Here is a 46,502-nt window from a genome sequence, read left to right as displayed (position 1 = left end):
TTATCAATCAATCCAAGAACCTAACTAATCTAGCCAAATCCTTGTTTCTCAACAAGTTTTTATCTGCATCACCGCCGATGGATGTGCATTCTACAGCATTTCAGACCACATGCAAGGGCTTTATTCAAATTTATTTTACTTATCGCATCAACCGATTATTTTTTACACAAATAAGGCTGAAAATGTGCGATTTGGTCGATTATTTGCTCAGTTTTATTTTTTTCTTGCCAGTGTAAAGGTCTGCAATCGATATATTCACAGTATCCAGTGCCCTCATAGCTTTCATTGTTCCATAAGAGTTGATAGTGAAAGCTGCCCACATAACCAGCTGCCAAACCAAATTTATAATCACCCCGACTTTGTGCTGTTAAATGAAAGACAACCGCATCCTTTTCTGAATATTGCCAAATGAATTCCCTTGGTAAATACATATCACGACCATTGGGTGTTTGAACTTTTGGATAAACACGGCTGACATCAAAAATGACTTGATCATCATAAAGTCGAGATTGCTGCTCATTCGACTGAATTTCAATCCGAGAAAAAATAATGCTATTCCACTGGTTTCTGAGTTCGGACAAAATAATTTGCAAATCAGCATTAACCTGAATGATTTGATAGGTAAAAAAATGAAAGGCTATAAAAGGTAAATAAATGGCTCTAGCATGTTTCAATATACCCTGCGCTTCAATTTGATACTTTTGTTTTTTATAGATGATTTCCCCTTCACATTGGCAACGCACATACCAATAATCGCCAACTCCCCATTGTAAAGCTGAATGATTTTCTATTTCAGAGTCAATATTCACTTTGAGTTGACAACTGAGCTCATCATCATCACGCTTAAAATAATAATTTGGGAAATCAACTTGGATTTGATCTACATCTAAAAACTGATAACGGTCTTGCTCTAATTGACACTGCTCTTTGGCACTATAACTTTTGAGATGCCCAACAGTTGATGCACTACTACTGACCAAAACTGTCGCAGTATCAATTGCCGTCGTAGTAATAGCACTGGCGTTATAACAAATCGGAATGCGAGGTTGGCCGATTAGACTAATAAAATTTAAGTAATGAAAGGGCTCAGGTAAATTCGGCAGAATTAAAGCTTGATAAACAATTTTAAATAAGCCTTTTGGCGGATAGAATGTTAAAGCTTCTGACTTATTAAGGTTCAGCCGCTTTAATTGATTGTTATTCATCAATATTGGCATACTGAACCTCTCTTTTCTAAGTTATTATTTTTGCTTCATTCTTTTTTGCAAATAAAGTCGTTACAAAGCCTGAAAGTACATAAAGAATGCATACAATCAAGATTCCTACTGGAATGTTGTACGTGATTGCGGCAAAAATCAAGACCACAGGTAGCATCACAACAAAAGGTACACGTTTACGATCCATTTGTTTAAATGAATAGTATTTGATATTTGAAATCATAAGTAAACCAACTCCAACCATCACAACAGAGTTGATTACTTGAATCACAATATCTTTTAAATCAAAAACAAATGGGAAATCACGACCGACCCACACCACTGAAATCACAGTAACAGCAGCTAATGGGCTCGCAATTCCAATAAAGTAACGTTTATCCACCACACCAATTTGCACATTAAAACGTGCTAAACGAAATGCAGCACATGCGGTATAAATAAAACAGCAGGCTAAACCTATACGTCCAAGGTCATGTAAACTCCAACTATACATCAAAATTGCTGGTGCGACACCAAAAGCTAATAAATCAGAAAGTGAATCATACTGCTCACCAAATGCACTTTGTGCACCGATTGCGCGTGCAACTCGACCATCTAATCCATCAAGTAATGCAGCTAAAAAGATTGCGTAAATCGCCTGATTAAAGTTGCCATTCATACTCGCAATAATGGAGTAAAAACCAGAAAGCAATGCTGCTGTAGTAATTAAGTTAGGCCATAAATAAATACCACGGCGTTTTACTTTTTGCCCTTCGTGCGTTTGTTCTTCTTCTTCTACTTCAAAGGTGATGCCATCAAAAGAATGATCTTCTTTATTTAAATCAGCATCAGGTTTAAAAGAATTTGTCATTATTTTCAATTCCTCGAGAATATTTTGACTTCTTTAGTGGCAAGATGGGTTATTCACCCACCAACCAACGCACAGCGGCATGACCACCATTTTCACTCATACGTAAATGCGGGAATAGCCATTGTAAGGCTTGGTCTGCATCTTCAGAGAATTTCCAAGGTGGGTTAATCACAAGTAAACCACAACCATTCAAGCCAACTGGCGTGTCATCAGGCCAAACACAAATTTCACAAATTAATTGGCGACGAATTCCTGTTTTGAACATTTTCTTTTCAAAACGTTCAATCATGGCGCGATCTTTGATCGGATACCACACTGCAAATACACCCGTTGGCCATTTTTTATGTGCGGCTTGGAGTATTTCAACCAGTTGTGGAAAATCTTTACGCTCGATTTCGTATGGTGGGTCAATCATGACCAATCCACGTTTTTCTTTAGGCGGAATGACACCCATCAAACCTTCATAAAAATCACGCTCATGCAAGCCCGCACGTTTATCGCGAATATTAAAATACAATTGTTGAAACACATCACGCTGCATTTCAAATATAGTTGCTTTATCAATATCACGCATGCCTTCAAGCGCAAACCAAGGTGAACCTGGATAAGCGCCTTTACCTGAACCTGCACGCATATCTTCAACAATTTTAAGATATTGTTTTATGCCTTCAGGTGCATTACGTTTAATCGAATCATCAAGCTTGACCAAACGATGGATACCCGTTAAAAACTCACCTGATTTTTGTGCTTCAGACGTAGATAAATCATATTTACCTGCACCACCATGGGTATCGATATATCGATAAGGTTTATCTTTAGCATTTAAACGAGCGAGCAGTTGAAGCAAAAGTACATGCTTCATAACATCGGCAAAGTTACCCGCATGGAAATGGTGACGGTAATTCATGTTGACAATTATTCCTCAATTCAAAGGATAGTTTAACATGAAAGAAAAAAGTATTCTTTAGCGTTGATGTGATCATCTAAAATTGCACTGTAATCAACTTACTAATGAACTGGAGTTCTATGCAACATCCCCCTTTCACAAGTTCATGGAACTTAGATCAAATTTTAGATGATTTAAATGAATTTGGTTTTGCTCTAATTGATGATCTCTACTCAGCTGAATATGTGAAATCGCTAGTACAAGAATGTAGCACCCATCTTGCTGAATTCAGAGCAGCAGGAGTACAAAACGGCGTTGTCAGTCATATCCGTAGTGACCATATTCTGTGGATTGATGGTCAGTTACCGATTGCCCAACAGCATATCAAAGCTTTAGAAGAGTTCTCACAAGCGTTAAATCAGGCGTTTTATCTTGGGATTAAAGAAGTAGAAGCACATTTTGCCTGCTATAACGCAGGTGAATTTTATGCTTTACATCGTGATAATCCTCAACAAAAAAATGACCGAATGATTTCAACCGTTTTTTATCTACATAAAGATTGGCAGGAAGATTGGGGCGGTCAATTACGTTTGCAGGATAAAAATGGTCAATGGCATATTATCCAGCCCTCGCCTAATCGTCTGGCTATTTTCCAGAGCGATTTATTACATGAGGTTCTACGCTCAAAACACCAGCGCTTGTCGATTACTGCATGGTTACGCAGTGGAGGCTCAATCTGGAATCAGGGCTAAGCCCTTTAAATTCCTGAAAACAGCCTTATATACCTAGGCATAACTGATGATTCTGGATCAATACATGTCGAATGAGACGAAACAAGTCATTGCACGAATTGGTGAAACTGACCAACTCTTTTTAGAGAACAATAGTCCTGAACTTGCTTTAGAGCGTGCTGATCTGCGTTTACAGCTGGTCGTACTCAGCCATGTACGTCAGGAACAATTACACTTCTTACAGGAAGCAATCGTACTGCTGGAACAAGCACGAATTGAATACGACGAAATGCCATTAAGCTTGTATTTGAATTTGTCTTTATGTTTAGCTAAAGCATATATGATTTACTTTGAGCTAACTAAAGAGCAGCGTTTTGCTTTAATTACACAGCAAATTCTTAAACCTTTGGCATATACAGAACACTTAGAGATTTATTTCTTCTTGGCTTACGCTTCAGCTGCGAAGCAGGAACCAGCATTAACACGGTATTGGCTAACAAAATACGTATCTTGCTTAGAACATGATTTAGAGTTATTGCAGCTTCATCCTGCGTTTGGTGAAGTCCGCAAAGAAGAATGGTTTAGTACCCTATTACGCAATAAAGCTCACTGATGTGAGCTTTATTTTTACTGAATCATTACTTGGTACTGTCTACATGCAACTGTTGATTCAGTTCATCAATCACAATGGCCCATTCATCATCTTTGTCCCAATGACTTTTTAGAAAATCTCGCTGACCCGCGCTCCAGAACTCAGCTTCATGTAATTTCTGGTCAGCACTGAGCTGATGCGTTTTCACAAAATTTTCAATTGCAGCATCATCTGCCCCAAGCCCTAATTGTTCGAATAAAAGCTCCAATGTTGGTTGTTGTTCAAACATTATTATTCTCCAAAACAAGTTACTTAATAGAAATAATTTAACAGTAATACTGCTAACATACAGAAAGATGCCTATATTTTCTTGTTGTTTTTTGTGTGTACTCAGCATAAAAAAAGCACCTTATGAAAGGTGCTTTTTCAATCTATAAAACTGATAAATTAGTTCAACATGTCTGCAATTGCAGCACGTTCTTCTTCAAGTTCATTTAACGTGAAGTTGATACGCTCACGGCTGAACTCGTCGATTTCTAAACCTTGAACGATTTTGTATTCACCGTTTTCAGTTGTTACAGGGAAACCAAACATAACGCCTTCTGGAATACCATAAGAACCGTCAGAAGGAATACCCATAGTTACCCATTGACCATTTGTACCTAATGCCCAATCACGCATATGATCGATTGCAGCATTCGCAGCTGAAGCAGCTGAAGACAAACCACGCGCTTCGATGATCGCAGCACCACGTTTACCAACTGTAGGAAGGAATACATCTTTGTTCCAAGCCGCATCGTTGATTTTGTCTTTTAAGCCTACACCATTTGCAGTTGCAAAACGGTAGTCAGCATACATTGTTGGAGAGTGGTTACCCCAAACAGTCATGTTTTCGATATCAGAAACTGCAACACCAGCTTTTTGAGCAAGTTGAGTTAACGCACGGTTGTGGTCAAGACGTAACATTGCTGTAAAGTTTTTCGCTGGAAGATCTGGAGCAGATTTCATTGCGATGTATGCATTGGTATTAGCAGGGTTACCTACAACCAATACTTTAACGTCACGGCTAGCAACTTCGTTAAGTGCTTGACCTTGACCAATAAAGATTTCGCCATTTACTTTTAATAAGTCAGCACGTTCCATACCTGGACCACGTGGACGTGAACCAACTAATAAAGCATAGTCAGCATCTTTAAATGCAACTTTAGGATCATCAGTCCCGATCATGCCTGCCAATAAAGGGAAAGCACAGTCATCAAGTTCCATCATTACGCCTTTAAGCGCTTGTTGAGCTTTCTCAAAAGGAACTTCAAGCAATTGTAAAATTACAGGTTGATCTTTACCTAACATTTCACCGCTTGCGATACGGAATAATAAGCTATAACCAATTTGACCTGCAGCGCCTGTAACGGCAACACGAACGGGTTGCTTCATGTGATATTCTCCAATGAGATGCGTTTGCACAATTGAACGCTAAAGTGGTTCAATCGAATTATCATAAACGGCAAATATTGTACTCTAAAGCAAACACAGATGCATTTAAAAGAGAATGGATTTCAACAAAAGTCTGATAGAAAATACAAATTAAGTGAAGAAAAAGCTTAATAACTGCCTTTAATTGTAAATTCATTTGGACATCCCGTCACAATATGACTTGCACATTGTTTATATTGCCCATTTTTTTGATAACACACCCGAATCTCAGTCAAAATAGAATCAAATTTTGAAGACTGACAGGTAAAGCGAATTCCTGTAGGAGGTAATGAAGGGTTTAATTTCATGAATTGTTGTCGAAGGTTTTCTTTTTGCACTTCAATAGTATTCGGACTCGTTAAATCAGCAGGTACTTTTAAGCGCTCAGCAAAATTAATAATCGTTCTAAAATATTGACTGGCATTCATCGACATACAACCTCCAACATCTTGCCAGAGTTGCACACGTGCATTTTCATCGGGCATTACACGCGCCACAACTTTAGCTTGCAAAGGAGATAATTTCGCAGAAGTTTTAGTGGAACAATCCCGATTTAAAGGAACTTCCGGCAATAAGCTTGCGATAGTAAGAGAATAACCTTCTAAACATTTACGCTGTTTTTGTCTTGATGAATCAAAGGAACAAGCTGCGGGAGTCATTTGAACATGCATCACATAACCTGAAATATCAGGGTTCTCTGCAGCATGTAACGGCGCAGCAAGTGACATGACCAAGTAACAGATCAAGATCTGCAATGATCGAACTAACCGTCCCTTGAATAAATTCATAAATTTCATCAAATATAAAAACTTCATTGTTTCAAATTAAATGTCTTTGTTTCTTTAAGGTTCATTACGCACAGGTATTGTCCCCATCCTTTTTTCTAAGGATTGCGCGCCTAACCCTAACACAACACCATAATGCGTCGCATTGGTCATCACATGTTTGACGTAGTCACGTGTTTCCAACAATGGAATAGTTTCTGTGTATTGATCAGCCGCCATGGTTTGAAAATCTGGCTGCCATCGTTTTGCACGATTTGGGCCAGCATTGTAACCTGCTGTTGCTAATACAGCATTACCACTCAGTTGGCTTTGAATCATTGACAGATAGTATGTCCCATAACGAATATTGGTATTCATTTCACTTAGAGCCGCGGGGTTATAAGTTTCACCCATTTGGCGCGCAACTAACTTTGCAGTATTCGGCATAATTTGCATTAAACCACCTGCACCCACATGTGAACGTGCTGATGTAACAAACCGACTTTCTTGGCGCATTAAACCATATGCCCAAGCTGGATCAATACCAGCATTGTAACTGTGACTCGTGACATTACTACGGTGTGGTGTTGTATAACGATAAGTATCATTATGGCGCGAGGTCGTACGGTCTGCGGCATAGATTGCTCGGTCATACCAACCAATATCATGCGCTTGCTTAGCGGCAGCCAAAAGCAAACCATCATCATGCTGCAAATACGCTTGGCGGACTGCCCAATTCCATTCGCGATTAATATAATTTGCTGGCGCATCAATATTTTTTAATGCAAATGCACGTTTAAAGTGGATATTTTGGTTTAAACGTTGAATATCTTGTGAACTTGGTTGCTCGTTATAAGGCTGATGATTATAACGTTCACCTAAACGATCTTTGGCTAGCAAATTATGGTAGTCATCCCCAGCTTGTGCCAGCTTACGGTAAATCTGTTGAGCCGCTTGCTTTGAAGCAGCATCTGAGCGTTGCTCAGATGCACGAGCAAGCCAGTACTGCCAACGATCTTCTTGTTTCTGCGTGATTGACATCGCATCAATTGCACGAATTAAACTTTCCCAAGCACCAAAACGAATCGCTTGACGTGCATAAATTTCTGCTTCTTCTGGGCTAAACGGATAACCATAACTTTGATCATAGGCATTTAACACTTCTCGGTTAAAGCCATTCTTCATTACCGTCGTTCCACCCACATAACCTATCGTACGATATAAATATTTTTGTACAGATTGAGGAGTATCTTGTGCAACACGCTGAATATTTCCTAAAGCATTGGTGAAATCATTGTCTGCGACACGCCCCAATGCAAAAATTAGATATGCATAATCAGCATCGCTGGCTTTAGGAGCATTCCATAAATATGCCAATGGATTGGATTGGATCTGATTCAACTGAGCCAAGGACAAATCCAAACCTATAGTTTGGGCGGTCGCAATCGCTAAACCAGATTGACCTGCTCGCAGTTGTCCCCAAAGTCGTTGTTGACGATCCTGAGCAGTCATCAGAGGGCTAGATAACATCAGTCGCCCTAAACCATTACACGATTCAGGCTGTGTACTTGTTGTTAACCAAATATCTTTATATTCAGCAAAAACCAGACTATCACCCGTTTTGGCACGGACTTGTGCAACCGCACAACTCTCTTCTTGGTCAGGATTAGTGACATAGCTGAGTACAGGTTTTGCTTCATTAAAACTTGCTTGTTTTACTTTTTCCTCGACATAATCGGCTGCTAATTTTTCAGCCATCGCTGATTGAGGATAACGTTGCGCAAAAGCGATAATTGAAGAAGCAGGTTGTAGCCCTAGGTTGGTATTCAATTTCCAATACTCAGGGTAATAACCTAATACATCATTTTGCATTTCATATTGATATTGATCGAGCAATGCAACGTTGCCAGAACTCGCAGCACGTAGAGCATCATTAAATTGTTCGTCTAGAGCATATACAGATGAGCAGATCACCACGCCTCCCATCGCAACAAGTCGACGGAAGCTTTTCTTATTATTCACTTTATTGCTAACCATTGTTATAAATTGGGGATGTTTATTCATCTTCATCAATACGTTTGCTCAATTTTGCCCGCCATTATAGTGTAATAAGTCTAAGTTCCAACTATTGTTGTGTTATGTAACTTACTGATTCATATTCATTAAAATTCATCCAATTTTATTCATAAACTGTCCATTTTTGTCAGTTTTTTATTCTCTGCGTTCTTGCAAAAATACTGCTATAATCCGCGGTTTGTTTAAATCCACCTTGTTTAGGAGCCTGCATGACGGTTCAAACATTCATTCCAAGTGCTGTAAAAGCTGCTTCAGAAAACACTGTTACCCAGCCAACGCACACCACTGATGTTTCAATTAAAAAGCTATATATTGAAACGCAAGGGTGTCAGATGAATGAGTATGACAGTCATCGTATGGCAGACTTATTGGGTGATTCACATGGTTATGTGCTCACTGACAATCCAAATGATGCAGACATTCTGCTCATGAACACCTGCTCAATTCGCGAAAAAGCACAAGAGAAAGTATTCAGTGGCTTAGGTCGTTGGCGTAAACTCAAAGAACAGAATCCTGATCTGGTGATTGGTGTCGGTGGCTGCGTTGCCTCTCAAGAAGGTGACAACATTCAAAAACGTGCGCCATACGTCGATATGGTATTTGGTCCACAAACTTTGCATCGTTTGCCACAAATGTTGGATCAACATCAAGCTCAAGTTGAAAAACCTAAGAAAGAAAAAATTAAATTAGTTGATATTTCTTTCCCAGATATTGAAAAGTTCGACTTTTTGCCTGAGCCACGTGTGGAAGGCTTTAAAGCATTCGTTTCAATCATGGAAGGTTGTTCTAAATACTGTTCATTCTGTGTCGTACCTTATACTCGTGGTGAAGAGGTTTCTCGTCCACTTGATGATGTATTGGCTGAAATCGCGGGCTTAGCTGAAAAAGGCGTGCGTGAGATCAGCTTGCTTGGTCAAAACGTGAATGGCTATCGTGGTGAAACGTTTGAAGGTGAAATTTGTACCTTCCCTGAACTGCTGCGTTTAGTTGCAGAAATTCCGGGTATTGGACGTTTACGCTATACGACTTCTCATCCGCTTGAATTTTCTGACGATTTAATTCAATGCTATCGTGATTTACCACAAATGGTTTCACATATACATCTGCCAGTACAAACTGGTTCAAACGATGTATTGCAAGCCATGAAGCGTAATCACACTATTGATGTCTACATCGATAAAATTGCCAAATTACGTAAAGTCCGCCCAGATATGCATTTATCTAGCGACTTCATTATTGGTTTCCCGGGTGAAACAGATGAACACTTTGCAGAAACATTACAGTTTATTAAAGATTTAGATTTTGATCATTCATATAGTTTTGTTTACTCAAAACGTCCGGGAACACCTGCATCTGACTTACCAGACAGCACCCCTGATCAAGTGAAAAAAGACCGTCTCGCACAAGTACAAGAAGTGATCAAACAATCAAGTATTCATAAAACGGATGCTATGCTCGGTAAAGTTGAACGTGTCTTGATTGAAAAAGTATCTGATAAAGATCCAAATGTATTGGTTGGCACAGCAGACAATACTCGTTTGGTTACATTTATCGGTGATGCGACATGGGTTGGACGTTTCGCAGAGATTGAGATCACTGAAATTAAAACTTTAAATTTAGTTTATGGTGAACTCTTGAATCTTGAACCTGACGTGGCGTAATGTAAGGGTATTCTTACAAGTCAACAAAAAGGGTTTCTCTTGACTGCAGCGATTCGACGTACAGTAACGTTCCCTGAAATTTCCATGGAACGTTTGAAAAGCATGCTCGGTGCGTATAACGGGCATTTAAAACAAATCGAACAACGTTTAGATGTCAAAATTACTCACCGAGGCGATGCCTTTTATCTAGACGGTGATATAGAAACAGTTGAAAGAGCCGAAGCACTATTGCAACGGCTTTATCAAGAATCAAAAATTTCCTCACAAATCAGTGCTGATGTTTTACATTTGATGATCCAAGGTTCACAGACAGATCGTGATTTCATGGATGATTCGGAACAAGAACATACAGGCTTAGATAGCGTTTGGTTACAGACTCGCAAAGGGCGAATCAATCCTCGTGGTGCCAATCAAAAGCGTTATGTACAACGTATTTTACAAAGCGATATTTCCTTCGGTATTGGCCCAGCAGGGACTGGTAAAACTTATCTAGCAGTTGCTGCTGCAGTGGATATGTTGGAACGTAATGAAATCCAACGAATCTTACTAGTTCGTCCTGCGGTTGAAGCTGGCGAGAAACTCGGTTTTTTACCAGGTGATTTGACTCAAAAAATCGATCCCTACTTACGTCCACTTTACGATGCTCTCTATGAAATGCTGGGCTTTGAAAAAGTGGCCAAACTGATTGAACGCCAAGTGATTGAGGTTGCTCCGCTTGCCTACATGCGCGGACGTACTCTGAACCACTCATTCGTCATTTTAGATGAAGCACAAAACACCACACCAGAACAGATGAAAATGTTCCTTACCCGTTTAGGGTTTGGTTCGCGTGCTGTGATTACAGGTGACGTGACACAGGTTGACTTACCTCGTGGGCAACAATCGGGCTTAGCACAAGCATTACGTGTACTGGAAAATGTACATGAAATTCATATCACGCGTTTCCATTCTCGTGATGTGGTGCGACATCAATTGGTACAAAAGATTGTTGAGGCCTACGAAGGTTGGGACAGTGAACAGCAACGCCTGTCTGCTGAAGCTCGTGCTGAACGCAAAGCCAAACAAGAAGCATTGATTGCAGAAAATGATTCTGCGGCAGATGCGCAACACATTTAAAAATCCCCCTCACTCCCCCTTTTATTGCAATACTTTAATCGCATATCAGGGGGACGATTTTAAGGATCTATTTTGAAAATCAATTTAAGTCTTCAACAAGACTTTCAAGCGAATGAATTACCACTAAAACGTGGTCAAATTAAAAAGCAGATTGAAACGACACTCCGTTATGTCGGTTTCGACGTAGACTGCGAAATCGGAATTGCCTGCGTCGACCTCGCAGAAAGCCATGAGCTGAATCTGCAATATCGTGAAAAAGACAAACCAACCAATGTATTGTCTTTTCCAAGCGATATTCCTGAAGAAATGCTCAACTTATTGGATGCTGAACCTTTAGGTGATTTGGTGATTTGTATCCCTGTGGTTTTACAAGAAGCCTCTGAACAGCAAAAAACACCTATTGATCATTTCACCCATTTGCTGGTTCATGGCGTTTTACATTTACTGGGCTACGATCACGAAACCAGTGAAGCTGAAGCAGAAGAAATGGAAGCTTTAGAAATTGAGATTTTAAAAAAACTAGGGATTGCCAATCCGTATCAAACCGATGAAAGCTAATTTAAGACACTATGTATATTGTTATTTTTAAAGCTACGATCAAACAAATTGATGCAACTTACTCTGAAATGGCACAGAAGCTGAGAAATAAAGCCTTGAGTCAATTTAACTGTGTCAAGTTTGAAGCGTGTAGTGAAAATGGTTTTGAAATCGCGTTGTCTTACTGGCACAGTCTTGAAGATATCAAGCAGTGGCAACGCGATGCAGAACATTTAGTTGCTCAGCGTTTGGGTAAAGAAAAATGGTATCAGGATTTTAGTGTGGAAATCTGCACAGTTGAACGTGCTTATTCAAATCAAAATGGCTTGTGAATAAACGCAAACTTATCCACATCTTCAAGAAAAAACGGCTGAATTCAGCCGTTTTTTATTTCCTATTTTTAGAATTGATAACGTAAGGTTAATGTTGCGTTACGTGGTGCGCCTTGAGTAATTTGGCCATAAGCAGGGAATACGCCATAATAATCCTTATCAAATAGATTATTAATATTTAATTGTGCTGAAAAATCTTGGTTAATTCTATATTTAGCCATTAAATTAACCAAAGCATAGGCACCTTGTTCAATACGAGGATCTGCGCCAACTGGTGCATTTGAAGCAACAATATAAGTCTTGCTTTGCCAATTAATCCCCCCCCCAATACTTAAAGCATCCCATTGCCCCGGAAGCTGATAAGTTGTGTATGTTTGAATAAGCTTACGCGGTAATTGCGTATTGATATCTGTTCCGTTTTCTTCTGTTGCTTTATATTGACTATATCCAGCAGTAATATTCCAATTCGGTGTAAGTCGACCACTCAGTTCAAGCTCTAAACCTTTACTTTTTGCCCCCTCAGCAGCTCGATAATAAGTTTCTAAAGTCCCATTTGGTCGAGTGATTTGACCGACTGCTTGAGCGAGATTATCTTGTTGAATATTGAAAAGAGCTAAAGAGCCACTCAAACGATCATCAAACCATGATGATTTCAATCCAATTTCGGTGCTCTTACCCTCAATTGGCTCAAGATAGTTATTGTTAATATCTTTTTCATCCTGTGGCTGAAAAATACTGGTATAGCTTACATAAGCTGAATAATTGGGATGAATGTCATACACCAATCCTGCATAAGGAATAAATTCATGTTGATATTTAATCTTAGGAGCCTTTGAACCTAAATCTTTTTCATAATCAGTCATCCGACCACCAACAATTAACTTCAGTGGATCGAGTAGAGAAAGCTGTGTAGCAGCAAAAATTGCATTTTGTTTAACTTGATAGCTTTCTGAAGGTGCCCATGCACTCCATACAGGTTCTGGCAGCGCAGAATTCCAATCATAAATGCTTTCAGGAGTTTGCGTTGTACCAGATCGTCCTAACGCTTCGAAGTCTTGATTTGAATATTGATATCCTGCGACAACTTTATGATTTCGTCCAAACAGATCAAACTTCCCATCTAATTGTAAGGTTGCATTATCTTGATCAACATTCACTTTATAGGAACCTGCAAAGCCAGATAAACCTAAGCCTGTTGTTTTATCGGGGTTCCCAGAAACATAAAATAGTTTTGAATCCGCTTCTCTTTTGCCATGTGCATAGGAAAATTTAACATTCCAGTCTTGGTTAATTTTTTGCGTTAAATCAGCAAACCAATTGGTATATTTAACATTCCACCGAGTCCAGTCTTGGGTTGTTGTCGTACCTTTAGCTAGATTTGTACGTGTACCATCGCTAAAGAACACTGGTAAGCCACCCCACATCGGTCCACGAGGGTCATCTTCTTGATAACTCAGACCTGCTGACAACAATGTCGAATCTGTTAAATCCGCCTCACCTGTAAGCATTAAGGTTAAACGCTCTTTACTCAATAAGTCAGTAAAACTATCTCCTTGCTCATATTGCGCTACAGCACGTCCACGCAATGAACCTGATTCATTTAAACTATTCGCGACATCCCCCATCACACGATAATTGTTCCAACTGCCTCCACTGACCTCAATATTGGCCGTAGGTACATCACTTGTTGCACGCTTGCGTACCATATTGATTGCGGCAGAAGGATTTCCTGTTCCAGTAGTTAAACCTGTTGCACCACGTACAATATCAATATGATCATAAATTGCCGTACTTGCAAAAATTTCACCTGATGACCACGGCAAAGTATAAGAGGTCGGAATCCCATCAATTATATAGTTATCAACAACAAAGCCTCTTGAATATAATCCACCACGATTTGTCTCATAGCGATTTACAGACAACCCTGTTACATTTTCAGCGACCTCAACCAATGTGGTCAAACCTTGATCTTGTATACGTTGCTGCGTAACAACTGAAATAGCCTGAGGAATCTCTTTTAATTTAAGATCTAAAGGTAAAGCAGTAGATGTCGTTTCACTTGTATAAGCATCCTTAGGCTTTCCACTTTCAGCTTTTATGCTAATGGTAGGTAACTGAGTGGTTTGATTGGTTGACTCAGCGTATGCAAATGATGGCAGTAATACCGACATAGCGAGCATAAGCGGATGTGTTTTAAATATTTTTGAGCTAGCAGATAGGTACATGGAGAGATTGTCCTTGATCATACGGAACATTTGGAAATACGCACCTCATTCCCCCGAAAGTAATAAACAAGGATGCAAATATTTCCAAAAATAAAGATATTGCAAATGATAATTGTTTTTATTATCAATTCAAGTTTTAACGATTAAACTCAATTGTTTGTTTTTTATTTAATAATCAAAATTATGTGTTTTTCAGAAAATTAATATATTGATTTTTATTATTTTATTTATTTTTATAAAATACAACAAAATGAAGTACACATTTTTAATGTACTTCAAATTCCGCATCGACAGGATCAAAGCGCCATGTTCGAATAATTCGTAATTCAGAAATGTCCTTTTTCATATTGTTATCAAAGGGTCCAAAAGGTGCTCCACGGCGCACCGAAGCTTTTGCAGCTTCATCTAAAATGGGATGTCCAGAACTTTCTATAAGACGAATTGCACGAATTCCACCTTCGGCATTCAGAATGACCATTAAACGTACTTCACCCGATAAATGTTGTTGTTTCGCTTCATCTGGATAATAACGATTACCGTATAGTTCAACTTTCTGACGAAATTTATCAAGATAAGCTGCTGACGCATCTTGTTTTGCCTGAATCCCATCTACTGTTTTAATACGCTGTTTACGACTAAAATTTTGCTGACGTTGTAAATATTGTGCTTCCAAACTCGCAACCATAGCGGCTTTAGCTTGAAATTGACTCTGTAACTCATCTAAGGTTTTTTTACGTTCAGTTTGCTCTGCTTGCTTCTGCCAGCTTAAAACTGTCATGAGCACTTTTTCTTCAAATTTTAATTCTCGTTTTTGCTGGACTTTCTCTAAACTTTCGAGCTCTGACTCTCCTGTTGTCGCATCTGCTTCCATCGGAGCTGGCATATCACTCGACATACGATGTGCTTCGCGAAAATCACCTGAACCTTTTTGATCAGCTTGCGCCAAGAAGTCGGCATCTTTGACTTTTTCTTGACTTGTACGAACCGTAACTGCGATTTCTTTGGTTGATGTATCTGTAGGTGATGGCATTGCGAACTGAATTGCAAGTACAGCAGCATGTAGAAGCATCGCCAACGCAACTGCCCCGATAAAAATTGGATCTTGCCACCAGTAAGGGGACAGTACTGAACGAAAATTTCTTTTATTCCACATGGCATTCAAGCGACAAAATATGTCTCATCCCCAACAGCAATCACCGTATAAAACCAAACTAATATTCAAAATATTAAAAAAATGTGATCCACTTATAGTCACAGTGTTTCCGTACCATCATTTTATGAAAATGTAGCAATTAATTTTGCTACACTGCAAGTCAGAAATTTATTTTTATTTTTTAGCTAATACAAAGATCGTGGTATTGCAGTCAGATTTGTTGATGATTGAGTTCAGTTAGAAACATCAAAAAATCTATAATCAATTCACTTTCTGGAACAACTTTTATGCAAACGCTAATTTCATCCGTTGTTAAACGTCTACGTAAAGTTTACCAAAAAGCCGAAGAATTCATCGAAGAAGAAAGAGAATTCGCACTTTCACAGGTATTTGTGAATGCGACAATGGAGCGTTATGTCACAGAAAAAGTTGGAATTATTCAAGACCTACACGCTGATCTATATGATGGATGGCTACGTTTATATTCCACGATTGATGTCAAAGGGCTACATACCACCTTATCCGTTGATTTAAAACTTATTCAAATGGAAATGAATAAAGATGTTCAACTGATGGTGTTCGAACAAATTAGTAATACACAAGTGATTGAAGCATCATTTAAGAATATTTTCCAAAAATGGGGATTTTATATTGCGATTTGGTATTACCAAAAATTTCGTGATGAAGATCCTCTAGGAAAAATCTTAGAGCATTTTGAAGTTGTTTCAGTCAAAGATGAATTGCTTTATTTAGATTTAAATCGCTGGTTTAAAAAGAAACCGAGTATTATTGAAACGCTGAGCAAAGTTCATGTAAACCGCGCCAGAGTCCGTCCAGCCGAACTGATTGTTTGGGGGAACGTCAATTTGGCTGCCATTTTGTATCCGCCAAATGAAGATGACTTTGATGAAGAGGGATTAGACGACACAGAAGTCACGCCAATTCAGCAAAAAGACACTAGAAAATAATCGTATTGAATATGGTGGTATGAATTGAATTTCAGATTTATGCCACTTACTCAAATACCATCATGATTTATACGAAAAATTAACAAGCATTGAGTAAAAAACCTGATTTTTTCTTCATAATCTACAGGCATAATAATCACAAATCTTAATGATAAATGAATGATTGCTCATTGATGATCATTCAAAGGATATATAGCGTGATGACAAAGAAATTATTGAAAGTAGTGAGTATTACGTCGGCTGCACTGTTCAGTGTTAGCATGTCTAGCCATGCTCTAGCAATGGCACCTTTCCAAGCAAGCTATCAATTTAGCTACAACAACAAAAATCTCGGTTCAGCGACACGTACACTTTCGCAACAAGGAAATAATTGGACCTATCAGTTTAGTGCAAAAGCTGGCGGAATTGCCTCGGCCTCGGAAACGAGTCAATTTAGCTTTGTGGATAATAAAATTACTTCACAAAAGTTTAGCCGCAGCAGCAAAATCTTAATTCACAATAATACGATGAGTATTAACTTTAATCCAAACACTAAAGTTGTGAATACGAAAAAAGATGATACCGCCCGCTCATTCCCATGGCAAGCAGGTGCGTTAGATGAACTGAATGCTGAATTGCAAATCCGTGAGGATTTAAAAAGTAATTCACTTAGAACCAAATATTTAATTGCTGATGCAAAAGCCTTAGATGAACGCCGTTTTGTTAAGCAAGGCACTGAAAATATCAAAACCAATTATGGGACGTTCAGCACCATTAAAGTCGTTATGCAACACGATAAACCAGAACGTAATACGGTATTTTGGTTAGCACCAAAACTTGATTATCTACCTGTCAAAATGGCACATAATGATGGTAAATCCTCTTATGGCTTATTATTAACAGGCTATTCGGGTAAAACCAACTAACCATCTGGTCAATTTTAGCTTGCAATTTTTTAGATGCTTTTTAAAATATGCCTTTGCTTGAAAAAGCATCCGTTTAGAGGATTCTCCCGTGTACGCTTTAGAACAGAAAATCTTAAATGAAGGTATCGTTCTATCTGATCAGGTTTTGAAAGTTGATGCTTTCTTAAATCATCAAATTGACCCCGTGTTAATGCAACAGATTGGTAAAGAGTTTGCTGCTCGTTTTAAAGATGCTGGCATTACTAAAATTATTACGATCGAAGCTTCTGGTATTGCACCTGCAATCATGACTGGCTTGGAGCTTGGTGTTCCAGTAATTTTCGCACGTAAATACCAATCTTTAACACTCAAAGATGATCTTTACCGTTCTAAAGTGTTCTCTTTCACCAAACAAACTGAAAGCACTATCGCGATCTCTAACAAGCATCTTAACGCAACAGATAAGGCGCTTGTGATTGACGACTTCTTGGCAAATGGTCAAGCGGCATTAGGTTTAATCGATTTGATTCACCAAGCAAATGCTGAGGTTGTTGGTGTTGGTATCGTGATTGAAAAGTCATTCCAACCAGGTCGTGATGTGTTACTTGAAAAAGGCTATCGTGTTGAATCTTTAGCGCGTGTTGAGTCTTTGACTGATGGCAAAGTTACTTTCATCAGTGAATAAGTTTTTAAAATAAAAAAGCGGATGATTACTCATCCGCTTTTTTATTTAGTAACAATCCCAGTTATACAATACTTTAGAAAAATCTCGCTTCTTTAAGTCTTCAGGGTGAATAAAAAAATTCCCAACACCTGAATCTCCCCACATAATCTCATTCTCTGCATCTTCGCTATCCAACTGAAATAGTAGAATATAATCCTGAATATTTGCATTATATTGACGTGGATCAGTTTGGGTGAAAAATGGATAACCGCCTAAACGGTGCCCACTTGCAGATAAAAGTTCATGATAAGGTTCAATGAAATCATTTTCAAAATCACCACCCTCAAATTGATCTTCAAAATCATAAAGATCTTGAACCCCTAAAATTTTCGGCGCAAAAGCGAAATCACCCAAACTGATTGGTTGCGTGGTTAAGGTAAATTCCATCGAGTATTGTCCAGTAAAAGGTAAATAATCCTCTTCACTCAACTCAAACTCAGAAAAATCCTGTCTTAATTGCGAAGTATCCTCAATCACATGATCAAAGTATAAAACCCTAAAACCAGATTGCTGCTGTTGGTCGTCGAAATTCATGCCGTACAAATCATCTGCAGCAATATAGAACTGCAAAATCCCCTTGTCTGGGAAATTAGGTAAACTTGGAATTTCCGCAAAATTAAACTGGGCCAATAAAGCAAGAGGATTGCCATTAGAATCTAAAGGATAAGCCGTATCCAAAGGTAAATATGGTTCTCCCCCAATCTTACTCTGCCATACAGTCAAGGCATCGTTTGAACTGAGCTGTAAAGTTACTGTTGGCAAAATAGTAGCTGAAATTTTTTCTAAGAATGGCTGCAAACTGTTCGGCAAACTTTCTACTTTAAAATTCATTGTACTCATTATCCATGTCGTTATTTATAGAATCTAATATAAAACAATCAGCTATATTAGAATAGAGCATAAGAATTAGACTGCGACAATCAGTGTCGCCAAATTGAAAAGAATTTATCACATAAATTCTGATAAAATCAGCGCGATTAAAAGCAAAGATAGGCGTGAAGATGCAAACATACCTGAACCTCTTACAACATATCCTCGACAATGGCGGCGACAAAGGCGACCGCACAGGCACAGGTACACGTTCAGTATTTGGTCATCAAATGCGTTTTGATCTTTCTAAAGGCTTTCCACTATTAACGACAAAAAAAGTACACTTCCGCTCTATCGTGATTGAACTACTATGGTTTCTGAAAGGCGATACCAACGTTCAATATCTCAAAGATAATAAAGTCAGCATTTGGGATGAATGGGCAACCGCAGAACAAACTGCACGTTTTGGTCGCCCTGAGGGTGAACTTGGTCCTGTGTATGGGCATCAATGGCGCAACTTTGGTGCAACCCAGAATGAAGATGGTAGCTATCAGCAAAATGGTTTTGATCAGATTCAATGGCTTGTGAATGAAATTAAAACTAATCCCAATTCACGTCGTTTGATCGTTTCAGGCTGGAATCCAAACGAAGCTGGAAAAGTTGCTTTACCACCTTGCCATACCCTGTTTCAGTTTTTCGTACAAGATAACAAACTATCATGCCAGTTGTATCAACGTAGCGCAGATGTTTTTCTAGGTGTGCCATTTAATATTGCCAGTTATGCCCTACTTACACATATGATTGCTCAAGTTTGCGGCTTAGGTGTAGGTGACTTTGTTTGGACAGGTGGTGATACTCATTTATACGCCAATCACTTTGAGCAAGCACAAGTGCAGCTTACACGTGAGCCTCTACCCTTATGTCAATTAAAACTCAATCCCGAGATTACTGATATTTTTGACTTCAAATTTGAGGATATCGAAATTATTGGCTATGAGTCACACCCTACTATTAAAGCACCCGTCGCAGTTTAAATAGATCAGAGAGAGAATATAGAATGGCATGGCAAGGTATTGAAGTTGTCCACGTAGTCGCAATGGATAAAAACAACTGTATTGGCAAGGGCAATGCTTTACCGTGGCATATCTCAGCTGATCTCAAACACTTTAAAGCGATTACCCAAGGCGGTGTTGTCCTGATGGGGCGTAAAACTTTGGAGTCTATGGGGCGTGCTCTTCCCAATCGAGTGAATTGGGTCATCACTCGTGATTTAGAATGGCAATTTGAGGGTGTTAAGGTTGCTCATAGCATTGAAGATGCTTTAACTCATGCACTTACAGACGTACAACACTCTGAAAAAGCATCTTTATTTATTATTGGGGGTGGAGAGATTTTTACCCAAACCCTCGCAATTGCTGATCGTCTTGAATTAACCCATGTTGATCTAGATGTACAAGGTGATGCACATTACCCAAAAATCTCTGAGGATTTTCGCAAAGTAAACTCAGAACAACACATTGATGAAAAATCAAATATTGCTTTCGAGTTTGCGACCTACCAAAAATAAAAAATGGATCGCGCCTCATCATGCATAATATTGGATCACGTGAGTTTTTACTGGCACTAGGCATTGGACTATTACACAGTTTTTTTGCCTTATTTGTGATCCTCTCAAGTATCTGGTTATGTCTGGCATTCTGGATTCAACATCCTTTTGGAATAATCTTCAGCCGAATCATTATCATTCTTTGGGCACTGTTCGCACTCAGCCTACTTGGTGTTTATGTCAGTGGGCATATTTTTAGTCGTCGTACTGATATTTTAATTTACTGTGTTGCCTTCGCCTGTTCACTGGTCTGGTATTTTTCATTAGAGGCTCGCCAAGATCGTGACTGGAACCCTGAAGTCGCTGAGCAGCTTACTTACCAAAAGCAAGGCAATCTAGTACAGCTGCATAATGTGCGTAATTTTAATTGGCATAAAGAAGGCACTTATGACATTCGCTGGGAAAATCGTACAATTGACCTAGATAAAATTACAGGCGTCAATGTCATCACATCCTACTGGATGGGACCTCAAATCGCGCATACATTAGTGAGTTTCGATTTTTCAGATCAAAAACCTTTGGTTTTTTCTATCGAGATTCGTAAAGAAAAAGGAGAAGAATTTTCCGCGATTGGTGGCTTTTTCCGTAAATATGAACTCAGTTTAGTGGCTTCTGATGAAAAAGATCTGATTTATACGCGAAGTAATATTCGTCATGAACAAGTTTATTTATTTCCAATAAGAATGCCTCAGACCGAACGTAAAGCGTTATTTATCGAATATCTACATAAAGCAGATGAATTACGTGCTGAAGCAAAATGGTACAACACGCTTACAAGTAACTGTACAACGCTCGTTTTTGACATGATCCAAGCGATCAACCCACAAACTTTACCTAAAGATTATCGTTTACTGGCTTCAGGCTATTTACCCAATTATCTTTTTGATCTACAAGCACTCAATCAAAATTATAGTATGAAAGAATGGTATCAATTGGCATGGATTAATACACGTGCTGAAAAATACGAACAACAACCAGATCAATCCAGTGAATATTTTTCGAAAATCATTCGACATGGATTACCAAAAGCAAATTAGTCCATTTCGCTTTTTTAACAAAATAATACTCAATCTCCTTCTATAGTCCATCTTGATTGATTTAAATCAATCAAGATGGACTCATTCGCTTGATGATCGCGAATCCACAATCATCCTCGCAAATTATTGCAAGATCGTGGATAGAAATGCCACATCATGAATACATAGGAAAAATATGCTAAGGCTTAGGTGAATTTTTATGAAATTTATAAGGGATACTGAATCAGTTATTTGATTTTGTGACATAAAAAGCTAAATCTCTGATTGATGATGGGCTTTTACTTTTCAGTGACTTCGTATACTTTATTAGTATTCTTAGAATTAAAAATTGGGAAAATTTATGCAACAAGCATTATTCGGTGGTGGTTGTTTTTGGTGTGTAGAAGCTGTTTTTCTACAACTAAAAGGCGTCGAAAAAGTTGTGAGTGGTTATGCTGGTGGTATCGTTCACAATCCAAGTTATGATCAAGTTTGCCAAGGTAATACTCAACATGCAGAAGTTGTATTGATTGACTTTGATGAACAGCAAATCAATTATACTCAACTTCTAAATGTTTTCTTTACCACCCATGATCCAACTACTTTAAACCGTCAAGGTAATGATATTGGCACCCAATACCGGTCTGTTGTCTATTATTTTAATGATGAACAAAAGCAGCAAGCGGAGAAAATTATTCAAGATTTAGAAAATGATGGTCTCAATATCGTAACTGAACTTAGCCCAGCACCAATATTTTACCCTGCTGAAGAATACCATCAAAATTTTTATGCCCGTAATCCATCACAAGGTTACTGCAATTTTAGCATTCCCCCAAAACTGTCAAAATTACGTTCAAAATATCTCGAACTACTAAAAACAGAATAAGCATAAAAAAAGCAACTCCCTGAGTTGCTTTTTTTATGAAACAAATTTTAGTTTTCACTCACAAATGCAATATCACTTAGCCCTGCTTCACTCGCCCGTGACATGACTTGCGCTACTGTATCGTATTTTGATTCTTTATCAGCACGTAACTGTACTGTCGGTTTTGTTTCTGCTTTTCCTGCTTCTTGGAAACGCGTCTGTAACTCATCCAAACTAATAATTTGAGCATCCCATGCCACTTCACCTTTTTCATTAATACTGATGGTGAGTGCTTTTGGTGGTGGATCTACAATTTCAGCGGTTGTTTTTGGTAAAGCTAATGGAATTGATGGGTTAGCAACCGTTGCTGTGACTAAAAAGATAATCATCAATACCAACATAATGTCGATCAGAGGAATGAGATTCATCTCATTCATGCCACTGTCGTGGTCTTCACCCAATTGAAAGCCCATCTTAAGCTTGACCTCCAACTAAACTTTGTTGAGTCGCTTTAGTTTCTGTCTTTGCAGGTGTTTCTTGCTGCAACATCGTATCGATTAACAAGCTATGTGCTTGGTCTTGTAAATCATGTGCTAAACCTCGATTGAAACGTACACAAATGTTGTAAGCCAATACCGCAGGAATCGCCACAGATAAACCCAAGCCAGTCATGATCAATGCTTCACCAACAGGAGTTGCAACTTGAGCTAAACCCGCCTGACCGCTCGTACCTACAGCAACAAGTGCATGGAAAATACCCCAAACTGTACCAAACAAACCCACAAATGGCGCAAGCGAAGCAATTGTTCCAAGAACAGATACACCTTTTTCTGCTTGAGATTTTTCAGCCGAGATTTGACGAAGTAAAGCTTGCTCAGCAACCGCTTTGCGTTGTTCAAAGGTCAAAGGTTGTAACTTAGATTTAAGCTTAGCCAAAGCTTGGACAAGTTGACTGTAAGCCTGTTGTTTTAATTGACGTGTTCCTAATAGACGTAGAATAAAGATCGTCCACGTTGCAATCGACATTGCTAAAAGGATGAAATACAGGGTTTTACTCACTGCATCTGCATGTTGCCAATAAACTGAAAAGTTCATATACGAACTCCTGATTTAATCTGTCACTAGGACGCAAATTTATTAAGGATTAAATTCAAACGGTTGCTCTGTTTTGATTGGATAAGCAATACCATTTTCCATATACGGTTTAAACTTTGAACTTCTAACAGCGCGTAAGGCCTTTTCATCGAGACTCGGTAAACCACTACTACGAGTAATTCGAGCATTAGTTACTTTACCTTTTTCATCTGCCTCGATATAGATCGTAATTAAGCGTGTCTGATTTTCTAAATCTTTCGGAGTAAATGATACTCTTGGAGATCTACTCCATTGAATACCTGTCCCCCCTATAGAAACTCGTTTTGGTGAAGAATCAGCAGCTGGCTGTGCTTTAGGCGCCTCTGGTTGTACAACAGGCTGTGGTTTTTCCACTGGCTTTTCTGTCACAGTTGTACTAACAACCTTCGTTTCAACTTTGGAGTCGACTTTAGGTTCAGTCTTTTGCACTACTTTTTTTGGTGTTTCTGCTTTGACCTGTTGTACTTTTTCAACTTTTTTCGGTGGTGGAGGTAAAGGCTTATCAATCACTTTTACTTCTTTCACTTCTTTTTTAGGTTCAGGTTTTGGCTTTTCTTTCGGCTTAGGTGGTTCTGGTTTAGGTGGTTCCGTAATTTTAACAAACTTAACCTTTAGTGGCTTTTTCTCAATTGGTTTTAGCTCAATTGGCTTCATGTGGCTAACTGCCCACAGAACTCCTGCATGTCCAATCACAACAGCAACAAGTGCAGTGATGATCTTCTTTTTCATCGAGTGTGGCATATTCAATATCGCAGGAGATTGACTCATAAGAATCTAAGTACCTAATAGATGATGAAATCTTTAAAAAGTGAAAAACGATTTCAGTCATCGGATAGAACAATTAAAGTGGTGTAATAATAAATGAGAAGTGTTTTCATTTGCAACTATTTTTTTGTGAACATCTTTTAATTGATTGATCAATTTACACTTATTAAAATAAAATATTATAACATAACAATGCTAATGTAAAAAAAGCATGCTTTAAAGCATGCTTTTTAAAATTCTATTTAATTTAGAAAACAACCGTTTTATTACCATCTACAATAATACGATCTTCTAAATGCCATTTTACAGCGCGAGCCAATACATTACGCTCAACGTCTTCGCCTAACTCACGTAACTGTTCTACATTGTAATCGTGGCTAACACGTTCAACATCTTGTTCAATAATTGGACCTTGATCGAGATCAGCAGTCACGTAATGTGCTGTTGCACCAATCAACTTCACCCCTTTCTCATAAGCTTGCTTATAAGGATTTGCACCTACGAAAGCAGGTAAGAATGAATGATGAATATTGATAATCTTCATTTCCCACTTGGCAACAAAGTCTTCACTCAAAATCTGCATATAACGCGCCAAGATCAATAGATCATTGCCCTGCATCATTTCATCAATTTGCGCATAAGCTTCTACTTTATTGTCTTTATTGACTGGTACGACATGGAATGGAATACCAAAATTTTCAACCGATTCACGCAAATCTGGATGGTTTGAGATGACTTGGGTAATTTCACATGGCAATGAGCCACGTGCATGACGCCATAATAATTCCAATAAAGCATGGTCAACTTTAGAAACCAGAATACCCACTTTCTTTAATTCACCCACAAAAGTGAGTTTCCACTGCATTTCATAACGTTCAGCAACGTTGGCAGCAAAGGTTTGCATCAATGCTTCTTTGCGAGAATGCAAATGATCAAGTTCAAACTCAACACGCATGAAATAACGTCCGCCTTGAGCTTCTGTAGCATACTGATCAAGTGCGGTAATATTTGCTCCCTGATGATACAAAAAGCTCGATACGGCTTGCACGATTCCCGGCTTGTCTTCGCAAGTAATCAATAATCGTGCAGTGTGGGCGGTCGTCGTGTTCATGTGGTTAATATCACTTATTGGAATCAAAATTAAAAATCAAGCCGAGCATTCTAGCTCTTTTTTGCCTATGACTAAATACCTACTTATTCATCATCATCATTTTTAAGATTAGATAAACTAGCAAATAAGTCCGACGGTCCCAAAGATTTCAATAATTGTTCATAAGTTTGACGACTTTCGCCCATTAAATAAGGGCCTTCCAAAAATACCATTTGTCGTAAAGCTTGCCATACCCATTTTTCTTCTAAACGATTGTTATCACTAATATGACCTGACATGTACAGGAAATTAGTCCAGTTGGTCAGCACAATCCACAAGTTGATAATCAAAGCTTCAATTTCTGAATCAGTCATCTTCATCAAACCTGCATCCACAAAGGCACGATAAATTTTTTGTCCTTGCTGCATCACCTGCCCCGCAAAACGAGGATAGATTTTTCTGAAGTCTTCATTATTTTCAACAAGATGATAGACGTCACGGTGAATAAAGCGATAAGCCCACAACTGATTACTCAAAACTTGGAAATAACTAATTTTATCATTGGCATTTAAAGGTCGATCTGTTGGTAATGCCAGCATTTCCAAGGTTTCAGCCTGATATTGCTGTGCTAATTCTTTAATAATTTCCTGTTTATTACGGAAGTGATAGTACAGATTGCCTGGGCTAATTCCGAGTTCAGCAGCAATATGATTGGTTGTGACCGAACGTTCTCCACGCTCATTAAACAACTGCAAACTAATTTGCAGAATTCGATCTTTTGTTTTATTCGGTTTAGCGTGCGACATTGAGTTTAACCATCTATAACATTATCAATAGGTTATAAAACAAACCTATAAAGCGACTTGACACTTTAGAGTATTTACTCTAAAAATTAAAAAATAATAAGCTTTCTTTTGGTCCACTCCTATGAACAGTCAAACAAAAACAACCGCTATGACACCTCATGTTGATGTGAAACGGCTACATGATTTGCTTGAACAGCAAAAAGCAGCTTACCAACGCCATCCTGTGCCAAGCGCCAAAGAACGTATTGAACGCTTAGCTCGACTTAAAAATATCTTGGTAAAATATCAAGATCAATTTGCTAACGCAATTAGTCAAGATTATGGCAATCGTGCCATTATGGAAACCAAAATTGGCGAAGTTCTAACATGTTTAGAACATATCAAATACTATAGCAAGAACTTAACAGAGTGGATGAAACCCTCTAAGCGCCATATCAGCATGTTACACCAACCTGCAAAAGGCTGGGTACAATATCAACCATTAGGTGTGATTGGTATTATTGCACCATGGAACTATCCATTATTACTTTCAGTTGGCCCATTGATCTGCGCAATCGCTGCAGGCAACCATGCCATGATCAAAATTTCGAGCGCATCATCACATTTTGGGATGGTATTAGAAAATGCACTTGCAGAAGTATTTCCTCAGGAACTTGTGAGTGTTATCAATGGTGGTGGCGCGATTTCAGATGCCTTTAGTCATTTAGCATTTGATAAATTAATTTTCACAGGTTCAACTTCTGTCGGCAAAACCGTGATGGCAGCAGCTTCACAGAACTTAGTCCCTGTAATTTTAGAGCTAGGTGGAAAATCGCCAGCTCTCGTACATTCAGCAATGAATATTCGTGATGTGGCACAACGTATTGCAGTAGGTAAACTTTGGAATGCAGGTCAAACTTGCGTTGCACCAGATTACATGTTCCTACCGAAAGGCAAAACAGCAGAATTCACCAAGCACTATAACGACTTTGTGAATACGATGTACCCAACGCTACGTGACAATAAAGATTACACCTCAATTGTAAATGACAAACAATACAATCGTCTTCAAGGCTATTTAGAAGATGCACGTGATCAAGGTGCGACGATCGTCGAGTTAAACAGCAAGAAAGAATCTTTAACCGAAGTCCGTAAAATTGCGCCAACGTTACTCACAGGTGTAACCACAGAAATGGAAATCATGAAGAATGAGATCTTCGGTCCAATTCTTCCTATTCTAGAATATGAACATATTGAAGATGCACTTCAATTTATCAATAGTCGACCACGTCCACTCGCATTCTACTATTTTGATATTGATATGGCTCGTGCTGATTATGTTGCAGGACGTACCCATTCTGGGCATTTTGGTATTAACCAAACCCTCACTCATGTAGCGCAAGATGATCTACCATTTGGTGGTATTGGTGCATCGGGTATGGGCAAATATCATGGTAAAGAAGGCTTCTTCAGCTTCTCTCACGAACGCTCAATGATGTCTAACCCTGTTAGCCCTAAACTTTATAGTTTAAAATTCATTCTGCCGCCGTACAACAAACCAACGCATAAACTGCTTTTGAAAACACTATTCCGTTAAGCTGATCAAGGCATGATCTATCACACTAGATCATGCCCTGTTTTTACCAAATTCGCTTGTCTTTTAATCGTATTTTTGGTATAAAACGCCCCTTGAATGATTTCATCCGTTTACTTGAATGGCTAGTTGCACGAAACGGTGCTATATAAACTAGCAATGGAGTTCACCATGTCTAAGGTTTGCCAAGTTACCGGCAAGCGTCCTATCGTTGGTAACAACGTATCGCACGCAAACAACAAAACCAAACGCCGGTTCGAGCCGAACCTGCACCACCACCGTTTTTGGTTAGAAAGCGAAAAGCGTTTTGTACGTCTTCGTTTAACCACTAAAGGTATGCGTATTATTGATAAATTGGGTATTGAGAAAGTTGTTGCTGATCTCCGTGCTCAAGGTCAAAAGATCTAAGGAGTCTGAACAATGCGTGATAAAATCCGCCTCGTTTCTACAGCTGGTACAGGTTATTTCTATACCACTACTAAGAACAAACGTACTATGCCGGAAAAAATGGAAATCAAAAAATTTGATCCAAAAATCCGTCAACACGTAATCTTCAAAGAAGCTAAAATTAAATAATTTTAGTTTTCTTAAAAAAACGACTTCAACTGAAGTCGTTTTTTTTGCTAAAAAAATGTTTTGGCTAAAATAAAATGAATCACTATTTCATAATTTTTTTTGATAAATAAAAAAATTGTCATCAACAAATCCGATTTTACTTGTTACAATTTATTCGCTGTTTTCTTGGCATGTTTTATGCTGAATTATTTGTACCTTAACCGCAATGATTAAGGAGTTTCAATGCCTCATGATGTTGATTTAATTATATTACTTGCCGTCGGTTTCGGTATAGCACTTATTTTTGGTTATATTGCCGCACGTTTACGTCTACCACCATTAATTGGTTATTTGGTAGCAGGTATTATTATAAGCCCAAACACCCCCGGTATCGTGGCAGATATACATCTCGCCAATCAACTTGCCGAACTTGGGGTAATGTTCTTAATGTTTGGCGTAGGGATGCATTTTTCCCTCAATGATTTATTACTCGTTCGTCGTATCGCCCTACCCGGTGCGATTTTACAAATTGCTGTAGCAACACTCTTAGGTGTCGCTGTATCTATGTTTTGGGGCTGGAGTTTTGGTTCTGCACTGATTTTTGGTTTAAGTTTATCGTGTGCAAGTACCGTAGTATTACTCAAAGCACTGAGTGATCGTGGTTTACTCGACTCTGTAAATGGCAAAATTGCAGTGGGTTGGCTTTTGGTTGAAGATCTTGTTATGGTCTTGGTCTTAGTTTTATTACCTGCAACAGCTGTTCTACTTGGTGGACACCCATTAGCTGGAACGGATACCTCTCAAAATATTTGGATCACCATCGGCCTAACATTACTCAAAGTAACAGGTTTTATCGCCTTCATGCTGATTATTGGGAAGCGATTAATCCCCAAAATTATGCAATTGGTTGCTCGTTTAGGTTCTCGTGAATTATTTACACTTACCGTCGTTGCTGCTGCCGTTTCTATTGCTTATGGTTCTTATGCAATCTTTGGTGTCTCAATGGCATTAGGTGCTTTCTTTGCCGGCATGGTTGTAAAAGAGTCCGATTTCAGCCATAGAGCAGAGGAAGAGACGCTTTCATTGCGTGAAATCTTCGCGATCTTATTTTTTGTTTCGGTGGGAATGCTATTCGATCCAAAAATCTTGATTGAACAACCTTTACATATTTTAGCTGTCGTTGCCATTATCATGATTGGTAAGACTTTAGCAGCGATGGCTTTAGTTTTATTCTTCCGCTACCCAATTAATACAGCTCTCACTGTAGGCGCTAGTTTGGCACAAATTGGTGAGTTTTCATTTATTTTAGCAACATTGGGCTTGTCACTTGGTCTACTCACCCCAGATGCACAAAACTTGATTCTTGCTGGCGCATTATTTTCAATAACTTTAAATTCATTTGTATTTTCAGCGATTGAACCCGCTCAGCGCTGGATACGAGAACGCTCACATTTAGCTCGCTTATTAGAACGCAGTGGCGACCCGCTTGCCATGCTTCCAGATGAAGTTGATCAAGCTTATTTACGTGATCAGGTGGTGATCATTGGCTATGGTGGTGTAGGACGCCGCATTAGTGAAAACCTGATGCAGCAGAATATCAAGGTCGTGATTGCTGAAGAAAATCGTGAGATTGTTGAAAAACTGCGCGCGCAAGGAATGGCTGCTGTAAGCGGTGAAGCAACTGAACCTTATGTACTCATACAAGCCCATATTCAACATGCTCGTTTATTGGTGATCTCACCAATGGATATTTTAGACATTCATCGTATCGTTGACATTGCCCAGCAACTCAACCCCCAAATTCAGGTTTTAATTTGTGCTGAAAGTAAGGAAGAGGCTGCTGTTATTCGCGATGAAAATATTGGTGAAGTTTTCTATGCGAAAGAAGAAATGGCCAAGAATATGAGTCATCATATCTTGAACCAAATTGAGCTTGCTCATCAAAGTACGTTACATTAACAATCTATTTTCAAATTAAAGCATCTAATACCAATTATTCAGATAGTTGGTATTTTTTTATCTTTTAAATTTCAGTCTTATGATTTAAAGCTAAAATCCACATACTTAATAACATTTAACCCTCATATTTGTTAAATGCTTTTGAAAGCTGACGAAGTGTTTTGATTTGTTTGCCATAACGGCGACAAGAACGACAAGCAAATAAATGTAATTGTAGATTGCTCTGCTCTATAAACTGAAGTGGTCTATCCTGTTTCTCGGAAATTAACTGTGTTGCTTGTCGGCAAGTTAGCATGAGCAATCCTCCTTAAGTAACCATTTATTTTCTAGACATTCACGTAATCTGGTTCGGCTTCTATACATCAAGACATTAAAATTTGAGACAGTAATCTCTAGCCGTTCGCAAATTTCATCCGAACTAAGTTCAATCACTTCTCGCAACATAAACACCTGCGCATATTTAGCAGGCAAATGATTCAAACAAGCATCAAAAACAATCCAAAAATCTTGCTGTTCCATCATTTCTTCAGGGCTTTGCCACGCTTTAGGCGCTTGATATTTATGCCAGTGCCCCGAGGCATCAAATAATTCGTCGATACTCAACTCATTATCTTGTTCATCAAATAATTCAGTCATAGTCACCAATCGAGACTTTTGTCGGATCAGATCAATGATCTTATTTTTTAAAATCGCAAAAACCCACGTTTTAAACGCCGCTCTTCCTGAAAAAGAGTCTAGATGTTGCAAAGCTCTCACTAATGCTTCTTGAACCACATCTTCAGCTTGCTGAAATGAGGACAGTTGTAAAACAGTAAACTTCAGCATCTGTTGTCTTAAATCCATTAGAAATTCAGGATTTTCAAGCTGATGCAATATCTCTTGATTATTATTCAATTCAGCCTCAGACATGATCACTTCCTATTACTGTTCTGAGGATGATTTAACAAGCCTAGATTCGTGAGTGTTGCTGCCAACTGATTCAGTTGTATTGTAATCTCTTGCTCAGAAAAAGTTGGTGCAATTAATTTAATTAAGTCATGAAGCTCAAGCTCTGAGTATATTTTTAGGTTCATTTGCTCAATCAACATCGCAAATAAGGGGGACAATCTTTCCAAGCAAATCTTATCCTGATTGTCTCGCCAAACCATAATTGCCCTTGGCATTACTTCAATATCTGCCAGCGTTGTATCAACCGTCCAATCATAAACAGGATATTGATAGACCAAGATCCACACTTTATGTCTGAGTTGCCAATCTGGCTTTTCAACAATGTTAATGTCTTCAATTTCAAGCGTATCTAAATACAACTCCAACCACTCAAACTGCAACAACTCTTCTAGCCAAAGATATTGGCTTAAAACTGGATGTCGGTTTTCAGTCAAATAGTCTCTAAATTGCAACGAAATATCATTATAGATAGGTGACTGGCATTTAGCTTTTTGAAAAAATTCTTCCAATAAAAGCTGCCATTGATCCTCAGGTAGAATAGAGCGAGCTATGGGATAAACCAAATTTATAAATGAACACATATTGTTGAACAATAAATCTCGATAAATCTGCATTCTCTCAAGATCACATATTTTAGTGTGTTCAGCATTTGGTACACGAATCCAATTACAGAATTGCTGCTGAGTGGTTTGGAAAGTGCTTTCTTTGAGCACCATAACCGTTCTCCTGTTGCTGCATCGTTTTAATTGTTGTCAATTCCTGATGTAATTGTTGCCATGATGGAATATTAAAATCTCTTTCCAACAAGGTTGGTTTAACGCCACAACGTTGATAACTAAATTGCAATAGCTGCCATACAGGATCGCAAATTTCGGCACCATGCGTATCAATCAATAAGCTTTCATTCATTTGTTCATGCCCAGCAATATGCATATAACGTATGCGTTCTTTAGGCATCGCTTGGATAAAGCCATGTGCATCACTGCCATGATTGATACTATTCACATAGACATTATTAACATCAAGTAATAATTCACAATCTGCTTGCTCAAGTACTTCATAGATAAACTCAGCCTCACTCATTTCTGCATTTGGCATTAAATAAGTAGATACATTTTCAATAACGAGGCGCTGCCCTAAAATGTCTTGAACACGCAAGATACGCTCAGCGACATATTTGACCGCAGCTTCAGTCATCGGTATTGGTAATAGATCATATAAATACCCCCCATCAGAGGTATAACTGAGATGCTCAGAATAGATGGAAACTTGATACTGCTTTAAAAAAGCTTTGATCTGTTGAATAAATTCAATATTTAAAGGATGAGGTCCCCCAATAGAAAGGGACAGACCATGACACACCAAAGGTGCTTTTTCAGTACATTGGGCCAATAACTTGGCGTGTCGCCCACCAAAACCCATCCAATTTTCTGGTGCAACTTCAATAAAGTCTGGATGTGATTCCGCATTTAAAAACGTATCAATAAAATCACGCCTTAAGCCCAAACCAACACCATTCATTGCAGCCATGCTGTTTTCCTTTTTGAACTGATACCGACAATTTGAAATGTATCGGTATCATTCAGCTTATCTAAACTATTTAGCACCACACTTGCCATCTGCAACTTTTTTATCTGCACCACACTTTGCATCAGCAGACTTTTGTTGCTGTTTTGCCTTATTTGCACCACATTTGGCTTCGCCACATTTCCCATCAGCAGCTTTCGATGCATGAGACTCAGTTGTGGTCGTGGTTGGTGCAGCAGATACGTGAGTGATGCCTACAGCTGATAAAGCCAATAATGCAGCGACTGATGTGATTGAGTTTAATTTATTCATTTTTGTATTCCTTGTAAGGTAATTGCTCGGTTTGTACGGAGGTACATTAAGTTAGACGGAGTAAAAGATGATTTATTACAGATCAAATGAAAAAAATATGTAAGAAGTTCCATGTTCATTCGACTAATAACTATTCAATAGCACCTAATGTGAAATTCCCATGAAAAACTTTATTTATTCTTTAACGCAACAGTATCAAAAAATTTCTCACTGTATAAAACATTTCGATGGAATTGCAGCGCTTGCACTCAGATTATATTTAGTCCCTATTTTTTGGATGGCAGGAAGTAATAAACTCATGCATTTCCAAGACACAGTTGAATGGTTTGGTAATCCTGATTGGGGTCTCGGTTTACCATTCCCTACATTGATGGCAGTACTGGCGACCACAACAGAATTGGCTGGTGCAGTATTGCTAGGATTAGGTTTATTCACTCGTTTTATCAGTATTCCACTCATCATCACAATGTTGGTAGCAATTGTAACCGTACACTTACCGAATGGTTGGCAAGCTATTGCTGATCCAAATGCACCATTTGCAAACGCTCAAGTTCTCGCCTCTGCTGAAAAATTAGAAAAAGCCCATGAGATTTTACAAAACTATGGTAACTATGATTGGCTCACTGCCAGCGGATCATTTGTCATTTTAAATAATGGTGTTGAATTCGCAGTGACCTATTTAGTGATGTTACTCGCTTTAATCTTTATCGGTGGTGGGCGTTATATCAGTTTAGATTTCTGGATGAAATATCATTTAACCAAACGCTTATAAGCCCTATGAAAGGCTTAGAATATTCAATTAATTTCATGTATTCGAATATTCTAAGCCACAGAGCTTATTTATGTTTCCAAGGTACTGCTGGTGAGCCAATCCATGCTGATTTGGCAGGAATATTTTCACCTTTCATCACTAAAGTTAATGGTCCTAACACCGCATGATGACTGACATTAGCATTATATAGAATGATACTTCTCGCATTCACAACTACATCACTTCCAACATTTACTTGACCAATCTTCATAATACGATCTTCAAATAAATGTGTCTGTGGACCTGAAAAACTATTAAATTCAGCGCGATCTCCAATATCAACACAGTCGAACTCTGTAATATCCGCAGTATCCATATAAACGTCTTTCCCTATTCGAACCCCCAAAATACGCAAGAAGAATGGCAGCATCGGTGTTCCTCTTAAATAATTCAGGAAATTTGGAATCGCGACTGATTCATATAAACTTGTGATTCCTTCACTTAACCAAACAAACATTGTCCACATTGGCGCTGAACGAGGTTGGTAGCGTCCAATTAAAATCCACTTCAATAAAGCCACGATAATAAAGCAACCCACACCATACAATAATCCTGCGAGGGTTAAGGCCAATAATCCTATTGGAATCGTATAGTTATTAATGACATCAATCACTTCTAGCACAATCATATACCCCACACCGATCGCAAGCGCTGCGGGTAATACAATCCGTAGCCCCTCAATAAAAGCACGCATGACACGGCGTTTGAGACTCGGTTTGAAAGTAAGATAATCTGGGTATTTCTCTGCGGCTTCTCGTGCTGGGAGAAGTAGCGCTGGAGAACCAAACCAAGTTTGTCCTGAATACATTTCTCGATTATCTGGCGTTTTAGACTGCACACCAATTAAAATATTATCAGGTAATACCGTACCATCTGCGATATAAGCACTGTTCCCAACAAAACTACGATGACCAATTTTTGTTGATTTTAATGACATCCAACCGCCTTTGATCTCCTCATCACCCAACATCACCGCATCAGCAATAAAACTTTCTTCACCCAAGGTAAGCATTTCAGGAATAACGCCTGTTGCAGTTGATATTTCAGTATTTTTACCAACCTTTGCGCCTAACATACGAAACCAAGTTGGTGCATAAATTGTTGCAAATAGACCATGTAACGTTTGTAAACTGGTTTCTAAAATTTGGGCTGCGAACCACTTCCGATAATACGTTGCACCGTGAATCGCATAAGTACCCACCTCTAAACGAGGTAATACTATTTTACGTAAAGCTGAAGAAATCAAGGCGGTAATGATCATCATCATCGCACTCGCAGGGATAGCCAATAGGAAATAATAAAGCGCTGTTTGAATATGGTTATTCGGGTCAATATTGAAAACATTCACATCTAACCAATCGACCAATAAGAAACTCGGAAAGATTGGAATAAAGAAAATACAAGCGATAATTAATGCACTCACTCCATAGTAAACATACTCTGAAACTTTACGCATTAAAGAAAGTTTTGGACGCGGTGCCAATTGTTCTAACTGATCCACATGACCAATCTTCTTCGCAGGCGTGCCATCCCAAATTTCACCAGCAGGCACAGTCGTATCATATTCAATCGCAGTCAAAGCATTGACATGAGCAGTTTCTTCTAGCACCGTATTTTCCTCTAATACCGCATAAGAACCCACATAACTATCACGTTTCAAATGAATTGAACCTAAGACCAAATGCCCATGTTCAACTTTAGCATTCTCTAAATTCACTTGAGAACCAAGACTGACACCATCCTCAATCGTCAATAAAGATGGCATACGAATATGCACTGAACTAATTGAAACATCATGTCCAATTTTCGCCCCAAGTGCTTTGAGATATAAATTCAGTAAAGTTGAACCTGATAAGAGATAAACAGGTGAAATACTACTAATCCGATCTGCCAACCACCAACGGAAATAAGTCATTCCCCATAACGGATAACGACCCGCACCCACGCCAACCATTAGCGCACGTTTAACCGTGATAGAAAGGACAAAACTAGCAATAATGACACTGACATAAACCAATAAAGAAAGCAAAATTGCAGAAGGAATGCTGTCTCGTGCGCCACCAGTAAAATAATGATAGGTAAAGAATGGAGCGAGCCATTGCATGATGTTAATTGAAATCAACACTGGAATTGTGACTACCTGTGCAATACCGCATAGCCATTTATAGGTTTGATTTCGTGGATTGTCTTGACCAATTTGGCTATCAAATATTGATGGCTCTGGTTGCTCAAGCATCAAAGCTGCAATTGCTCCCACTCTTCGTGCTTGGTATAAACTTTGAATCGTGAGGTGACTATATTCAGGATGTTCACGTAAATTTGAAATTAAAACTGCAGCTAATAAAGAGTGTCCACCTAGATCATCAAAGAAATCGGCATCCAATTTAATTGGAAGATTCGGAAATAGTCGATTTAAGATTTCAAATAAAATTTCTTCAGCTTCATTTTGAGGTTGATCTGATTCACTCCGATCGACCACACTCGTTAAAGGTCTTGCTTTTAGTGCTTTTCGATCAATTTTCCCAGAAAGTAATCGCGGTACTTCTTCAATAATTTCAAAACGATTAGGTACCATATAGGGCGGTAAGCGCTGACCAAGATGATGTCGAAGCTGTTTAATTTCTATGGATTGTTTTGCATCAATTTCTGCGGCTATAAAGGCGATCAACTGATCAATACCATCTTCATTACGTAAAATGACAGCAGCTGTGCCAATACCATCGAGATCACATAATGCAGCTTCGATTTCGCCAAGTTCTACGCGGAAACCACGAATTTTTACTTGATCATCCGCACGTCCTAAACAATGCACTTGACCAAATTCATCGATTTTAGCTAAGTCCCCCGTCCGATATAAACTTTCTTCATCAGGACTCGTTGCCCATGGATTCTGAATAAACTTATCAGCTGTTAGATCTGGGCGACCTAAATAACCTTGTGCCACGCTTGGCCCAAAAATACACAATTCTCCCGTTTCCCCTTGTGCCAATAGCTCTCGATCAGCATTAATCACCAACATACCGTAGTTAGGTAATGGTTTGCCAATCGTGACAGGCTTACCCTGCTGTAATAACTCAAGACTCGCAGAGACTGTGGTTTCTGTCGGTCCGTAAGTATTAAACATTTGATGGTGTGGCAATGCCCAACGCTCAACCAATGAGTCTGGACACATTTCCCCTCCTAAATTGATGATGCGTAAATTAGCAACATCTTCAGGGAACAAAGCGAGCAAAGTTGGTACAGCATGCAAAACACTAATTTGCTCTTGTTGCAAGGTTTTACATAATCGTTCTGGATCACTAACCAAAGATTTTGGTGCAATCCACAAAGTCGCTCCAACCAAATAAGACAACCAGATTTCCTCGAAAGACATATCAAATGCAACTGAGAAGCCTTGATAAACTTTGTCTTGTTCTTGGATACCTAAAATACTGTTTTCACTGCGCAGAAAATGACAAATATTCTTCTGAGTAATGACAATACCTTTGGGTTTTCCTGTTGAGCCTGAAGTATAAATAATATAAGCAGGTTGCTCAGGGGTCGATTTTGCCAATTCTATAGTTTCATGCAGCGTTTTTTGTAGTTCAGTATTGGTCCATTTGCTTTGTGGCACTTCCAATACATGCTCATACCACTCATCAGTGGTAATCATTCCTACAGCCGCTGCATCTTCAAGACAAACTGCGATTCGATCTGCAGGGGTATCCATGTCAAATGGTAGCCAAGCAGCTCCACTTAAGCAGATTGCTAATTGAGACTTTAATAATTCAATACCACGTGGTAACCACAATCCAACGATGTCGCCAGCTTTAACACCTTTGAGCGTTAAATGTTTGGCCATAAGTTGAGCTTGTTGATATAACTCTCCATAGCTAATCGTTTGATCTGCTTCGATTAAAGCTATTTTTTCTGGTAGGCGTTGTGCTGTCTGGATAAAAATATCGGTTAAAACTTCATTCTGCAAAAACTCTGGGTGGTGTTTACCACGAATAATATTTTTTGCGTTCATCACACATTGGTTCATTTTTATACTCTCTTTAATGTTCTGATTTCGCTAGAATTTAGACCTATCTTACTTTCTGCTTACGAATCAAATTTAGTCGTTATGCTGTAAGTTAAAGAGCTGAACTTAAAAAGAGATTAAATTGAACTCATTATAAAAGTGAATATAAGTAACCAAGTGGACAAAAAGAGATTTTAAAATATGGAAATATAATTAAATCAAAATATTAAAAATGAAAAAACTGAACAAGATTTAAACAAATACTCTTCACAGAAAATAGATCATGCAAGGATTTCTGAATCCACAAAATGCTATGGTAAATTTCTTATGGTTTAAAGACAGTCGTTATTTAAAGAAGCGACCATAATATATCGCTCGTTTTTTACACAAACCACCTATCAATTTATACATCTACAGTTTGTACAGTAATTGATTGCTTTGATTTTGAAATAAATCGTTTAATCAAAATATTGACGCTGAATACAATTAGAAAAGCCATAACAAAAGAACCTAATACATCAAAAGGAAAATGAACTCCCATGTAAATCCTTGACCATCCTACAATCAAACTTACAAATAATCCGAAAACACCAATTTGACGATACTCAGACATCAGAAATGAAAATGCGATAATTGCAACAGTGAGTGTATGTTGGCTAGGCATAGATGAACTGGAACTGTGGTGAATCAAGGTGTGCCCTAGTCCAAGATCGAAAGGTCTAGGATGATGATAAAATGCGTGTAATAGCTTCACAACAAATGAAGATAGAACGACCATCACCACAGTTTTAAAATACTGAAATTGATATTTTTTATCCTTAAATAGCAATAAAACCGTTAGAAAAATCAGAAAAGCCCCTATCAGATTATATGATGAGAACATAGCGACTTTCGCAAAAAATGAGTTTGCTGTAGCACTAGAATTAATCCAGTTAAATATACGAATATTGATCTCTTCAATAGACATTGCCTATCAATCCATAAGGGCTTTATACGAGATAGACTAAAAACACGAACTTAAACCAAAATTAACTCTTATTAAATAGATGAGAATAGAAGCTACGCCCACCGTAGACACAATTAACAGAATTAAAGACTTTCCAATCAGTTAACAGCTGAACGATGCTAGATAGCATTTAAAGAAAATCTCGACATGTGCACAGCATCAATACCGTCCGAAATGTATAGATTAAATATTTGTGGTAGTATTGCGCGCAATTGGAAATCTCTTAATCAAGCTAGAAGAGTTTCGTTCTTTGATGCTCACTCTCAATGTATCCAAATATTTAGTCATAGCGTCTGTTCGATCAGATCAATCGGTTGCGCTTTGCCTAAAAATGTTTGGACATACATCAGTGATGAATTCTTACTTTAAGTTTATTTCCCACTATTTGTCATAAATAGTCTATTTTCTAATCCGCTCAATCATTTTATTAGGTTGTTTAACACTGAATAAAGGCATGATTTTTTATGAATATTGAAAAAACTCAGACACCACGAATCAGTGTTGCGCCAATGATGGATTGGACCACAAAAGACTATCGTTTCTTTGCTCGCTTATTTAATCCCAATGTCGTGTTGTATACCGAAATGGTCACTACAGGCGCGATTATTTACGGTGGTGCTAATCGGCATCTCGATTTCAATCAGCAAGAACATCCGATTGTGCTACAACTTGGCGGATCAAATCCACAAGAACTTACTACCTGCACCAAAATGGCCGAAGACTGGGGTTATAACGAAGTTAATCTGAATGTCGGCTGTCCAAGTGATCGCGTGCAAAACAATAAAATTGGGGCTTGCTTAATGGCTGAACCCAATTTAGTTGCAGAATGTATTCATAGTATGCAAAAAGTAGTATCGATTCCTGTAACTGTAAAGCATCGTATTGGGATTGATGACATGCAATCTTACGAAGAAATGCTGCATTTTGTTGATACGGTGGCAACGACAGGCTGCACACACTTTATTGTACATGCACGTATTGCGATCTTGCAGGGCTTATCGCCGAAAGAGAATCGCGAAGTTCCACCATTACGCTATGAAGATGTCTATCGTTTAAAGCAAGAACGCCCACATCTAACCATTGAGATTAATGGCGGTATCAAGACCTTTGAAGAAACACAACAACATTTACAGCATGTTGATGGAGTCATGATTGGTCGTGAGGCATATCATAATCCGTACTTATTGGCGGAGATGGGTCAACTTTGGAATTTGGAAGCACCTAATCGTTTTGAGATCATGCAACACATGATGCCTTATATTCATCAACGCGTTGCTGAAGGTGCTCCACTTTCGATTATCACTCGCCATATTCTAGGTTTATTTCAAAATCTACCGGGCGCACGTAAATGGCGTCAGGCTCTCAGTGGTGGAAATGCCAAAACGATTGCTGATATTGAAAATGCAATCATCAATATCCAAACAGCGATGCAACGTACTGAAGATTACGTTCGAGAACATCAAAGTTAATTTGATGTTCTACGCATAACGTTTACACATCGGAATATAGCGTAATCCGCCATTTTCAATCACTGTTGAAGTGACTGTAAATCCGAAATTTTCATAAACGGGCTGCGCATAACAACTAGAATTCACAGTAATTTGCGAATGTTGCTGAGAAAGTTTATCTTCTAAAAACATCCAAAGCTGACGACCTATTCCTTGCTGTTGTGAATTCTGCTTAACAAAAAAATGAATCAAATGATAAGGTTGTTTATAAGCAATCACACCAATAATGGATAAATCTTTCTCGAAAACAAAATATTCAATGCTTTGCATTTCAAGTAATTTCTTAATCATATCCTGACTAAATTTTGCTTCACCCTCTGCATTCAGTGCAAAATCTTTTATATATGGCTGAATTAATTCTACTATTTGCTTGATATCTGTTGCTTTTGCTGGACGTATCACTTGTTATTCTTTCCATTTTTCACTTTAATAAACAATAGTTTACTATTTTTAAAACCACAAAGCTTTGTTTCTTTGAATCAGTGCTTGCGTATATTTTTCAAGCAAAAAAGAAATATAATCTTACAAATCATTTTATTCAAACTAATTAACAACTAAATTCATGATAATAAAAAAGATTCTTTATGTGATTTTTACGCTAAGTTCCTCACAACACCCTCAAAAAGTTACGTTATTACATTGCAAATAAGTTTTTTTAAGATTTATCGCTTAATATCTGCGAGCCACGGAATTTGGCGACCGCTTCAAAGTTGTTTTAGGATTGGTTGAGATTGAACTATGATTTATGATGCACCCTCATTAGATTCGATGATGCATGCACAGACTCAAAATGCAGTCATTATGCTCAGAGAAACTCCCGCAGATATTACACCGCCATACGCATTATCCAAGAATTCGCAGCAAATTAACTTACAGAAGTTTTCAGATAAACTTTCTCGTGTTTCCTCATTTCATAGTTCAGCAAAGTGTGCCAAATCAATTCGTATCGCATTACAAACAGCGGGCGCAAAAATTGCACAACATCCTATAGCCGCCTCAGATTGGGGTGGAACGCTACAAAAGATTGGCTATAAGCAAATTGACCCTGCTTTTGATAACCCAATGCCAGGTGATATTTATATTATTCATCGCACCAAAAAACATGTGTATGGTCATATTGCCGGTTTTACAGGCTCACAATGGGTTTCTGATTTTAAGCAGACTAGCTATGACGTTTATAAAGACAAAAACGTCACTTATACTTATTACCGTCTTGGTTAATAAAAGACTGAATCAAAGCCTAAACGAACATTATGTTTTAGGCTTTTTAGCATCTAATTTTTTCAGCACTTCAGCCACCGCCACCATGGCAAAGCTTGAAGTCACCACCACCGCAGAACCATAGCCGCCACAGCGCAGACCCGCACTTGGACAAACATCTGCACTGGAAAATGGGTTATCGATCGAATACACGCAAGTGATTCCAAATTTCTCTTTTGGTTTTTTACAAATCCCTTTTGAACGCAGTTGCGTGCGTAACTTTGCCAACATTGGATCTTGTTCGGTCTTGGACAAATCTGCCACGCGAATCTTCAGTGGATCGAGTTTTCCTCCTGCTCCGCCTGACACAATCAACGGGATTTTGTTAAAGCGGCAATGCAGCATCAAGGCAAATTTGGCTTTGACGTCATCAATACAATCTAAAACAATGCTTGGTACTGGATTTAAAATTTCTTTGACATTATCAGGCGTCAGATAGTCATCAATCACATTCACTTTCATGCGTGGATTGATCTGGCGACAACGCTCCGCCATCACTTCAATTTTTTCTTGTCCAAGTGTTGAGCTCATCGCTGGCAATTGACGGTTAATATTTGATGCTGCTACCACATCCATATCGACCAAAGTCAATTCACCAATCCCTGTACGTGCCAGTGCCTCAACCGCCCAACTGCCAACACCACCAATCCCAATCACCATGACATGACTGTGTTCATAATGCGAAAAGGCATTTTCTCCATAAATTTTGGCAACACCAGCAAAACGGCGTTCATATTCATCATTTACAGGAACATCGATCATCACAGTCGTGGTCTATCTTTTGAATCAAAGCACTATTTTAGCGTGTTTCGCTTGTTTTAGGTTAGCCCCGTGAAACTTTAGGGGATGATTGATCTCGACGAATTAAAATAACCAACAGGATAAAAACCATCAGGCTCATGCATAAAGCCAATAGGTTTGCATTGATCCATCCGAGGCTACTTAAAATCGGTGCAGGTAAAAATGCCCCTAAGGTCGCAAATAAGGCAATTCCTGTTTCATTGATGCCTTGGACACGATGTTTTTGCTGCTCGTTGAGACCAGCTAACAAAGTTGATGCACCTGAATAAGCAAAATTCCAGCCCACACCCAGCACGATCAAGGCAGCATTAATATAGATGCCGACCTGTCCAAACATCGGAATGAAAGACGATAACATCAACAAAGCAAAACCGAGATAAATCGTGGTTTGCGTTCCCCAGCGTTGAATCAATTTCGACACAAAGAAGGATGGGATAAACATCGCCAATACATGTAACTGAATCGAGATCGAAGCATAATGAAATGAATGATGCTCCTTTAAATGCAAGGAGGACATAATCATCATCACATTCATAATATAGTAAGCAAAAGCACCGCTGATGACGGCAGCGATAATCAAAGTATTCGGTAATTTGGCACGCGGAATGGATGCTGTCTCTATTTGCACGGTTTGTTGTATTTGAAACTGTTGATTCCACCCATACAGAATTGGAGAGAGGAACAACGCCAAAATACTAAAAATTAAATAGATCGCAGTGAAATCAGGTAATCCTTGCACCTGTTGAAATTGGATTGCCAACATCGGTGCAATAACCGCAGCAACCACACCACCCGAAATGACCATCGCAGTAGCTTTTGGAATTAAATCTGTTGCCAGCCGATCAGAAGCAGCAAAGCGATAAAAATTCGCAGTCGAGATAAATAAACCCAGTGAAAAATGGCTCAGGCATAATAGATAAAACTGTTGCTGCTGTAGAGCCAGATAGCCTAGAACACCAGCCAAAAACAGGCAGACACAACCAAACTGGAAAACCAGATGACGTCCAAGCTTTTTCATTAAAAAAGAAAAAACAAAGGTTGTCAGTAACATCGCTAAAAACTGCAAGCCATAGGGCACTGTGGCGAGTGCCTGAGTCGGCGCCAGTTTTAACCCCACAATTGCAGCCACAGTAACTGACAGAACAGCAGCAATTAAGTTAAAGGCCTGAGCCACCAACAGATAATAAACATAACGGGGTAACTGATTCAAAGCCTTTATCCAATTTAATCGAGCCTGACTACCTTAACGCTGAAGGCTTGAAATTCAAACAAAAAAAGATGAAAGACCAGCTTTCATCTTTTTTCCAGAAAGTGTCTCGTTATGCAGCAATCAGATTGCGTAGTACATAATGCAAAATACCGCCTGCTTTAAAGTATTCCATCTCATTCAAGGTATCAATGCGGCATAACACTTTGAACTGATCTTGACTGCCATCTTCTCGCTGTACCTGAATATCCAGCGTTTGATGCGGTTGGATACCATCAGATAGTCCATGAATCGACAATACTTCACGGCCAGTGAGGTTCAAGGATTGACGGGTTTGTCCATCCACAAACTGCAAAGGCAATACCCCCATGCCTACTAAATTAGAACGGTGAATCCGTTCAAAGCTTTCAGCAATGACCGCTTTAACGCCTAAGAGATTAGTCCCTTTTGCAGCCCAATCTCGTGACGAACCTGTGCCATATTCCTTACCTGCAATAATCACCAACGGTGTTTTCTGTTGCTGGTAAAGCATGGATGCATCATAGATGGCCAGCTTTTCACCTGTTGGGATGAAGATGGTATTGCCGCCCTCTTCACCATCCAGCATTTCATTCTTGATCCGAATATTGGCAAACGTCCCACGCATCATCACTTCATGATTACCGCGTCGAGAACCGTAGGAGTTGAAGTCTTTCGGTTCAACCCTTTGCTGCTGTAAATAACGTCCTGCTGGGCTGTCTTTCTTGATATTCCCTGCTGGAGAGATATGATCGGTGGTAACTGAGTCACCCAATACCGCCAAGATTCTTGCCTGCTCGATATTGGTAATGGCTTTTGGAGGTTGATTAATTTCTTCAAAAAATGGCGGATGTCGAATATAGGTCGAGTTATCTTGCCACGCATAAGTTTGGCTTTGTGGAATCTGAATCGCTTGCCAAGTTGCATCTCCATCAAACACCGCTGCATATTCCTTATGGAACATGTCGGTATTGACCTTCTGCAAGACTTGATCAATTTCAATCTGACTTGGCCAAATGTCTTTCAAATAGACATCTTGACCATTTTGATCTTGTCCAATCGGCTGAGTGGTTAAATCAGTCCGAATATTTCCCGCCAAACCATAGGCTACAACAAGTGGTGGTGACGCCAGCCAATTGGTTTTCACTAAAGGATGAACACGCCCTTCAAAGTTACGGTTACCTGAAAGTACCGAAGCCACATTCAGATCATGACATTGAATTGCTTCTTCAATCGGTTCAGGCAAAGCTCCAGAGTTACCAATACAAGTCGTACAACCATAACCGACCAAGTTATAGCCCAACTCATCCAAGTACGGTGTTAAACCTGCCGCAGCCAGATAATCGGTCACCACTTTAGAACCCAGCGCCAATGAACTTTTCACCCACGGTTTACGCTGCAAACCTTTTTCAATGGCTTTTTTCGCCAGTAAACCCGCCGCCAACATCACACTTGGATTCGAGGTATTGGTACATGAGGTAATCGCGGAAATCACCACATCACCATCCTTCAATGGATACGATTTTCCATCAATGGTACAAGCAGGTTGTTCATGCGCTAAATTCGCTTTCTTGGCTTCAACCGCCGTACCGCCGCCGCCTTCATTCTCTAAACGTTCTTTGGCGTCTTTGGCGGGTTTGAGATTCAGCTCCATCAACGCATTAAATGTTTTCGGAACATCGCCCAACAAAACCCGATCTTGTGGGCGCTTTGGCCCCGCCAGACTGGCTTGTACGGTACTCATATCCAAGCTCAATGTATCGGTAAAAATTGGCTCATCACCCGTATGATGCCATAGCCCTTGCTCCTTACTATAAGCTTCGACCAAATCGATACGTTCTTGTTTGCGGCCAGTTAGGGCTAAATACCCCAATGTCACCTCATCAATCGGGAAAAATCCACAAGTCGCACCGTATTCTGGTGCCATATTGGCAATGGTCGCACGATCTGCCAAAGGTAAATCTGCCAAACCATCGCCATAGAACTCAACGAATTTACCCACCACGCCTTTTTGACGCAACATCTGAGTAATGGTCAAAACCAAATCGGTCGCAGTAATCCCTTCATTCAACTTACCTGTGAGTTTGAATCCGATCACCTCTGGAATGAGCATTGATACAGGTTGCCCGAGCATGGCTGCTTCGGCCTCAATCCCGCCCACACCCCAACCTAAAACCCCCAGTCCATTGATCATGGTGGTATGTGAGTCTGTTCCCACCAAGGTATCTGGAAAGGCAAAAACCTGACCTTCATCATCACCTAACCAGACGGCTTGCGCTAAATATTCTAAATTGACTTGGTGGCAAATCCCTGTCCCGGGTGGCACCACACTAAAATTATTAAATGCAGATTGTCCCCAACGAAGGAATTGATAACGCTCACCATTCCGTTGCATTTCAATTTCAACGTTCTCGGCAAAGGCATTTTCATCGGCAAAATGATCGACCATCACCGAATGGTCAATCACCAAATCCACAGGAGATAAAGGGTTAATCAGGTTGGGATCACCGCCTGCTTGAGACATTGCGGCACGCATTGCAGCCAGATCGACCACTGCAGGAACACCCGTGAAATCCTGCATCAGTACCCGTGCAGGGCGATACTGAATTTCCTGATCAGAACTTTTGCTTTTCTGCCAATCAACCAAAGCCTGAATATGCTCCACTTTTACACTTTTTTGATCTTCGAAACGGAGTAAATTTTCGAGTAAAACCTTTAAAGACTTTGGCAATT

At 39.0% G+C, this 46,502-nt stretch carries 45 protein-coding genes and 1 pseudogene (1 of these 46 running past the window's edge); 20 read left to right on the top strand and 26 right to left on the bottom strand.

Annotation, left to right across the window (positions count from 1 at the left end; translation table 11 throughout):
• Positions 1-155: 155 nt before the first annotated feature.
• From IEV17_RS13015 to IEV17_RS13005, 3 genes are read right to left on the bottom strand one after another with little or no spacing between them, the layout of a single operon-like run.
• Positions 156-1,217 (bottom strand): DUF6670 family protein, encoded by a 1,062-nt coding sequence (locus IEV17_RS13015; RefSeq protein WP_004658902.1) that lies wholly within the window; start codon positions 1,215-1,217, stop codon positions 156-158.
• 16 nt (positions 1,218-1,233) lie between these two features.
• Complete coding sequence (pssA, locus tag IEV17_RS13010) at positions 1,234-2,067, bottom strand: CDP-diacylglycerol--serine O-phosphatidyltransferase (RefSeq protein ID WP_004658903.1); 834 nt, start codon at positions 2,065-2,067, stop codon at positions 1,234-1,236.
• Positions 2,068-2,116: 49 nt separating this feature from the next.
• Complete coding sequence (locus IEV17_RS13005; RefSeq protein ID WP_004658904.1) at positions 2,117-2,974, bottom strand: 23S rRNA (adenine(2030)-N(6))-methyltransferase RlmJ; 858 nt, start codon at positions 2,972-2,974, stop codon at positions 2,117-2,119.
• 119 nt (positions 2,975-3,093) lie between these two features.
• Here IEV17_RS13005 and IEV17_RS13000 point away from each other — a divergent pair, with 119 nt between their 5' ends.
• Positions 3,094-3,705 (top strand): 2OG-Fe(II) oxygenase, encoded by a 612-nt coding sequence (locus IEV17_RS13000; protein ID WP_004658905.1) that lies wholly within the window; start codon positions 3,094-3,096, stop codon positions 3,703-3,705.
• 64 nt (positions 3,706-3,769) lie between these two features.
• Positions 3,770-4,297, top strand: a complete 528-nt coding sequence (locus tag IEV17_RS12995; RefSeq protein ID WP_034600662.1) for a hypothetical protein — start codon at positions 3,770-3,772, stop codon at positions 4,295-4,297.
• A 25-nt stretch (positions 4,298-4,322) separates the two neighbouring features.
• Here the strand turns inward: IEV17_RS12995 and IEV17_RS12990 are convergent, their stop codons facing one another.
• The 4 genes from IEV17_RS12990 to IEV17_RS12975 all read right to left on the bottom strand — a co-directional run bounded on the left by IEV17_RS12990 (position 4,323) and on the right by IEV17_RS12975 (position 8,499).
• Positions 4,323-4,565: a DUF2789 family protein gene (locus IEV17_RS12990; RefSeq protein WP_004658907.1), complete on the bottom strand. Its 243-nt coding sequence runs from the start codon at positions 4,563-4,565 to the stop codon at positions 4,323-4,325.
• Positions 4,566-4,723: 158 nt separating this feature from the next.
• Positions 4,724-5,710, bottom strand: coding sequence for a malate dehydrogenase (locus IEV17_RS12985; protein WP_004658908.1), 987 nt, complete (start codon positions 5,708-5,710; stop codon positions 4,724-4,726).
• 167 nt (positions 5,711-5,877) lie between these two features.
• Entirely contained in the window at positions 5,878-6,564 is a 687-nt protein-coding gene (locus tag IEV17_RS12980) for a ribonuclease T2 family protein (protein ID WP_004658910.1), read from the bottom strand.
• A 27-nt stretch (positions 6,565-6,591) separates the two neighbouring features.
• Positions 6,592-8,499 carry a lytic transglycosylase domain-containing protein gene (locus IEV17_RS12975; protein WP_427832708.1) on the bottom strand — a complete coding sequence of 636 codons (1,908 nt, stop codon included), beginning with the start codon at positions 8,497-8,499 and terminating at the stop codon, positions 6,592-6,594.
• A 299-nt stretch (positions 8,500-8,798) separates the two neighbouring features.
• On the opposite strand from IEV17_RS12975, the gene miaB reads away from it, so the two are divergent.
• The 4 genes from miaB (at position 8,799) to IEV17_RS12955 (ending at position 12,235) form a co-directional block, all read left to right on the top strand.
• A complete protein-coding gene (miaB, locus tag IEV17_RS12970) occupies positions 8,799-10,250 on the top strand; it encodes a tRNA (N6-isopentenyl adenosine(37)-C2)-methylthiotransferase MiaB (protein ID WP_004658912.1) in 1,452 nt (483 codons plus the stop codon).
• Between the two features lie 39 nt (positions 10,251-10,289).
• Entirely contained in the window at positions 10,290-11,366 is a 1,077-nt protein-coding gene (locus IEV17_RS12965) for a PhoH family protein (protein WP_004658914.1), read from the top strand.
• Positions 11,367-11,438: 72 nt separating this feature from the next.
• Entirely contained in the window at positions 11,439-11,924 is a 486-nt protein-coding gene (ybeY, locus tag IEV17_RS12960) for an rRNA maturation RNase YbeY (protein ID WP_004658915.1), read from the top strand.
• A gap of 11 nt (positions 11,925-11,935) precedes the next feature.
• Entirely contained in the window at positions 11,936-12,235 is a 300-nt protein-coding gene (locus IEV17_RS12955) for an antibiotic biosynthesis monooxygenase family protein (protein WP_004658916.1), read from the top strand.
• 68 nt (positions 12,236-12,303) lie between these two features.
• On the opposite strand, the gene IEV17_RS12950 is transcribed toward IEV17_RS12955, so the two are convergent.
• Entirely contained in the window at positions 12,304-14,460 is a 2,157-nt protein-coding gene (locus IEV17_RS12950) for a TonB-dependent siderophore receptor (protein ID WP_004658918.1), read from the bottom strand.
• Between the two features lie 265 nt (positions 14,461-14,725).
• Positions 14,726-15,613: an energy transducer TonB gene (locus tag IEV17_RS12945; RefSeq protein ID WP_004658920.1), complete on the bottom strand. Its 888-nt coding sequence runs from the start codon at positions 15,611-15,613 to the stop codon at positions 14,726-14,728.
• Between the two features lie 287 nt (positions 15,614-15,900).
• On the opposite strand from IEV17_RS12945, the gene IEV17_RS12940 reads away from it, so the two are divergent.
• The 3 genes from IEV17_RS12940 (at position 15,901) to IEV17_RS12930 (ending at position 18,150) form a co-directional block, all read left to right on the top strand.
• Positions 15,901-16,581 (top strand): hypothetical protein, encoded by a 681-nt coding sequence (locus tag IEV17_RS12940; protein ID WP_004658922.1) that lies wholly within the window; start codon positions 15,901-15,903, stop codon positions 16,579-16,581.
• Between the two features lie 200 nt (positions 16,582-16,781).
• Positions 16,782-17,486 carry a DUF3108 domain-containing protein gene (locus tag IEV17_RS12935; protein ID WP_004658925.1) on the top strand — a complete coding sequence of 235 codons (705 nt, stop codon included), beginning with the start codon at positions 16,782-16,784 and terminating at the stop codon, positions 17,484-17,486.
• An 88-nt stretch (positions 17,487-17,574) separates the two neighbouring features.
• Positions 17,575-18,150: a xanthine phosphoribosyltransferase gene (locus IEV17_RS12930; RefSeq protein ID WP_004658926.1), complete on the top strand. Its 576-nt coding sequence runs from the start codon at positions 17,575-17,577 to the stop codon at positions 18,148-18,150.
• Between the two features lie 45 nt (positions 18,151-18,195).
• Here the strand turns inward: IEV17_RS12930 and IEV17_RS12925 are convergent, their stop codons facing one another.
• The gene (locus IEV17_RS12925; protein ID WP_004658928.1) at positions 18,196-19,020 is read right to left on the bottom strand and encodes a YwqG family protein; all 825 of its coding nucleotides are present in this window, start codon (positions 19,018-19,020) and stop codon (positions 18,196-18,198) included.
• A 170-nt stretch (positions 19,021-19,190) separates the two neighbouring features.
• On the opposite strand from IEV17_RS12925, the gene thyA reads away from it, so the two are divergent.
• From thyA to msrA, 4 genes are all read left to right on the top strand, one after another.
• Positions 19,191-20,033: a thymidylate synthase gene (thyA, locus tag IEV17_RS12920; protein WP_004658931.1), complete on the top strand. Its 843-nt coding sequence runs from the start codon at positions 19,191-19,193 to the stop codon at positions 20,031-20,033.
• Positions 20,034-20,056: 23 nt separating this feature from the next.
• Entirely contained in the window at positions 20,057-20,566 is a 510-nt protein-coding gene (locus tag IEV17_RS12915) for a dihydrofolate reductase (RefSeq protein WP_004658932.1), read from the top strand.
• 20 nt (positions 20,567-20,586) lie between these two features.
• On the top strand, positions 20,587-21,642 hold the full coding sequence (locus IEV17_RS12910) for an Lnb N-terminal periplasmic domain-containing protein (RefSeq protein ID WP_004658934.1): 1,056 nt from the start codon (positions 20,587-20,589) through the stop codon (positions 21,640-21,642).
• Positions 21,643-21,982: 340 nt separating this feature from the next.
• Positions 21,983-22,507, top strand: coding sequence for a peptide-methionine (S)-S-oxide reductase MsrA (msrA, locus tag IEV17_RS12905; protein ID WP_004658935.1), 525 nt, complete (start codon positions 21,983-21,985; stop codon positions 22,505-22,507).
• 47 nt (positions 22,508-22,554) lie between these two features.
• Here msrA and IEV17_RS12900 read toward each other — a convergent pair whose 3' ends face one another.
• The 5 genes from IEV17_RS12900 to IEV17_RS12880 form a co-directional block, all read right to left on the bottom strand.
• A complete protein-coding gene (locus IEV17_RS12900) occupies positions 22,555-22,959 on the bottom strand; it encodes an ExbD/TolR family protein (RefSeq protein ID WP_004658937.1) in 405 nt (134 codons plus the stop codon).
• A 1-nt stretch (position 22,960) separates the two neighbouring features.
• Positions 22,961-23,581 carry a MotA/TolQ/ExbB proton channel family protein gene (locus IEV17_RS12895; RefSeq protein ID WP_004658938.1) on the bottom strand — a complete coding sequence of 207 codons (621 nt, stop codon included), beginning with the start codon at positions 23,579-23,581 and terminating at the stop codon, positions 22,961-22,963.
• A 42-nt stretch (positions 23,582-23,623) separates the two neighbouring features.
• Positions 23,624-24,388 carry an energy transducer TonB gene (locus IEV17_RS12890; RefSeq protein WP_004658940.1) on the bottom strand — a complete coding sequence of 255 codons (765 nt, stop codon included), beginning with the start codon at positions 24,386-24,388 and terminating at the stop codon, positions 23,624-23,626.
• Between the two features lie 244 nt (positions 24,389-24,632).
• Entirely contained in the window at positions 24,633-25,496 is an 864-nt protein-coding gene (gene purU, locus IEV17_RS12885) for a formyltetrahydrofolate deformylase (protein WP_004658942.1), read from the bottom strand.
• 83 nt (positions 25,497-25,579) lie between these two features.
• Entirely contained in the window at positions 25,580-26,281 is a 702-nt protein-coding gene (locus tag IEV17_RS12880; protein WP_004658944.1) for a TetR/AcrR family transcriptional regulator, read from the bottom strand.
• A gap of 121 nt (positions 26,282-26,402) precedes the next feature.
• Here IEV17_RS12880 and IEV17_RS12875 point away from each other — a divergent pair, with 121 nt between their 5' ends.
• The 4 genes from IEV17_RS12875 (at position 26,403) to IEV17_RS12860 (ending at position 30,368) form a co-directional block, all read left to right on the top strand.
• Positions 26,403-27,857 carry a coniferyl aldehyde dehydrogenase gene (locus IEV17_RS12875; protein WP_004658946.1) on the top strand — a complete coding sequence of 485 codons (1,455 nt, stop codon included), beginning with the start codon at positions 26,403-26,405 and terminating at the stop codon, positions 27,855-27,857.
• A gap of 168 nt (positions 27,858-28,025) precedes the next feature.
• Entirely contained in the window at positions 28,026-28,262 is a 237-nt protein-coding gene (gene rpmB / locus IEV17_RS12870) for a 50S ribosomal protein L28 (RefSeq protein WP_004649871.1), read from the top strand.
• A gap of 12 nt (positions 28,263-28,274) precedes the next feature.
• Positions 28,275-28,430 (top strand): 50S ribosomal protein L33, encoded by a 156-nt coding sequence (rpmG, locus tag IEV17_RS12865; protein ID WP_003654787.1) that lies wholly within the window; start codon positions 28,275-28,277, stop codon positions 28,428-28,430.
• Positions 28,431-28,652: 222 nt separating this feature from the next.
• Positions 28,653-30,368, top strand: a complete 1,716-nt coding sequence (locus IEV17_RS12860; RefSeq protein ID WP_004658947.1) for a cation:proton antiporter — start codon at positions 28,653-28,655, stop codon at positions 30,366-30,368.
• A 115-nt stretch (positions 30,369-30,483) separates the two neighbouring features.
• On the opposite strand, the gene IEV17_RS12855 is transcribed toward IEV17_RS12860, so the two are convergent.
• From IEV17_RS12855 to IEV17_RS12835, 5 genes and pseudogenes are all read right to left on the bottom strand, one after another.
• Positions 30,484-30,663, bottom strand: a complete 180-nt coding sequence (locus IEV17_RS12855; RefSeq protein WP_004658950.1) for a zf-HC2 domain-containing protein — start codon at positions 30,661-30,663, stop codon at positions 30,484-30,486.
• Complete coding sequence (locus IEV17_RS12850) at positions 30,657-31,277, bottom strand: RNA polymerase factor sigma-70 (RefSeq protein ID WP_004658952.1); 621 nt, start codon at positions 31,275-31,277, stop codon at positions 30,657-30,659. Before IEV17_RS12850 ends, IEV17_RS12855 begins: the two co-directional genes overlap by 7 nt.
• A gap of 2 nt (positions 31,278-31,279) precedes the next feature.
• Positions 31,280-32,032 carry an HvfC family RiPP maturation protein gene (locus tag IEV17_RS12845; RefSeq protein ID WP_004658954.1) on the bottom strand — a complete coding sequence of 251 codons (753 nt, stop codon included), beginning with the start codon at positions 32,030-32,032 and terminating at the stop codon, positions 31,280-31,282.
• Complete coding sequence (locus IEV17_RS12840) at positions 31,983-32,846, bottom strand: HvfB family MNIO-type RiPP peptide maturase (protein WP_004658956.1); 864 nt, start codon at positions 32,844-32,846, stop codon at positions 31,983-31,985. Before IEV17_RS12840 ends, IEV17_RS12845 begins: the two co-directional genes overlap by 50 nt.
• 72 nt (positions 32,847-32,918) lie before the next feature.
• Positions 32,919-33,155: pseudogene (locus IEV17_RS12835) on the bottom strand (HvfA family oxazolone/thioamide-modified RiPP metallophore); the annotation flags it as partial.
• A gap of 160 nt (positions 33,156-33,315) precedes the next feature.
• On the opposite strand from IEV17_RS12835, the gene IEV17_RS12830 reads away from it, so the two are divergent.
• On the top strand, positions 33,316-33,927 hold the full coding sequence (locus IEV17_RS12830; RefSeq protein WP_004658962.1) for an HvfX family Cu-binding RiPP maturation protein: 612 nt from the start codon (positions 33,316-33,318) through the stop codon (positions 33,925-33,927).
• A gap of 64 nt (positions 33,928-33,991) precedes the next feature.
• Here the strand turns inward: IEV17_RS12830 and posA are convergent, their stop codons facing one another.
• On the bottom strand, positions 33,992-37,990 hold the full coding sequence (gene posA / locus IEV17_RS12825; RefSeq protein ID WP_004658964.1) for a delta-poly-L-ornithine synthetase PosA: 3,999 nt from the start codon (positions 37,988-37,990) through the stop codon (positions 33,992-33,994).
• A gap of 382 nt (positions 37,991-38,372) precedes the next feature.
• The gene (locus IEV17_RS12820) at positions 38,373-38,936 is read right to left on the bottom strand and encodes a phosphatase PAP2 family protein (RefSeq protein ID WP_004658968.1); all 564 of its coding nucleotides are present in this window, start codon (positions 38,934-38,936) and stop codon (positions 38,373-38,375) included.
• Positions 38,937-39,439: 503 nt separating this feature from the next.
• Here IEV17_RS12820 and dusA point away from each other — a divergent pair.
• Positions 39,440-40,444 carry a tRNA dihydrouridine(20/20a) synthase DusA gene (gene dusA / locus IEV17_RS12815; RefSeq protein ID WP_004658970.1) on the top strand — a complete coding sequence of 335 codons (1,005 nt, stop codon included), beginning with the start codon at positions 39,440-39,442 and terminating at the stop codon, positions 40,442-40,444.
• A 9-nt stretch (positions 40,445-40,453) separates the two neighbouring features.
• Here dusA and IEV17_RS12810 read toward each other — a convergent pair whose 3' ends face one another.
• Entirely contained in the window at positions 40,454-40,885 is a 432-nt protein-coding gene (locus IEV17_RS12810) for a GNAT family N-acetyltransferase (protein WP_004658971.1), read from the bottom strand.
• 336 nt (positions 40,886-41,221) lie between these two features.
• On the opposite strand from IEV17_RS12810, the gene IEV17_RS12805 reads away from it, so the two are divergent.
• Entirely contained in the window at positions 41,222-41,704 is a 483-nt protein-coding gene (locus IEV17_RS12805; protein ID WP_004658972.1) for a hypothetical protein, read from the top strand.
• A gap of 30 nt (positions 41,705-41,734) precedes the next feature.
• Here the strand turns inward: IEV17_RS12805 and IEV17_RS12800 are convergent, their stop codons facing one another.
• The 3 genes from IEV17_RS12800 to acnA all read right to left on the bottom strand — a co-directional run.
• Positions 41,735-42,505 carry a tRNA threonylcarbamoyladenosine dehydratase gene (locus tag IEV17_RS12800; protein WP_004658973.1) on the bottom strand — a complete coding sequence of 257 codons (771 nt, stop codon included), beginning with the start codon at positions 42,503-42,505 and terminating at the stop codon, positions 41,735-41,737.
• Between the two features lie 61 nt (positions 42,506-42,566).
• Positions 42,567-43,754, bottom strand: a complete 1,188-nt coding sequence (locus tag IEV17_RS12795) for an MFS transporter (RefSeq protein ID WP_004658975.1) — start codon at positions 43,752-43,754, stop codon at positions 42,567-42,569.
• 109 nt (positions 43,755-43,863) lie between these two features.
• A protein-coding gene (gene acnA, locus IEV17_RS12790) for an aconitate hydratase AcnA (RefSeq protein ID WP_004658983.1) crosses the window boundary here: on the bottom strand, positions 43,864-46,502 show its 3' portion. The gene runs 118 nt beyond the window's last position; 2,639 of the gene's 2,757 nt are visible here — the last part of the coding sequence; its start codon lies beyond the right edge, outside the window — the gene reads right to left on this strand; it ends in the stop codon at positions 43,864-43,866.

It is taken from the genome of Acinetobacter modestus, assembly GCF_014636095.1.
Classification (GTDB): Bacteria; Pseudomonadota; Gammaproteobacteria; order Pseudomonadales; family Moraxellaceae; genus Acinetobacter; species Acinetobacter modestus.
The sequence above is the reverse complement of the archived record's forward strand: the minus strand, read 5'-3'. Positions and strand labels throughout refer to the sequence as shown.

Excerpts from the sequence above, each read along its gene's own strand:
- IEV17_RS13015 (WP_004658902.1), bottom strand. The coding sequence starts at position 1,217 with ATGCCAATATTGATGAATAACAATCAATTAAAGCGGCTGAACCTTAAT.
- pssA (WP_004658903.1), bottom strand. The coding sequence starts at position 2,067 with ATGACAAATTCTTTTAAACCTGATGCTGATTTAAATAAAGAAGATCAT.
- IEV17_RS13005 (WP_004658904.1), bottom strand. The coding sequence starts at position 2,974 with ATGAATTACCGTCACCATTTCCATGCGGGTAACTTTGCCGATGTTATG.
- IEV17_RS13000 (WP_004658905.1), top strand. The coding sequence starts at position 3,094 with ATGCAACATCCCCCTTTCACAAGTTCATGGAACTTAGATCAAATTTTA.
- IEV17_RS12995 (WP_034600662.1), top strand. The coding sequence starts at position 3,770 with ATGTCGAATGAGACGAAACAAGTCATTGCACGAATTGGTGAAACTGAC.
- IEV17_RS12990 (WP_004658907.1), bottom strand. The coding sequence starts at position 4,565 with ATGTTTGAACAACAACCAACATTGGAGCTTTTATTCGAACAATTAGGG.
- IEV17_RS12985 (WP_004658908.1), bottom strand. The coding sequence starts at position 5,710 with ATGAAGCAACCCGTTCGTGTTGCCGTTACAGGCGCTGCAGGTCAAATT.
- IEV17_RS12980 (WP_004658910.1), bottom strand. The coding sequence starts at position 6,564 with ATGAAGTTTTTATATTTGATGAAATTTATGAATTTATTCAAGGGACGG.
- IEV17_RS12975 (WP_427832708.1), bottom strand. The coding sequence starts at position 8,499 with ATGGGAGGCGTGGTGATCTGCTCATCTGTATATGCTCTAGACGAACAA.
- miaB (WP_004658912.1), top strand. The coding sequence starts at position 8,799 with ATGACGGTTCAAACATTCATTCCAAGTGCTGTAAAAGCTGCTTCAGAA.
- IEV17_RS12955 (WP_004658916.1), top strand. The coding sequence starts at position 11,936 with ATGTATATTGTTATTTTTAAAGCTACGATCAAACAAATTGATGCAACT.
- IEV17_RS12950 (WP_004658918.1), bottom strand. The coding sequence starts at position 14,460 with ATGTACCTATCTGCTAGCTCAAAAATATTTAAAACACATCCGCTTATG.
- IEV17_RS12945 (WP_004658920.1), bottom strand. The coding sequence starts at position 15,613 with ATGTGGAATAAAAGAAATTTTCGTTCAGTACTGTCCCCTTACTGGTGG.
- IEV17_RS12940 (WP_004658922.1), top strand. The coding sequence starts at position 15,901 with ATGCAAACGCTAATTTCATCCGTTGTTAAACGTCTACGTAAAGTTTAC.
- IEV17_RS12935 (WP_004658925.1), top strand. The coding sequence starts at position 16,782 with ATGACAAAGAAATTATTGAAAGTAGTGAGTATTACGTCGGCTGCACTG.
- IEV17_RS12925 (WP_004658928.1), bottom strand. The coding sequence starts at position 19,020 with ATGAATTTTAAAGTAGAAAGTTTGCCGAACAGTTTGCAGCCATTCTTA.
- thyA (WP_004658931.1), top strand. The coding sequence starts at position 19,191 with ATGCAAACATACCTGAACCTCTTACAACATATCCTCGACAATGGCGGC.
- IEV17_RS12915 (WP_004658932.1), top strand. The coding sequence starts at position 20,057 with ATGGCATGGCAAGGTATTGAAGTTGTCCACGTAGTCGCAATGGATAAA.
- IEV17_RS12910 (WP_004658934.1), top strand. The coding sequence starts at position 20,587 with ATGCATAATATTGGATCACGTGAGTTTTTACTGGCACTAGGCATTGGA.
- msrA (WP_004658935.1), top strand. The coding sequence starts at position 21,983 with ATGCAACAAGCATTATTCGGTGGTGGTTGTTTTTGGTGTGTAGAAGCT.
- IEV17_RS12900 (WP_004658937.1), bottom strand. The coding sequence starts at position 22,959 with ATGGGCTTTCAATTGGGTGAAGACCACGACAGTGGCATGAATGAGATG.
- IEV17_RS12895 (WP_004658938.1), bottom strand. The coding sequence starts at position 23,581 with ATGAACTTTTCAGTTTATTGGCAACATGCAGATGCAGTGAGTAAAACC.
- IEV17_RS12890 (WP_004658940.1), bottom strand. The coding sequence starts at position 24,388 with ATGAGTCAATCTCCTGCGATATTGAATATGCCACACTCGATGAAAAAG.
- purU (WP_004658942.1), bottom strand. The coding sequence starts at position 25,496 with ATGAACACGACGACCGCCCACACTGCACGATTATTGATTACTTGCGAA.
- IEV17_RS12880 (WP_004658944.1), bottom strand. The coding sequence starts at position 26,281 with ATGTCGCACGCTAAACCGAATAAAACAAAAGATCGAATTCTGCAAATT.
- IEV17_RS12875 (WP_004658946.1), top strand. The coding sequence starts at position 26,403 with ATGAACAGTCAAACAAAAACAACCGCTATGACACCTCATGTTGATGTG.
- rpmB (WP_004649871.1), top strand. The coding sequence starts at position 28,026 with ATGTCTAAGGTTTGCCAAGTTACCGGCAAGCGTCCTATCGTTGGTAAC.
- rpmG (WP_003654787.1), top strand. The coding sequence starts at position 28,275 with ATGCGTGATAAAATCCGCCTCGTTTCTACAGCTGGTACAGGTTATTTC.
- IEV17_RS12860 (WP_004658947.1), top strand. The coding sequence starts at position 28,653 with ATGCCTCATGATGTTGATTTAATTATATTACTTGCCGTCGGTTTCGGT.
- IEV17_RS12855 (WP_004658950.1), bottom strand. The coding sequence starts at position 30,663 with ATGCTAACTTGCCGACAAGCAACACAGTTAATTTCCGAGAAACAGGAT.
- IEV17_RS12850 (WP_004658952.1), bottom strand. The coding sequence starts at position 31,277 with ATGTCTGAGGCTGAATTGAATAATAATCAAGAGATATTGCATCAGCTT.
- IEV17_RS12845 (WP_004658954.1), bottom strand. The coding sequence starts at position 32,032 with ATGGTGCTCAAAGAAAGCACTTTCCAAACCACTCAGCAGCAATTCTGT.
- IEV17_RS12840 (WP_004658956.1), bottom strand. The coding sequence starts at position 32,846 with ATGGCTGCAATGAATGGTGTTGGTTTGGGCTTAAGGCGTGATTTTATT.
- IEV17_RS12830 (WP_004658962.1), top strand. The coding sequence starts at position 33,316 with ATGAAAAACTTTATTTATTCTTTAACGCAACAGTATCAAAAAATTTCT.
- posA (WP_004658964.1), bottom strand. The coding sequence starts at position 37,990 with ATGAACCAATGTGTGATGAACGCAAAAAATATTATTCGTGGTAAACAC.
- IEV17_RS12820 (WP_004658968.1), bottom strand. The coding sequence starts at position 38,936 with ATGTCTATTGAAGAGATCAATATTCGTATATTTAACTGGATTAATTCT.
- dusA (WP_004658970.1), top strand. The coding sequence starts at position 39,440 with ATGAATATTGAAAAAACTCAGACACCACGAATCAGTGTTGCGCCAATG.
- IEV17_RS12805 (WP_004658972.1), top strand. The coding sequence starts at position 41,222 with ATGATTTATGATGCACCCTCATTAGATTCGATGATGCATGCACAGACT.
- IEV17_RS12800 (WP_004658973.1), bottom strand. The coding sequence starts at position 42,505 with ATGATCGATGTTCCTGTAAATGATGAATATGAACGCCGTTTTGCTGGT.